This is a genomic window from Mesorhizobium sp. BR-1-1-10 (assembly GCF_020165595.1).
GTDB classification, from domain to species: domain Bacteria; phylum Pseudomonadota; class Alphaproteobacteria; order Rhizobiales; family Rhizobiaceae; genus Mesorhizobium; species Mesorhizobium australicum.
The window spans coordinates 454,951-510,173 of record NZ_JAIUIL010000005.1; the positions used below are offsets into that span (position 1 = coordinate 454,951).

At 64.2% G+C, this 55,223-nt stretch carries 60 protein-coding genes and 1 tRNA gene (2 of these 61 only partly in view); 26 read left to right on the forward strand and 35 right to left on the reverse strand.

Features of this window, described 5'->3' with window-relative positions; genetic code table 11:
* From LB555_RS13690 to LB555_RS13715, 6 genes are all read left to right on the forward strand, one after another.
* Positions 1-882, forward strand: the 3' portion of a protein-coding gene (locus LB555_RS13690) for a D-alanyl-D-alanine carboxypeptidase family protein (protein ID WP_041163258.1). 12 nt of this gene lie to the left of the window's left edge; the window shows 882 of its 894 coding nt (coding positions 13-894); its start codon lies off the left edge, out of view; the stop codon is at positions 880-882.
* A 253-nt stretch (positions 883-1,135) separates the two neighbouring features.
* Complete coding sequence (locus tag LB555_RS13695; RefSeq protein WP_015314520.1) at positions 1,136-2,059, forward strand: DUF1003 domain-containing protein; 924 nt, start codon at positions 1,136-1,138, stop codon at positions 2,057-2,059.
* 229 nt (positions 2,060-2,288) lie between these two features.
* A tRNA-Arg gene (locus tag LB555_RS13700) sits at positions 2,289-2,365 on the forward strand.
* A gap of 91 nt (positions 2,366-2,456) precedes the next feature.
* Positions 2,457-3,215, forward strand: a complete 759-nt coding sequence (locus LB555_RS13705; RefSeq protein ID WP_224683069.1) for an SDR family oxidoreductase — start codon at positions 2,457-2,459, stop codon at positions 3,213-3,215.
* Between the two features lie 160 nt (positions 3,216-3,375).
* Positions 3,376-3,687 (forward strand): ArsR/SmtB family transcription factor, encoded by a 312-nt coding sequence (locus LB555_RS13710; RefSeq protein ID WP_015314540.1) that lies wholly within the window; start codon positions 3,376-3,378, stop codon positions 3,685-3,687.
* A 2-nt stretch (positions 3,688-3,689) separates the two neighbouring features.
* Positions 3,690-4,175, forward strand: a complete 486-nt coding sequence (locus LB555_RS13715; protein WP_015314541.1) for an SRPBCC family protein — start codon at positions 3,690-3,692, stop codon at positions 4,173-4,175.
* 33 nt (positions 4,176-4,208) lie between these two features.
* On the opposite strand, the gene LB555_RS13720 is transcribed toward LB555_RS13715, so the two are convergent.
* Together LB555_RS13720 and LB555_RS13725 are read right to left on the reverse strand one after the other, a co-directional pair.
* The gene (locus LB555_RS13720; RefSeq protein ID WP_015314542.1) at positions 4,209-5,009 is read right to left on the reverse strand and encodes a class I SAM-dependent methyltransferase; all 801 of its coding nucleotides are present in this window, start codon (positions 5,007-5,009) and stop codon (positions 4,209-4,211) included.
* A 112-nt stretch (positions 5,010-5,121) separates the two neighbouring features.
* The gene (locus LB555_RS13725; RefSeq protein ID WP_015314543.1) at positions 5,122-6,246 is read right to left on the reverse strand and encodes a LacI family DNA-binding transcriptional regulator; all 1,125 of its coding nucleotides are present in this window, start codon (positions 6,244-6,246) and stop codon (positions 5,122-5,124) included.
* 615 nt (positions 6,247-6,861) lie between these two features.
* On the opposite strand from LB555_RS13725, the gene LB555_RS13730 reads away from it, so the two are divergent.
* The 3 genes from LB555_RS13730 to LB555_RS13740 all read left to right on the forward strand — a co-directional run bounded on the left by LB555_RS13730 (position 6,862) and on the right by LB555_RS13740 (position 10,497).
* Positions 6,862-7,824: a sugar-binding protein gene (locus LB555_RS13730; protein ID WP_015314544.1), complete on the forward strand. Its 963-nt coding sequence runs from the start codon at positions 6,862-6,864 to the stop codon at positions 7,822-7,824.
* A 120-nt stretch (positions 7,825-7,944) separates the two neighbouring features.
* Entirely contained in the window at positions 7,945-9,489 is a 1,545-nt protein-coding gene (locus tag LB555_RS13735; RefSeq protein ID WP_224683103.1) for a sugar ABC transporter ATP-binding protein, read from the forward strand.
* 12 nt (positions 9,490-9,501) lie between these two features.
* Positions 9,502-10,497: an ABC transporter permease gene (locus LB555_RS13740; protein WP_224683070.1), complete on the forward strand. Its 996-nt coding sequence runs from the start codon at positions 9,502-9,504 to the stop codon at positions 10,495-10,497.
* A 101-nt stretch (positions 10,498-10,598) separates the two neighbouring features.
* Here the strand turns inward: LB555_RS13740 and LB555_RS13745 are convergent, their stop codons facing one another.
* From LB555_RS13745 to LB555_RS13795, 11 genes are all read right to left on the reverse strand, one after another.
* A complete protein-coding gene (locus LB555_RS13745; protein WP_140615349.1) occupies positions 10,599-10,814 on the reverse strand; it encodes a hypothetical protein in 216 nt (71 codons plus the stop codon).
* Positions 10,811-11,566: a COG4280 domain-containing protein gene (locus tag LB555_RS13750; protein ID WP_224643483.1), complete on the reverse strand. Its 756-nt coding sequence runs from the start codon at positions 11,564-11,566 to the stop codon at positions 10,811-10,813. The genes LB555_RS13745 and LB555_RS13750 overlap by 4 nt, the downstream gene beginning before the upstream one ends.
* Positions 11,567-11,698: 132 nt before the next feature.
* On the reverse strand, positions 11,699-12,328 hold the full coding sequence (phnN, locus tag LB555_RS13755; RefSeq protein ID WP_224643484.1) for a phosphonate metabolism protein/1,5-bisphosphokinase (PRPP-forming) PhnN: 630 nt from the start codon (positions 12,326-12,328) through the stop codon (positions 11,699-11,701).
* Positions 12,325-13,464, reverse strand: coding sequence for an alpha-D-ribose 1-methylphosphonate 5-triphosphate diphosphatase (locus LB555_RS13760; RefSeq protein WP_224683071.1), 1,140 nt, complete (start codon positions 13,462-13,464; stop codon positions 12,325-12,327). The genes phnN and LB555_RS13760 overlap by 4 nt, the downstream gene beginning before the upstream one ends.
* A 36-nt stretch (positions 13,465-13,500) precedes the next feature.
* The gene (locus LB555_RS13765) at positions 13,501-14,208 is read right to left on the reverse strand and encodes a DUF1045 domain-containing protein (RefSeq protein WP_224683072.1); all 708 of its coding nucleotides are present in this window, start codon (positions 14,206-14,208) and stop codon (positions 13,501-13,503) included.
* Between the two features lie 152 nt (positions 14,209-14,360).
* Entirely contained in the window at positions 14,361-15,173 is an 813-nt protein-coding gene (gene iolB / locus LB555_RS13770) for a 5-deoxy-glucuronate isomerase (RefSeq protein ID WP_224683073.1), read from the reverse strand.
* Positions 15,174-15,349: 176 nt separating this feature from the next.
* On the reverse strand, positions 15,350-15,562 hold the full coding sequence (locus LB555_RS13775) for a DUF3329 domain-containing protein (RefSeq protein ID WP_015314553.1): 213 nt from the start codon (positions 15,560-15,562) through the stop codon (positions 15,350-15,352).
* A gap of 40 nt (positions 15,563-15,602) precedes the next feature.
* Complete coding sequence (gene iolE / locus LB555_RS13780) at positions 15,603-16,520, reverse strand: myo-inosose-2 dehydratase (RefSeq protein WP_015314554.1); 918 nt, start codon at positions 16,518-16,520, stop codon at positions 15,603-15,605.
* Between the two features lie 105 nt (positions 16,521-16,625).
* Positions 16,626-18,476, reverse strand: coding sequence for a 3D-(3,5/4)-trihydroxycyclohexane-1,2-dione acylhydrolase (decyclizing) (gene iolD / locus LB555_RS13785; RefSeq protein ID WP_224683074.1), 1,851 nt, complete (start codon positions 18,474-18,476; stop codon positions 16,626-16,628).
* 38 nt (positions 18,477-18,514) lie between these two features.
* Positions 18,515-20,449, reverse strand: coding sequence for a bifunctional 5-dehydro-2-deoxygluconokinase/5-dehydro-2-deoxyphosphogluconate aldolase (locus LB555_RS13790; protein WP_140660211.1), 1,935 nt, complete (start codon positions 20,447-20,449; stop codon positions 18,515-18,517).
* Between the two features lie 158 nt (positions 20,450-20,607).
* Entirely contained in the window at positions 20,608-21,453 is an 846-nt protein-coding gene (locus LB555_RS13795; protein ID WP_015314557.1) for a MurR/RpiR family transcriptional regulator, read from the reverse strand.
* 150 nt (positions 21,454-21,603) lie between these two features.
* On the opposite strand from LB555_RS13795, the gene LB555_RS13800 reads away from it, so the two are divergent.
* Positions 21,604-22,713 carry a Gfo/Idh/MocA family protein gene (locus tag LB555_RS13800; RefSeq protein WP_224683075.1) on the forward strand — a complete coding sequence of 370 codons (1,110 nt, stop codon included), beginning with the start codon at positions 21,604-21,606 and terminating at the stop codon, positions 22,711-22,713.
* A 20-nt stretch (positions 22,714-22,733) separates the two neighbouring features.
* Here the strand turns inward: LB555_RS13800 and LB555_RS13805 are convergent, their stop codons facing one another.
* Complete coding sequence (locus tag LB555_RS13805) at positions 22,734-23,432, reverse strand: helix-turn-helix transcriptional regulator (protein WP_224683076.1); 699 nt, start codon at positions 23,430-23,432, stop codon at positions 22,734-22,736.
* A 128-nt stretch (positions 23,433-23,560) separates the two neighbouring features.
* Here LB555_RS13805 and LB555_RS13810 point away from each other — a divergent pair, with 128 nt between their 5' ends.
* Positions 23,561-24,196 (forward strand): LysE family translocator, encoded by a 636-nt coding sequence (locus LB555_RS13810; protein ID WP_224683077.1) that lies wholly within the window; start codon positions 23,561-23,563, stop codon positions 24,194-24,196.
* A 42-nt stretch (positions 24,197-24,238) separates the two neighbouring features.
* Here the strand turns inward: LB555_RS13810 and LB555_RS13815 are convergent, their stop codons facing one another.
* The 3 genes from LB555_RS13815 to LB555_RS13825 all read right to left on the reverse strand — a co-directional run bounded on the left by LB555_RS13815 (position 24,239) and on the right by LB555_RS13825 (position 26,305).
* The gene (locus tag LB555_RS13815; RefSeq protein WP_224683078.1) at positions 24,239-24,754 is read right to left on the reverse strand and encodes an SRPBCC domain-containing protein; all 516 of its coding nucleotides are present in this window, start codon (positions 24,752-24,754) and stop codon (positions 24,239-24,241) included.
* Positions 24,732-25,097 (reverse strand): ArsR/SmtB family transcription factor, encoded by a 366-nt coding sequence (locus LB555_RS13820; RefSeq protein ID WP_015314562.1) that lies wholly within the window; start codon positions 25,095-25,097, stop codon positions 24,732-24,734. The genes LB555_RS13815 and LB555_RS13820 overlap by 23 nt, the downstream gene beginning before the upstream one ends.
* 116 nt (positions 25,098-25,213) lie before the next feature.
* On the reverse strand, positions 25,214-26,305 hold the full coding sequence (locus LB555_RS13825; RefSeq protein ID WP_140719322.1) for a 3-deoxy-7-phosphoheptulonate synthase: 1,092 nt from the start codon (positions 26,303-26,305) through the stop codon (positions 25,214-25,216).
* A gap of 265 nt (positions 26,306-26,570) precedes the next feature.
* On the opposite strand from LB555_RS13825, the gene LB555_RS13830 reads away from it, so the two are divergent.
* A complete protein-coding gene (locus LB555_RS13830) occupies positions 26,571-26,828 on the forward strand; it encodes a type II toxin-antitoxin system VapB family antitoxin (RefSeq protein ID WP_224683079.1) in 258 nt (85 codons plus the stop codon).
* Positions 26,812-27,237 carry a type II toxin-antitoxin system VapC family toxin gene (locus LB555_RS13835; RefSeq protein WP_224683080.1) on the forward strand — a complete coding sequence of 142 codons (426 nt, stop codon included), beginning with the start codon at positions 26,812-26,814 and terminating at the stop codon, positions 27,235-27,237. Before LB555_RS13830 ends, LB555_RS13835 begins: the two co-directional genes overlap by 17 nt.
* 35 nt (positions 27,238-27,272) lie before the next feature.
* Here LB555_RS13835 and LB555_RS13840 read toward each other — a convergent pair whose 3' ends face one another.
* The 7 genes from LB555_RS13840 to LB555_RS13870 form a co-directional block, all read right to left on the reverse strand.
* The gene (locus tag LB555_RS13840) at positions 27,273-28,067 is read right to left on the reverse strand and encodes an SDR family oxidoreductase (protein WP_140875909.1); all 795 of its coding nucleotides are present in this window, start codon (positions 28,065-28,067) and stop codon (positions 27,273-27,275) included.
* 30 nt (positions 28,068-28,097) lie between these two features.
* Positions 28,098-29,093 (reverse strand): inositol 2-dehydrogenase, encoded by a 996-nt coding sequence (gene iolG, locus LB555_RS13845; RefSeq protein ID WP_015314567.1) that lies wholly within the window; start codon positions 29,091-29,093, stop codon positions 28,098-28,100.
* Positions 29,094-29,208: 115 nt separating this feature from the next.
* The gene (locus LB555_RS13850; RefSeq protein WP_023772158.1) at positions 29,209-29,976 is read right to left on the reverse strand and encodes an ATP-binding cassette domain-containing protein; all 768 of its coding nucleotides are present in this window, start codon (positions 29,974-29,976) and stop codon (positions 29,209-29,211) included.
* Positions 29,977-29,978: 2 nt separating this feature from the next.
* A complete protein-coding gene (locus tag LB555_RS13855; RefSeq protein WP_224642953.1) occupies positions 29,979-31,055 on the reverse strand; it encodes an ABC transporter permease in 1,077 nt (358 codons plus the stop codon).
* Between the two features lie 108 nt (positions 31,056-31,163).
* Complete coding sequence (locus tag LB555_RS13860) at positions 31,164-32,105, reverse strand: sugar ABC transporter substrate-binding protein (protein WP_015314570.1); 942 nt, start codon at positions 32,103-32,105, stop codon at positions 31,164-31,166.
* A gap of 334 nt (positions 32,106-32,439) precedes the next feature.
* Positions 32,440-33,117, reverse strand: a complete 678-nt coding sequence (locus LB555_RS13865; protein WP_224622821.1) for a hypothetical protein — start codon at positions 33,115-33,117, stop codon at positions 32,440-32,442.
* Positions 33,118-33,308: 191 nt separating this feature from the next.
* Entirely contained in the window at positions 33,309-34,340 is a 1,032-nt protein-coding gene (locus tag LB555_RS13870) for a LacI family DNA-binding transcriptional regulator (protein WP_140711836.1), read from the reverse strand.
* A 134-nt stretch (positions 34,341-34,474) separates the two neighbouring features.
* On the opposite strand from LB555_RS13870, the gene LB555_RS13875 reads away from it, so the two are divergent.
* From LB555_RS13875 to LB555_RS13885, 3 genes are read left to right on the forward strand one after another with little or no spacing between them, the layout of a single operon-like run.
* Positions 34,475-35,566: a fatty acid desaturase family protein gene (locus LB555_RS13875; RefSeq protein WP_224683081.1), complete on the forward strand. Its 1,092-nt coding sequence runs from the start codon at positions 34,475-34,477 to the stop codon at positions 35,564-35,566.
* 27 nt (positions 35,567-35,593) lie between these two features.
* Positions 35,594-35,908, forward strand: a complete 315-nt coding sequence (locus LB555_RS13880; protein WP_015314574.1) for a MocE family 2Fe-2S type ferredoxin — start codon at positions 35,594-35,596, stop codon at positions 35,906-35,908.
* Positions 35,909-35,913: 5 nt separating this feature from the next.
* Positions 35,914-37,143, forward strand: a complete 1,230-nt coding sequence (locus LB555_RS13885) for an NAD(P)/FAD-dependent oxidoreductase (protein WP_140620602.1) — start codon at positions 35,914-35,916, stop codon at positions 37,141-37,143.
* A 232-nt stretch (positions 37,144-37,375) separates the two neighbouring features.
* Here LB555_RS13885 and LB555_RS13890 read toward each other — a convergent pair whose 3' ends face one another.
* The 5 genes from LB555_RS13890 to hslV all read right to left on the reverse strand — a co-directional run bounded on the left by LB555_RS13890 (position 37,376) and on the right by hslV (position 41,543).
* Entirely contained in the window at positions 37,376-38,335 is a 960-nt protein-coding gene (locus LB555_RS13890; protein WP_140660217.1) for a DUF1402 family protein, read from the reverse strand.
* Between the two features lie 170 nt (positions 38,336-38,505).
* Positions 38,506-39,816, reverse strand: a complete 1,311-nt coding sequence (gene hslU / locus LB555_RS13895; RefSeq protein ID WP_015314577.1) for an ATP-dependent protease ATPase subunit HslU — start codon at positions 39,814-39,816, stop codon at positions 38,506-38,508.
* 4 nt (positions 39,817-39,820) lie between these two features.
* Entirely contained in the window at positions 39,821-40,420 is a 600-nt protein-coding gene (locus LB555_RS13900; RefSeq protein ID WP_140719332.1) for a DUF2585 domain-containing protein, read from the reverse strand.
* Between the two features lie 8 nt (positions 40,421-40,428).
* On the reverse strand, positions 40,429-40,944 hold the full coding sequence (locus LB555_RS13905; protein ID WP_140660219.1) for a GNAT family N-acetyltransferase: 516 nt from the start codon (positions 40,942-40,944) through the stop codon (positions 40,429-40,431).
* A 47-nt stretch (positions 40,945-40,991) separates the two neighbouring features.
* On the reverse strand, positions 40,992-41,543 hold the full coding sequence (gene hslV, locus LB555_RS13910; RefSeq protein WP_015314580.1) for an ATP-dependent protease subunit HslV: 552 nt from the start codon (positions 41,541-41,543) through the stop codon (positions 40,992-40,994).
* 232 nt (positions 41,544-41,775) lie between these two features.
* Between hslV and hisB the strand changes: the two genes are divergently transcribed.
* From hisB to coaA, 9 genes are read left to right on the forward strand one after another with little or no spacing between them, the layout of a single operon-like run.
* Positions 41,776-42,375 carry an imidazoleglycerol-phosphate dehydratase HisB gene (gene hisB, locus LB555_RS13915; protein WP_140660220.1) on the forward strand — a complete coding sequence of 200 codons (600 nt, stop codon included), beginning with the start codon at positions 41,776-41,778 and terminating at the stop codon, positions 42,373-42,375.
* Between the two features lie 4 nt (positions 42,376-42,379).
* Positions 42,380-42,856: a DUF2628 domain-containing protein gene (locus LB555_RS13920; RefSeq protein ID WP_224683082.1), complete on the forward strand. Its 477-nt coding sequence runs from the start codon at positions 42,380-42,382 to the stop codon at positions 42,854-42,856.
* A 1-nt stretch (position 42,857) separates the two neighbouring features.
* Positions 42,858-43,508 carry an imidazole glycerol phosphate synthase subunit HisH gene (gene hisH / locus LB555_RS13925; RefSeq protein WP_015314583.1) on the forward strand — a complete coding sequence of 217 codons (651 nt, stop codon included), beginning with the start codon at positions 42,858-42,860 and terminating at the stop codon, positions 43,506-43,508.
* A gap of 3 nt (positions 43,509-43,511) precedes the next feature.
* Positions 43,512-43,802, forward strand: coding sequence for a DUF1330 domain-containing protein (locus tag LB555_RS13930; protein WP_015314584.1), 291 nt, complete (start codon positions 43,512-43,514; stop codon positions 43,800-43,802).
* Positions 43,803-44,552, forward strand: a complete 750-nt coding sequence (hisA, locus tag LB555_RS13935; protein WP_015314585.1) for a 1-(5-phosphoribosyl)-5-[(5-phosphoribosylamino)methylideneamino]imidazole-4-carboxamide isomerase — start codon at positions 43,803-43,805, stop codon at positions 44,550-44,552.
* A complete protein-coding gene (locus tag LB555_RS13940) occupies positions 44,549-45,385 on the forward strand; it encodes an arginase family protein (RefSeq protein ID WP_224683083.1) in 837 nt (278 codons plus the stop codon). Before hisA ends, LB555_RS13940 begins: the two co-directional genes overlap by 4 nt.
* Complete coding sequence (hisF, locus tag LB555_RS13945; protein WP_224683104.1) at positions 45,382-46,176, forward strand: imidazole glycerol phosphate synthase subunit HisF; 795 nt, start codon at positions 45,382-45,384, stop codon at positions 46,174-46,176. The genes LB555_RS13940 and hisF overlap by 4 nt, the downstream gene beginning before the upstream one ends.
* Positions 46,177-46,236: 60 nt before the next feature.
* A complete protein-coding gene (locus LB555_RS13950; protein WP_224683084.1) occupies positions 46,237-46,560 on the forward strand; it encodes a phosphoribosyl-ATP diphosphatase in 324 nt (107 codons plus the stop codon).
* Between the two features lie 24 nt (positions 46,561-46,584).
* Positions 46,585-47,544: a type I pantothenate kinase gene (gene coaA / locus LB555_RS13955; RefSeq protein ID WP_140660227.1), complete on the forward strand. Its 960-nt coding sequence runs from the start codon at positions 46,585-46,587 to the stop codon at positions 47,542-47,544.
* A 56-nt stretch (positions 47,545-47,600) separates the two neighbouring features.
* Here the strand turns inward: coaA and LB555_RS13960 are convergent, their stop codons facing one another.
* The 5 genes from LB555_RS13960 to LB555_RS13980 all read right to left on the reverse strand — a co-directional run bounded on the left by LB555_RS13960 (position 47,601) and on the right by LB555_RS13980 (position 52,527).
* On the reverse strand, positions 47,601-49,148 hold the full coding sequence (locus tag LB555_RS13960) for a DegQ family serine endoprotease (RefSeq protein ID WP_015314590.1): 1,548 nt from the start codon (positions 49,146-49,148) through the stop codon (positions 47,601-47,603).
* A gap of 186 nt (positions 49,149-49,334) precedes the next feature.
* Positions 49,335-50,054 carry an MBL fold metallo-hydrolase gene (locus LB555_RS13965; protein WP_140620608.1) on the reverse strand — a complete coding sequence of 240 codons (720 nt, stop codon included), beginning with the start codon at positions 50,052-50,054 and terminating at the stop codon, positions 49,335-49,337.
* A 51-nt stretch (positions 50,055-50,105) separates the two neighbouring features.
* Complete coding sequence (locus tag LB555_RS13970; protein WP_015314592.1) at positions 50,106-51,272, reverse strand: diphosphate--fructose-6-phosphate 1-phosphotransferase; 1,167 nt, start codon at positions 51,270-51,272, stop codon at positions 50,106-50,108.
* A gap of 153 nt (positions 51,273-51,425) precedes the next feature.
* On the reverse strand, positions 51,426-52,193 hold the full coding sequence (locus LB555_RS13975) for a L,D-transpeptidase (protein WP_140620583.1): 768 nt from the start codon (positions 52,191-52,193) through the stop codon (positions 51,426-51,428).
* A 64-nt stretch (positions 52,194-52,257) separates the two neighbouring features.
* On the reverse strand, positions 52,258-52,527 hold the full coding sequence (locus LB555_RS13980; RefSeq protein WP_140660229.1) for a hypothetical protein: 270 nt from the start codon (positions 52,525-52,527) through the stop codon (positions 52,258-52,260).
* Between LB555_RS13980 and LB555_RS13985 the strand changes: the two genes are divergently transcribed.
* Positions 52,526-53,149 (forward strand): LysE family translocator, encoded by a 624-nt coding sequence (locus tag LB555_RS13985; protein ID WP_140770348.1) that lies wholly within the window; start codon positions 52,526-52,528, stop codon positions 53,147-53,149. The genes LB555_RS13980 and LB555_RS13985 overlap by 2 nt on opposite strands.
* Before the next feature lie 30 nt (positions 53,150-53,179).
* Here the strand turns inward: LB555_RS13985 and LB555_RS13990 are convergent, their stop codons facing one another.
* On the reverse strand, positions 53,180-55,223 hold the 3' portion of the coding sequence (locus LB555_RS13990) for an autotransporter outer membrane beta-barrel domain-containing protein (RefSeq protein WP_224683085.1). The gene runs 743 nt beyond the window's last position; only the last 2,044 of its 2,787 coding nucleotides appear in the window; the start codon falls outside the window, past its right edge; it ends in the stop codon at positions 53,180-53,182.

A 55,223-nucleotide genomic window follows, 5' to 3' on the forward strand; every position in this document is an offset into this window, starting at 1 on the left:
CGTCTTTTTCCGCTCTTCCAGAAAATCCTGGCTGTCCTGGCCCTGGCGGCCCTGACGGCCGGCTGCTCGACCACGGCCCCGCCCGACAGCGTTCTGGCCGTGCCGGCGCCGCCGCAGAAATACGCGGCCATCGTCGTCGACGGAAAGAGCGGCAAGCAGCTGTTCGAGGTCAATTCGACGGCGCAGCGTTATCCGGCCTCGCTGACCAAGATGATGACGCTCTATCTGCTGTTCGAGGCGATGGAGACCGGCCGCGTCACCAAGGAAACGCAGATCCCGGTTTCCGACCACGCCGCCTCGCAGCCGCCGACCAAGATGCGTTTCCGGCGCGGGGAGACGATCGATGTCGATTCCGCCATCCGCGCCATCGTCGTCAAATCGGCCAATGACGTGGCGGTGGCGGTGGGCGAATATCTCGGCGGCTCTGAAGACCAGTTCGCCGCCATGATGACATCCAAGGCGCGCCAGCTCGGCATGAGCAGCACCACCTTCCGCAACGCATCGGGCCTGCCCGACGACGGCCAGATGACGACCGCCCACGACATGGCGGTGCTCGGCATGTCGCTGCAGCGGCGCTTCCCGCAGCACTTCCATTATTTCTCCGAAAGCGACTTCATGTTTCGCGGCCGGCTGGTGCGCGGCCATAATGACATGCTCGGCCGCGTGCGCGGCGTGAACGGCATCAAGACAGGCTATATCAGGGCTTCCGGCTTCAACATCGTCACCTCCTACGATGCCGACGGCCGCCAGCTGATCGTGGTGGTGATGGGCGCCGACAGTGCCCGCCAGCGCAACGACCATGTCGAAGCGCTGATCCAGCGCAGCCTGTCGCCCACCATGGCCGACACCAAGACCAGGCTGATGTTCGCCGAACAGCAGTGAAGTGAGGCGTGATCCGCGCAGCGGACAAAAAGCCAATTGCCTGGCTTTGTGAACGATGAACGGTGAAGACACGGTCCGCCCTTGGGCGGACGCCGACCCAAGTCGTGCCTTGGTCACTGTAAAAACCTCACAGCCGGCTACCATCTTGCGACTGTCACGCAATCGTGCGGAAGACGTGGCATAGGCTGCGAATCCGACAGTGGATAAGCGCCGTCGCCTCAGCGTATCCTAACTTACAGCGCAGGAGCCCATCATGAGCACCGTTCCCAAGGCATCCGAGCAGAAGTCGGCCGACAATGAGAACGACAGCGGCGGCGAGTATTTCGAGGCGCCGACCACGCAAGAGGATTTGCACGAGGTTTCCGACGAGCATTTCGACACGCCCGAAGTGCCGGACTCCGAACCGTCAGGCCCCGGCGCATCACGGCTGAAGCCGAAGAAAAAGCCATCGGCGATCTCGGGCCGCAAATTCCGCAAGCGCGACCTTGTGCGCATCGACACGCTGCGCCCGAGCCTCGCCGACCGCATTCATTCGGACCACCCCGACCTGCCCAAGGGCGCGCGCATCAGCCGCGAGGAGCTCGGCCGCTACCGCATGCGCTACATGGAGGAGCTCTTACAGCAGGAGCACGGCGAATTCTCCGAGCTCGACCGCCAGGTGGTGGAATCGATCGCCCGGCAGGACACGATCTCGGAGAACAGTGAAGAAGAATTCGAGGAGCACCGCTCCTTCGCCGACCGCGTTTCCGACAACATGGCCGCATTCGGCGGCAGCTGGTGGTTCCTGATCTCGTTCGCCAGTGTGCTCCTGGTGTGGATCGGCATCAACCTGATCGCGGGCATGGCGGGGGCCTTCGATCCCTACCCCTTCATCCTGCTCAACCTGCTGCTGTCCTGCATCGCCGCCGTCCAGGCGCCGATCATCATGATGAGCCAGAGACGGACGGAGGCCAAGGATCGGCTGCGCTCCTTCAACGACTACCGCGTCAACCTCAAGGCCGAACTGGAAGTCCGCCACCTGCACGAAAAGCTCGACTACCTCATCTCGCGGCAATGGACGCGGCTGGCCGAGATGCAGCAGATGCAGCTCGATGCCATGCATGAGCTGGCGAGCGCCAAGAAGGCAAAGCGGGCGGTGCGCGGGCGGCGGCCGGTGAAGAGCCCGGTAGAGCAGTAAGGGGGTGAGGAGTGGTCTGTGTAGCGGACGAAAAGCCAACTGCTTGGCCTTTCGAGCTTCGAACGCCCTGAGCCTGCGAAGGGCGGGATGCCGTACGCGAGGCCCAGACGCATCAAGCCAAGTTCGCAACGCCGCCAATTGCCCGTTGAAGCCCGCGCCCGCTTCCGCTAAGAAGCCGTGACTTGCCGGTTTGCCGGCTGGTTCGTTTTCCGGGCTCTTCGCCCTGAAAGCACCCGTAGCTCAGCTGGATAGAGCGCTGCCCTCCGAAGGCAGAGGTCACAGGTTCGAATCCTGTCGGGTGCGCCATGCTTCCAGGGGTCCGTTCCGGACACATAGGTTACGGTTTATATCGGAGACATGGTAACACTTCTGACCCGAACGGGTTTTGGAGCCAGACTTGGCCACAACCACCACCAGGCGTGTCCTGATCACCGGCGCCGGCGCTGCCGACGGCATCGGCTTTGCCATTGCGCGGCAGTTTGGCCGGGCCGGGCATGCGGTTTTCCTGACCGGCGCCAGCGCGCGGGTGCTGGAGCGCGCTGACGAGCTTCGCGGCGAGGGCGTCGATGCCACGGCCGCGGTCGCCGATCTTACCATCGCGACGGAGGTGGAGCGGCTGCGGGCCGAGGTCGGCGCTGTCGCTATCCTGGTCAACAATGCCGGCATGGGTTCGCTGGCGTCGCCGTCCGTGGACAAGACGTTCCTGGCGATGAGCGAGGCCGAGTGGGACCGGGGCATCGAGACCAGCCTGAAGACCGCGTTTCTCGTCACCAGGGCGTTTCTGCCGGCGATGGTCGAAACGGGGTATGGGCGCATCGTCAACGTCGCGTCGGTGACCGGGCCGCTGGTCTCCTACCAGGGCACCGCCGCCTATTCCGCGGCGAAGGCCGGCATGGTCGGCCTGACCCGGACATTGGCGCTGGAAGTGGCGCGCCACGGGATCACCGCCAATGCCGTCGCGCCCGGCTGGATCGAAACCGGCGCGTCGAGCGAGGCGGAGCGGATGACGGCCCTGCATGCGCCGCCGGGCCGCGCCGGCCGGCCCGACGAGGTCGCGGCGGCGGTCGTGTTCCTGGCTTCCGAGAGCGCCAGCTATATCAACGGCGCCTTGCTGGTGGTCGATGGCGGCAACAGCCTTGAAGAACGCAAGGGATAGACGGCGCGGCCAGTCTCATGCCTTGGCGGATTTCCACCTTGGCGCAACTCCTTTCACCGTAATGAAGTGTAACCTCTATCTCGTTAGAAATTTCCCCGCCGCCACCTGGCCGCTGGCACCGTAGCTTGACTTAACTATCAGTCTGCACTAATCATAAGTCATGACTGTTGATAGCGCACAGCTTGCCGCCCTGGGCGATCCGACCCGAAGGCAGATTTTCGAGCTGATCGCGGAGCGTCCGCGCTCGGTGGCGGAGGTCACGCGGCAGGTCAGCGTGTCGCAGTCCGCGGTGTCGCAGCATCTCAAGGTGCTTCGCGACTCGCGGCTGGTGCGCGCGGAGCCGAAGGGCGCCAGCAACGTCTACCACATCGATCCGCACGGGCTGGGCCAGATGCGCGCCTGGCTCGACCGGTTCTGGAGCAAGACGCTCGCGGCCTACAAGCTGGCCGTCGAGACCCCACCAGAGGAGTGACCATGAACACCCAGATCCCCATCGCCTCCGTGAAACAATCCGTCGTCGTCGAGGCGCCGATCGAGCGCGCCTTCAAGGTCTTCACCGAGGATTTTGGCAGTTTCAAACCGCCCGAGCATAACCTGCTTGCAGCCCAGATCGCCGAGACGGTGTTCGAGCCTCGCGTCGGCGGCCACGTCTATGACCGCGGCGTCGACGGCAGCGAGTGCCGCTGGGCGCGCGTGCTGGCCTATGAGCCCCCCAACCGCGTGCTCCTGAGCTGGGACATCAGCCCGCAATGGCGCATCGAGACCGACCCGGCCAAGACCAGCGAGTGGGAAGTGCGGTTCACCGCCGAAACGGCTGGGCGTACCCGCGTCGAGATCGAGCACCGCAACCTGGAGCGCCATGGCCAGGGCTGGGAAGGTGTGCGCGACAGCGTCGCCGGCGATCAGGGCTGGCCGCTTTACCTGCAGCGCTATGCCGATCTGGTTGCTCGGCAGGCCTGATCGCGGTTCAAAGGCGCTTCGCCGCCTGGGTGGTCAGGGCGCCACGCCCCTGCACGCCCAGGCGACATTGGCGAACGACCTCGGGCCGTCCGGTCGCCCGGCCTGATAGGCATCGCGGACGGCAGCCTCGGTGCGCTCGCGCTCGGCTGCCTCCAGCGTGGTCACGTATTTGCCGAGCGAGCCCTCGCCGGCTGAAATCGGCGTCCAGTAATCGGCGAAGTCCTGGTAATCCATACGGATCATCAGCTCGGTTTCGGTCACGTCGGCCAGCCCCTGCTCGATGAAGGTCCGCTTCATTTCGCCGGGCTGCATCATCGGCTGGAAGCAATAGCGGCCGCGCAGCTGGCGCCCGCTCTCGCTGAGCGCGGCGACCGTGTCGATCATCATGCGCATGCCCGCCATGCCGCCGAGATGGTCCCACACCACGGCCGCGACCACGCCGCCCGGCCGCGTCACCCGGCGCATTTCGGCAACCGCCTTGCCGGCTTCCGGCACGAAGTGAAGCACCAGCAGCGCCAGCGCGCGGTCGAACGCATGGTCGGCGAACGGCAAGGCGGTGGCGTCGGCCTGCGATATCTCGATGCGCGGATCGGTGTTGCGTCGCTTTGCGGCCTCGACGAAAACAGGCGAAAAGTCGATGGCCGCGATCGCCGCGAGGTCGGCGGATTTCGCCAGTTCGAACGTCAGGCTGCCGGTGCCGCAGCCGACGTCGAGGATCTTTTCGCCAGGGGCGAACCCGGCGAAACCGATGAAGCTGGGCGCGAGCTTTCGGCTCCAGCGGCCCATGAGTTGCTCATAGCCGGACGCGTCATGAACGGTGAAACTCGACGTCATATGCGCCTCCCTTGGCTGCGGGCGCAGGCTGGACCTCTATCAGGATGAAGCCAAGGCAGGGGAGCGCACGGCGGACGCCTGCCTCCGAGTGCGGGAGGAAAAGTCCGGCTCTTTATGCGACACCCTTGAATGCCGCCACGCTCTCGCGCTCCACCAGCGGGCATTCCAGCTTGGTGATTGGATATCGCCCCCGCCCCACTATCGCAGGCGCTTCCAGCTGCTCGATCGCCCATTGGCCCATGGCCATGTGCGGAAGGATCGACGTCGTCAGCGGCGGGAACAAATGCCGGGCGATTTCCTCGTCGTCATAGCCAACGACCGAGATGTCGGCGGGAATGTGCAGGCCGGCTTCCTTCAGGGCTTCGTAGCAGCCGATCGCGGTGCGGTCGTTCTGGCAGAAGATGGCGGTCGGGCGGTCCTTCAGGGCCAAGAGCTTCACTGTCGCGGCGTAGCCGGCGCTGGCCGACCAGTCGCCCTCGACCACCAGTTCGGGGTCGAAGGGGATGTCGGCGGTGGCGAGCGCGCGGCGGTAGCCTTTCAGCCGGTCCTGTGCTGCCTGCATCCAGGGTTCGCCCGTGATGGTGGCGATGCGGCGGTGGCCGTGGCTGATCAGGTGTCGCGTCGAGCTCTGGCCGCCGGCGATTTCGGAGGGCACCACGGCGGGGAATGCATAGTCCGCCGTGTAGCAGTTGAGCAGAATGACCGGAATGTCGAGGCCGTAGAGGAAGTCGGGCGCCGTGATTTCGCGGGTGAAGATGGTCATGTAGATCAATGCCGAAATGCCGCGCCTGGTCAGCGCCGAAATGGCGCGCGACTCCATCACGGCGTCTCCCATGGTCTGCGCCACCAGAAGCACGTTGCCAGCATTCCACGAGGCCTGGCGCGCGCCCTCGATGGCGACCACGGCTTCCGGGCTGGTGGCGAGCTGGTCGACGGCGAAGCCGATCACGCCGTCGAGTCCGTCGAAGGCGGGGCCATCAAAAGCCCCCTCGAAAGCCGCAACGGGCTTCAGCGCGGAGAAGGCGGGGGCGCTGTAGCCAAGCGCGCGCGCCGCCTCGATCACCCGCTCCCGAGTCTGCCGGGACAGGCGAATGCCAGGTGAATTGTTGAGCACGAAGGAAACCGTCGCCTGCGAGCAGCCGGCGGCGCGTGCGATGTCGGTCATGGTGACGCGGCCCTTGGGCTTTGCCGCCGCCTTGCGGCGCTTCCTGATGGCCTGGTCCGTCGTCTCGCTCATGCCGCCCCCAAATTCCCAGCCTGTCTAGCTGTAGCCCGCCGGGCCGACAAGATGAGGCGACGCTTCCGATTCACATGCGCATCGACCGAACTAATAACTATTACCATCCTTAGGCCCACTCCCGCCATACAGGCTCGAGCCCTCGCAAAACCAGAGGTCGCAAAGCCCCCGCTGCGTGGGATCAGCCATCACCGCGTCGGCAAACCGATTCGGCCGTGACACCAGAGCGCCACCGGAACGGTCGTTTGCTAATAGTGTTTACTAATACAAGGATGCGCTATACCGTCAATCCATCGCCTCCGGCCCCCATTGGTCCGGCTGCGATGGAAGTGTCTGTGAATGGCCCGATGGGGAGCGGATATGACTTCCGCAAACCATGTCTCAGATATGTGATATGTCAGACAAATCGGACTATTTACGAACGAGGAATGAGTCTCTAAAGTCCGTGGCCGTGGCTGGTAACGACGCCATTCTTTCACTGCCGGGAACCCCTTGAGGAGGAGGGCGTCCACGCCGCAGACGGCAATTCAGGTGAGCAAGACAAATTTAGTGTGCAAGACAATCCAGTGAGCAAGTCCGGTCAGCCCTACGACTGACCAAAACGGGAGGTTGAACATGAAATCCTTGATACGCAATGCATCCGTGGCCGCCGCGGCCCTGGCTGTCGGCCTGACGGCGACGGCAATCGCGCGCGCCGACGACAAGCCGACGCTGGCCTTCGTCGTCAACGGCGCTTCCGACTTCTGGAAAGCGGCCGAAGCCGGCGTCAAGAAGGCGCAGGGCGAACTGCCCGACTACACGCTCGAACTCAAATATCCCGAACAATCCTCGGTCGCCATCCAGCAGCGGCTGATGGACGACCTGGTGACCGCCGGCGTCAAGGGCATCATGGTCTCGGCCGTCGATCCCAAGACCTCGACGGATGGCCTGAACAAGATCGCTTCGCAAACGGCGCTGTTCACCACCGATAGCGACGCCCCGCAGACCAAGCGTGTCGCCTATATCGGCTCGTCCAATGTCGACGCCGGCAAGCAGGCGGCCGAAATCGCCAAGAAGGCGATGCCGGACGGCGGCAAGTGCCTGGGCTTCGTCGGCCTGCTCGGCGCCGACAATGCCAAGGAGCGCATCCAGGGCATGAAGGACGGCCTCGCCGGCACCAAGATCGAACTCGTCGACGTACGCGGCGACGACATCGACCAGGCGCGTGCCAAGAAGAATGTCGAGGACGCGCTGGTCGCCAGCCCCGACGTCACCTGCATGGTCGGCTTCTACTCCTACAACACGCCACGCATCTATGAAGCGCTGCGCGATGCCGGCAAGCTTGGCTCGATCACCGTCGTCGGCTTCGACGACGATCCGATCACGCTGGGCGGCGTCAAGGAAGGCACCATTGCCGCCACCGTCGTGCAGCAGCCCTTCGAATGGGCCTATCAGGGCATGAAGCTGATGGCCGCCTATCTCAAGGGTGACAAGTCGGGCATCCCGGCCGGCAATTTGATCATCATCCCGACCAAGATCATCGGCAAGGATGACGTCGACGCTTACGCCGCCAATCTCAAGGCGATGGCTGGAAACTAAGACCAGAAGCAGTTCAGCCGGCTCAACTTCGCTTGAGCCGGCTGTTCGCATTGACGAACCCTGCCGGGGTCGTCAGTCTGCAGAATGGGCATTTCGGCCCACCGGCTGCTGTCAGGCATGATGAATTATTCCGACACATCCATCGCGGCGACCACCCCGTTTCTCAGCCTCGAGAACGTGCGCAAGACCTATCCGGGCGTCGTGGCGCTCGACGGGTTTTCCATGGAGGTCAGGCCGGGCGAGGTCATCGGCCTGGTCGGCGAGAATGGCGCCGGCAAATCGACGCTGATGAAGATCCTCGGCGGCGTTACCACGCCCGATAGCGGTGCCATCACGGTCGACGGCGCCGCCCACAAAGGCCTGAGCGTGGAGGGGAGCCTGGGTTCGGGCATCGCCTTCGTCCACCAGGAACTCAACCTCTTCGAAAACCTCGACGTCGCCGCCAACATCTTCTTCGGCCGCGAGCCGCTGCGCGCCGGACCGCTGAGACTGGTCGACCGCGCGAAACTGCGCGACATGGTGGCGCCGCTGCTGAAGCGCGTCGGCGCCAACTTCTCCGCCGACACGCAGGTCGCGGATCTGTCGCTGGCGCAGCAGCAGATGGTCGAGATCGCCAAGGCGCTGTCGATCAAGGCGCGCCTGGTGATCCTCGACGAGCCTACATCGAGCTTGCCGCTGGCCGAGACCGACAAGCTGCTCGACGTCATCAAGGCGCTGAAGGCCGACGGCATCAGCGTCATCTTCATCTCGCACCGCCTGCATGAGATCGAGCGCGTCGCCGACCGCGTCGTGGTGCTGCGCGACGGCATGCTGGCCGGGACGCTCGGCAAGCGCGACATCAATCACGACCAGATGGTCAAGCTGATGATCGGCCGCATGCTGAAGGAGCGCGAAAAGGCCTCCGAGGCGGCGCGTGCCCCCGGCGCCGTGGCGCTTGCGGCCAAGGCCGTCCGCACCCCCACCTACCCCAGCCGGCCGGTCGATCTCGACGTCAGGCGCGGCGAAATCCTCGGCCTTGCCGGCCTTGTCGGCTCCGGCCGAACCGAACTGGCGCGGGTGTTCTTCGGCATCGAAGCCAGCCTTGGCGGCACGCTGGAGCTCAACGGCAAGCCGTTAACGCTGGCCAGCGCGGCGGACGCAGTCGCGCAAGGCATCTTCCTTGTGCCGGAAGACCGCAAGCTGACCGGCATCCTGCTCGACCTGTCGATCGCGCAGAATATTTCACTCCCCAATCTGCCGGCGCATGCCAGGCGCTCGCTGGTCTCCGCAAGCGCCGAGACCACCACCGCCGAGAAGCAGAAGAAGAACCTCGGCATCAAGGCGCCCTCGGTGCAGACGCGCACCGGCACGCTGTCGGGCGGCAACCAGCAGAAGGTCGTGCTCGGCAAATGGCTGGCCATGAACCCGAAGGTGATGATCCTCGACGAGCCGACGCGCGGCATCGATATCGGCGCCAAGGCCGAGATCTACGGGCTGATGCGGGCGCTGGCCGACGCCGGCGTCGCCGTGCTGATGATCTCCTCCGACATGGAAGAGGTGATCGGCGTCTCCGATCGCATCGCCGTCATGCATGAGGGCCAGATCTCGGGCATTCTCGACAAGGATCAGTTCAGCCAGGAAAACGTGCTTTTGCTCGCGGTGGGCAAACCGGCGAACAGGCCGTAAGCGGAGACGACGATGACAAAGAAAGATCTCGGCCTGCTGATCCTGATCCTGGTGGTCGGGGCGATCGTCGCCATCATCAATCCGCGCTTCCTCTTGCCGATCAACCTCGCCAACACCTCGAACCTGATCGGCCTGTTCGGCATTCTCTCCATCGGCCAGGCCTTCGTCATCATCACCGGCGGCATCGAACTGTCCGTCGGCTCCGTTGTCGCGTTGCTGGGCACGCTGTTCATCGACTTCATCGCCGTGCGCGGCATGGGATGGCCTGTTGCCTTCGTGCTCATCCTGGTGCTCGGCGCCATCATCGGCCTGGCGCATGGCTGGCTGATCACGCGGCTCAAGCTGCAGCCCTTCGTCGTGACCTTGTGCGGGCTTTTGATCTATCGCGGCGTCGCGCGCTTCTACACCGCCGACGGCACCGCCGGTTTCGCCTTCGGGCAGAATTTTCCCGATCTCGAATTCCTGATCGCCGGCCGCTCCTGGGGCGTGCCGAACTCCTTCTTCGCGCTGATCGTCATCGCCATCGTCATGTGGGTGGTGCTGCACCGCTCGGTGTTCGGGCGCTATCTCTACGCCATCGGCAAGAACGAGGAAGCGGCGAAATATTCCGGCATTCGCACCGGCCGCGTCGTCATGGCGGCTTACGTCATCTGCGGCGTGCTTACCGCGCTGTCGGCGATCTATTTCGCCATGTACACGCGCTCGATCTCGCCGGCCAGCCACGGCCAGTTCTACGAGCTCTACGCCATTGCGGCCGCGGTGCTTGGCGGCTTCTCTCTGCGCGGCGGCGAGGGCTCGCTGATCGGCGTCATCCTCGGCACGGTGCTGCTGCAGGAACTGCAGAACCTCGTCAACCTGCTCGGCATTCCCTCCTCCCTCAACTTCGCGGTGATGGGTGGCGTCATCCTCATCGGCGTGCTGGTCGACCAGCAATGGGGTGTGTTCCGGGCGCGCCGGCGGATGGTCGATGCCGCCCGCAAGGGCGCGGTCGGCGCCGCCGCGGAATAGGTCAGTCCCGGCAGAAATAGCTTACCGGTGCTGGGCGCTGACGGGGTGGCGTGCCTTTCGCGGCCACCCTCTGGTGATCCGCCGTGCGGCCTTGGCTGAAATTACCTGCCGCTCTGGCGTGCGGCGCGGCGAACGCTTTGCAACAGGATGGCAAGGCAGCCGACCAGCAACAGCCCACCGCCAAGCAGCGGCGGCAGCGCGAGCAACTTCACCGCCGCGGTAACGGCGGCCACCAGGACCAGCGACAGCAGCGCCAGATTGCCGTCATCGACGAACATGCCGAAGACCTCCCTGGCAACGAGACGAAGGACGTTCATCGGGCGAGCCCTCCGGCTGCCGTTGGAAGGATGCCGCGCAGCCAGCGCACCATGGCGAAGGACGCCAGCGCGACGATGGCGAAGATGGCGAGCAAGGCAAGATCGGCGCCCGGCCAATGGGCGCCGATGCCTTCGCCGGTCCAGAAGATGCCAAAGCTGGTCAGCATCAGCCCGACCACGAATTTGAGCGCATTCTCGGGCACGCGCGCCAGCGGCCGGTGGACGGCCAGGCCGACAAGCATCACCAGGATGAAAGCCGCCAGCGCACCCATGCTGGCGTAAAATGTCTGCCCATGCGCGGCGCCGACGGCAATGACGATGAACACCACCTCGACACCCTCGAGCAGCACCGCCTTGAACGAGGCCAGCCCGGCGAGGTAGTCGGCGCGCCGGTCGGCGGCCTGCCGGTGGAGGGCCGCGGTTTCCTTGGCGAAGGCCGCTTCCTCGTCATGCAGAGCAATGACGCCGACGCTGCGCAGGATGGCTTTTCGAAGCCAGCGCATACCAAACAGGATGAGCAGCACCCCGACGACGAACTGCAGCGTGGTGATCGGGACCAGCGCCAGCAGCGGGCCGAAGGCCAGCACCAGGGCCGCCAGCACCGCCAGCGCCAGCGCGGCGCCGGTCAATGCCGGGCGCCAGCTGCGCGTCACCCCCACCGCAAGCACGATGGTGAAAGCTTCGACGACCTCGACCAGCGAGGCGAGAAATGCCGCCGCGATTGTCGAGAGGACGGGTGTCAGTGTCTGCATGAAGCTTCCTGTCTGGCTCGACCCTGATTCCTGGGGCGAATCCCCGGAGCGTAATCCAGAATCACCCCATGCGGCCAGCAGCCCGGGGCGTTTCCAGCGGCAGCGCAAGCAGGCGGGTGAAACAAGCCCGGATCAGATCAGGCCCGACATGTCGGAAAAGGCCATGGCCTTGCGCAGCACTTCGGCGAAACGCTCGCCAGCCACTTCGCGCGGACCGCTGTTGTCGATCGATGTGACGCCAGGGCCGGACAAGCTCATATTGGCGCTGCGCGCCAGCCGCGCCAGCACCTCGCCGCGCGACTCGCGGCCGCGCATCGCCAGCCGCTCGGCCAGCACCTCGGGCGAAGCGGTGATCTCGACGATCGCCAGATTGGCATAGCGCTCGCGCAAGGTGGGGATGATCGCGCGCGACACGTTGGCGATGGCGACATGTCCATTGGAAACAGACCAGTCGACATCGGCAGGCAGGCCATAGCGCAGGCCATGCGCTTCCCAGGAGATGGCGAAAGCGCCGTCGGCATCGGCCTCGGCGAAGGCGGCGTCGGCCAGCGTATCGTGGTCTTCGCTCGCCGCATCGCTCGGCCTGGTGATGACGCGGCGCACGAACTCCAGCTGCGTCTCGTCGGCAAAGAGCGCCTTGGCATAGCCGATCACCGTGTCCTTGCCGGCACCGCTGGGGCCCACGACAGCGACAAAGACGCCGTGACGGATCGGAAAGGTTTCGGCGGACAGTTCGCGCTCGATCGAGGCCGACACCATCATGCCACCCGGCGTCCCTGCCGCCAGACGGTGCGCACGACCGGAACATGATCGTCGACGCGCACGCGCACCAGATCGGCGCGACGGCCCTGCTCGATGACGCCGCGGTCGTCGAGGCCGACGGCCTGCGCCGGGTTCTTTGAAACCATGGCGACGGCCTGCGGCAGCGAAATGCCTTCGACCATGTCGCCGAGGAAGAAGGCCGACTGGATCAGGCTGAAGGGAATGTAGTCGGACGAAAGGATGTCGAGCAGGCCGTCGCTGGCCAAGGTGCGTGCCGAGACATTGCCCGAATGCGAGGCGCCGCGCATGACATTGGGCGCGCCCATAAGCACGCCGAGCCCGGCGGCCTTCGAGGCCCGCGCCGCTTCCTCGGTGGTCGGGAACTCGGCGACCCGCACGCCCTGCTCGATGGCCTCGTCGACATGAGCGGACGTCGCATCGTCATGGCTCGCGAGCACGATGCCGCGCTCCTGGCAGGCGGCGGCGATGAAGACGCGGTTCGGCCCAGAGTTGCGTGCCGATTCGTCCATCCGCTTCTCGCAGAATTTCTGGAAATCGCGATCCGAGAGTTTCAGCTTGCGCTGGTAGTAGTAGGCATAGGTTTCAAGGTTGACGAACTGGCGCTGGCCCGGCGCGTGGTCCATCAGCGACGCCAGCTTGACCCGTTCGTCACCGTCGAAATTGGCGAATGCGTTGAGGCAATCCGGCGCTGAAACCTCGCAGCGAAGATGCAGGAAGTGATCGGCCCGCAGACGATCCCGCGCGACGCTGTCCTCGATCGCATCGGCCAGCTTGCGGATGTCGTCCAATGTCAGGTCGGCGTCCTCGTCCATGCCGACGCGCAAGGCATCGAGCACGGTCGTGATGCCGGCGGTCGCCACCTGCGCGTCATGGGCGAGCACCGCGGCGATCGGGTTCCAGCGCACTTTCGGTCGCGGCGCATAATGGCCCTCGAGATGGTCGGTGTGGAGTTCGACCAGCCCTGGAATGATGAAGTCGCCGCCCATGTCCTCGCCGATCCGGGCAGAACCGGCATCGATGCCGGCGATCAAGCCGTCGCGCAGCACCAGTGAGCCTTCGACGATCTCGTCGGCAAGAACGATGCGGGCGTTGGAAAGAACGGTTTCGGCGGTCATTGCGGGTAGTCCTTGGTTCTTGCAGGCGGGTTTCGTTCAGGCGGTTTTCCGGGCCGGGCGGCGTCCGAGCGCGTGCTGGGAAAGCACCATGAACGGCGCACCGGGCTCGGGTTCAACGAACAATGTCAGCGCGTCCACCAGCACGGGCTGGCGCAACACATCGGCGAACAGGCTGTCGATCGCCGCGCGCAGGCGAGGGCTTTCCTGCGGGCCAGCCCGGCCGGACAGGGTCATGTGGAAGCGGAAGGTCTCGAAGACATAGGGATAGCCCCATTGGCAGAGATTGCGGAACTCGGCCGGCTTCAGCGAATCCGGGCTGCGCCGCTCGATCTCGGCCTCGGACAGCGGCGCGCGAAACCGGTCGAAATCGCGTACCACATTGTCGGCGAAGCGGTTGAGCGGCGGCAGCGGACCATCCGGCACCAGCGCGAAGAAGCTGTCGATCTGGCTGACGACCAGGCGCGGGATCGTGACGACAGGCGTAACCTCCGCAAAATGATCCAGCGCCGCGCGCAGCGAGGTCTCGGTCTCCGTGGCAGCCAGGTGGAAGGGCGCCTTCAGCGTCGCGTGAAAGCCATAGCGGCGCGCCGAGGCGGTGTGGAAGGCCACTTCCGCTGCCGACAGGCCGGCCACGGCCTCAACCGGCCTGGTCGCGGCACCGAACGGATCGCGGCCCAGCCAGTCGGCGGCGATGCGCGCCAGCGGCTCGTCCTGCCTAGGGGTGAAATAGATGGCATAACGCATGGAAAGTCCTCGTCAGAACCGTTGCCATAGGTGATTTCCATGACGGATTGACGAAGCTTTGACGGGTTTTAGAAGGCAAATCGACCCCTGGGGTCCTTAGCCGACGATTTTTCCAAGCTGGACCAATAAGTTCGGCCGGAAACGCGAGACGGTCAGGCCTTCATCAACCATTCGTGCTCGGGCGCATTGTGGAATTTCCACGTCCGCTTCGGTCCGGCCATCACATTGAGATAATAGAGGTCATAGCCGTGGCAGGCGGCACAGGGGTGATAGCCCTTGGGCACCAGCACCACATCGCCGTCCTCGATCGCCATGGCTTCATCCAGCGCGCGATGTCCGCTTTTGTCGGCATCGGTGTAGACGCGCTGGAAGGCAAAGCCCTGCGGCGGGTTGAGGCGATGGTAGTAGGTTTCCTCGAGATAGGATTCGGCAGGCAGATTGTCCTGGTCGTGCTTGTGCGGCGGGTAGCTCGACGTGTGACCGCCGGGCGTGATGACCTCGACGACCAGCAACGAGTCGGCCGGCTGGCCTTCCGGCAGGATGTTGGTGACGTAGCGCGTATTGGTACCCTTGCCGCGCACCTCCTGGCCGAGATCGTTCGGTCCGATGACCCGGACCGGCAGGCCACCGCCAAGACCAGGCGCCGAGCAGACGCCAAGTTCCAGCTCGGTATCGGCCGTTACCGACCAGTCCGATCCCTGCGGCACGTAGACCGACCACGGCTTGCCATCGAAGGGCGACATGCGCTCGCCGAGCAGGCCGAGATCCTTGCCGCCGGCTTTCGCGGTACCCTTGCCGGTCACGAACACCAGGCAGACTTCGTGGTCGTCCGTCTTTCCCGAGGCGCTTTCGCCCGGCTTCAGCCGATGCAGGTCGAAACCGACATAGGTCCAGCCGGCGCTTTTCGGCGTCACATGGGCGACGCGGCCATGGCCCTTGTCGGCCTTGACGAGCAGTTTCGACATTTTGTCTCTCCTATCCTAGCCTTCCAACTTCGTCATCCTGGGGCGGAGCAGGAGCGAAGCTCCGTCGCGAAGACCCTAGGATGACGAAGCGAGGGGCGTTTCGGCCAATCGCCGACGTGTGCGATCCGTTACGCTCGCAGTATCCAATCCACAAAACTGCTCGCGCCATGGACCGCCTATTCCTTCGGATCGGCCGGAGGCTTCGTCTCGTCGGCCGGCTTATAAAGATAAAAAAATTGCCAGGCGCCGTAGCCGGCAAAGCCGAGCGCGATGACGCCCCAGAACGGCGTGCCGGTGGCGAACTCGATGACCGACCAGATGAGGCAGACCGCGACGACGGCGACACGCCGCCACAATGGCCGGAAGAAGGGGTGCTCGGAATCTTTCATCTGGCCAGCCTACAGCAAGCCCGGCCTGGCGAGAACCCGATCAGGCATTCGGAAACCCTTGCGTCTCCACCGTGTAACCGGCTGATGTCATCACCCGCATCAGCTCCTTGTGGCCAACCTGCGCCATCTTCAGCGGCGGGTTCTTCTTCGGGTCCTGCTCGGCCTCGACCACGAACCAGCCTTCATAGCCGTGGTCGGCGAAGCGCTGCACGATGGCGCCGAAATCGAGCGAACCGTCGCCCGGCACGGTGAAGGCGCCGAGCGCCACGGCATCGAGGAAGGACTGCTTCGTACGGTCGAGCTTCTCGATCACGCCCATGCGCACGTCCTTCACATGGACGTGGCTGATGCGCTTGTGGTGGTTGTCGATGGCGCGCAGCACGTCGCCGCCGGCAAAGGCGAGGTGTCCGGCATCGAGCAGCAGTGGGATGCCTTCGCCGGAATGGCGCATGAAGGCATCGAGCTCCGGCTCGGTCTCGACCACAGCCGCCATGTGATGGTGATAGGACAGCGGCATGCCTTGCTCGGCGCACCATTCGCCGAATTCGGTCAGGCGCCGCGCGTAGGCCTTCATCTCGTCGCCAGTGAGCTTCGGCTTGGTGGCGAGCGGCTTGGAACGGTCGCCCTGGATCGAGCGGCCGACCTCGCCATAGACGATGCAGGGCGCGTCGACTGCCTTGAACAGGTCGATCATCGGCTGGATGCGGTCCTTGTTGGCAGCCATCTCCTCATCGACCAGCGTGCCGGAAAACCAGCCGCCGCACAGCGTCACGTCGGCGGCCTTCAGGATCGGCAGCATGATGGCGGGGTCGTTGGGAAAGCGCCGGCCCATCTCCATGCCGGTGAAGCCGGCAGAGCGCGACTGGCGCAGACATTCCTCCAGCGACACGTCATCGCTCAGTTCGGCAAGATCGTCGTTCCACCACGCGATGGGGGACATGCCCAATTTGGCTTTCAAGTCGTCACTCCGGATTAGACAGTTCAATTTTTTGGCGCTAGCGCCGCCCCTCATCCGCCTGCCGGCACCTCTCCCCGTATAGTGACCGGGAGAAGGGAGCTGGCGTCAATCGCCGACGCTCTGCATCCGCCGCTTCTCGTCATAGGCCTTGCGCGCGGCGTTCACTTGAGGCCGCGCCGAGACCTCGGGCACCGCCACGTCCCACCAATGGCCGCCGGCATCGGTCGAAACCAACGGATCGGTGTCGATGACCAGCACGGTGGTGCGGTCGTTCTTCCTGGCTTTTTGCAGCGCGTTTTCCAGCTCGGCGACCGACGGCACTTTCTCTGATATCGCGCCCATGCTCGCCGCATGCGCGGCAAAGTCGATGTCGGGCAGGATTTCGTGGCGCGAGTCCTGCAAGAGATTGTTGAAGTTGGCGCCGCCGGTCGCCATCTGCAGCCGGTTGATGCAGCCAAAACCCCTGTTGTCGAGCAGCACCACGGTCAGCTTCAGGCCGAGCATCACCGAGGTGGCGATCTCGGAGTTGAGCATCAAATAGGAGCCGTCGCCGATCATGACGACGACCTCCTCGTCGGGCTTGGCCATCTTGGTGCCGAGCCCGCCGGCGATCTCGTAACCCATGGTCGAGAAGCCATATTCGGCGTGGTAGGAGCCCGGCGCACCGGCCTGCCAGAGCTTGTGCAGTTCGCCGGGAAGTCCGCCTGCCGCATGCAGCAGCGTCACGCCTGAGCCCATGGCGCGCTGCACGGCGCCGATCACCTGCGCATCCGAGGGGAAAGCAGCGTTGGTCGAGGCCGTCACCTTGGCCGCATCGGCCTGCCAGGCCTTCTTGCCGGCGGCCGCATTGTCGGTCCAGGCGGCAGGCGCTTTCCAGCCTTGCAGCGCGGTTCCCAACTCGGCCAGCCCTTCCCAGGCATCCGCGACCAGCGGCAGCGCCCGGTGCTTGCCGGCATCGAAGGGCTGCACGTTGAGCCCGATGATGGTCTTGCCGGAATTCTTGAACAGCGCCCACGAGCCGGTGGTGAAATCCTGCAGCCGCGTGCCGATGGCGAGCACGACGTCGGCCTCTTCCGCCAGCCGGTTGGCAGCAGAGGTGCCGGTAACACCGACCGCCGCCATGTTGAGCTGGTGATCGTCCGGCAGCGAGGACTTGCCGCCTTGCGTTTCGCAGACCGGAATGCCGGCGGCTTGGGCGAACTTGGCCAGTTCGTCGGAAGCCTGGGAGTAGAGCACGCCGCCGCCGGCGATGATCAGCGGCTTCCTGGCCCCCTTGAGCGCCGCGACGGCCGCCGCCAGTTCGTCACGGTCCGGACGCGGCCGGCGCTGGCGCCACAGCCGCTCGGCAAAGAAGCTCTCGGGATAGTCATAGGCCTCGGCCTGCACGTCCTGGCAAAGCGACAAAGTCACCGGTCCACATTCGGCCGGATCGGTCAGCACCTGCATGGCGCGGCTCAGCGCCGGGATGATCTGCTCCGGCCGGGTGATGCGGTCGAAATAGCGCGACACGGGGCGGAAGCAGTCGTTGACCGTCGCCGTGCCGTCGGAAAAATCCTCGGCCTGCTGCAGCACGGGATCAGGAATGCGGTTGGCAAAGACGTCGCCTGGCAAAAACAGGACGGGCAACCTGTTTACGTGGGCAAGGGCCGCCGCCGTCACCATGTTCAGCGCGCCGGGACCGATCGAAGAGGTCGCGGCCATGAAGCGGCGGCGGAAATTGGCCTTGCCATAGGCGATCGCCGCATGCGCCATCGCCTGCTCGTTGTGGGCGCGGAAGGTCGGCAACTCGTCGCGCACCTGGTAGAGCGCCTCGCCGATGCCGGCGACATTGCCGTGGCCGAAGATCGCCCAGACGCCGCCGAAGATTGGCGTTTTTCTCCCGTCGATCTCGGTCATCTGCCGGGACAGGAAGCGGGTCAGCGCCTGCGCCATCGTCAGGCGGATTGTCTTGCTCATGGTTTTTTCCTCCGCAGTCCCTACGCCGTTGCGCCTCGTTATGCCGCCTTGCGGCCGCGCGCGGCAAGCCACGCTTCGGTCAACTGTTCGAAGCGCGACGCCATGTCGGCGACAGCCTCGTCGTCCGACATCCTGCCGGCCAGCCATTGTTCGGCTGCGTGGACGAAGATGGTGCGCCCGACGGCAAAGCCCTTGACGATGGGCGCGTTGGCCGTGGCGGCAAAAGCGGCCTCCAGTTCGTCCTGCGGCGCCTCCAGGCCAAGCAGCACAATGCCCCGGCACCAGGGATCGTGCTTCAGGATCACCGCCTCGATCTTGGCCCAGGCGCCGCTCGACGCCTGCGGTTCGAGCTTCCACCAGTCCGGCTTGATGCCGAGCGCATAGAGTTCCTCCAGCGCGCGCGGGATCGTCGTGTCGTCGAGCTTGCCGTGCTTGCCGGCGATGATCTCGATGAGAAGTTCGCGGCCAACTTTGCGCGCGGCCTCGAACAGCGCGCGCAGCTTCTGCTGCTGTTCTTCCTTCAGTTCCGCCGGATCGTCGGGATGATAAAAGCACAGGCACTTGATGCAGTGATCGACGGGCCATTCGGTAAGCTGCGAGCCGATGTCCTGCGAGAATTCGAAGCGCAGCGGCCGCGAGCCCGGCAGTTCCACCGGGCGTCCAAGCCAGGCGAAGGGGTGGCGAGCGAATTCGAACATCGCCTCGCGGCCATGTTTCTCGTCAATCAGCATGCCATAGCCGTCGCGGCCGGCGGCGACCTTGGCCGCTGCCTTGACCGCCAGCACCTTGAAATTACGGATGCGTGCCGGATCGGCGCCGGTCTTGGTCGCCACATCCTCGAGCTGCACACGGTGATCGCAGGCGAGCGCCATCAGCGAGGGGATGTCGCGCCGGCGTGTGGTTGCCCAATGGATGTGGTTGATCGCCTCGTCCTTGCGCAGCGCGCGATGCTTGCTGCCGTTCTCGAGGAAGAACCGCAGCTCCTCGAAGGTCGGATATTCCGGCGCGCAGAGCAGCCGCGACACGGCGAAGGCGCCGCAGGCATTGGCCCAGGTCGCCGCCGTGGCAAGGCTTTCACCGCCGAGCCAGCCGCGCAGCAGACCGGACATGAAGGCGTCACCGGCGCCCAGCACATTGTAGATCTCGATCGGGAAACCCTTGCCGACGACGCCGTCCTCGAGATCGTCGCTGATCGGTCCGTCATAGACGATGCAGCCCATGGCGCCGCGCTTCAGGACGATGGTGGCCGAGGACAGGGAGCGGATCGTCTTCAGCGCGCTCAGGCAGTCGTCGGCGCCGGACGCGATCATGATCTCTTCCTCGGTGCCGACGATGAGGTCGCAATCGGGCAGCACCGTCTTCAACTGGGCCGAGACGCGGTCGGATTTGACATAGCGCTCAAAGCCTTCGGCGTGGCCGGCAAGGCCCCACAAATTCGGGCGATAGTCGATATCGAACACGACCTTGCCACCCCTGGCCTTCATGATGCGGATCGCCTTGCGCTGGGCGGCATCGCTGTTGGGGCGGGAAAAATGCGTGCCGGTGACGACGATCGAACGGGCCGAGGCAATAAACGCCTCATCGATGTCCTCCTCGGCCAGCGCCATGTCGGCACAGTCGGATCGGTAGAAAATCATCGGCGAAACGCCTTCGCTCTCGACCGAAAGCAGAACCAGCGCGGTCAACCGCTCCTTGTCGGTCTTCAGACCGTCGGTGTTGACGCCTTCGCGTTTCAGCTGCTCGCGGATGAAGCGGCCCATCTGCTCGTCGCCGACGCGCGTCAGCAGAGCCGAGCGCAGCCCGAGCCGCGCCGTGCCGACGGAAATATTGGCCGGGCAGCCGCCGACCGACTTGGCGAAGGAGGTGATGTCCTCCAGCCGCGAGCCGATCTGCTGGCCATAGAGGTCGACGGACGCGCGGCCGATGGTGATGACATCGAGCGGCGCCTGTCTTGCGTCCACGGCTTCGCTCATTGGAACCTCCCGTCGGTCTTGTCGTCATGGACAACATTGTTTTGGGTAACACGCGCGAGCGGCTGCGTGGCGCCGGCAATATGAAATAATAATTCCAATCCATAGTCAATATGGAATGAGCATTCCCTAGGCTAAAATTGCCTTGATGGGACGCCTGATCAAGCCTTGCGCTTACGGCTCGCGTCGCGCCGCTTCTCGCCGACGCCGACGGTCAGCGCCATGGCCAGCGCCATTGTCGCCGACAGCGAACGGAAGCCGGCGAAATCCGCCTCGGCAACCTCGAACCAGACCCTGGCGAACTGGGCGAGCGGCGAGAACGAGCTGTCGGTGATGGCGACGATCGGCACGCCCTGCTCGGAAATGGCGCGCGCCTCCTCGATCGTGGCCGGCGCGTAGGGCGAGAAGCTGATGGCGATGACGGCGTCCGCCGGTGTGGCGAAGCCGACCATCTCGGCATTCAGGCCGGCGGCCGATTCGATCAACTGGTTGCGGATCTTCAGCTTGCCGAGCGCATAGGCGATGTAGGAAGCCACTGGATAGGAGCGTCGCTTGGCCAAGACATAGATGGTCTGCGCCTTCGCCAGCAGCGAAATCGCGTCTTCCAGATGCGCATCGTCCAGCGTGCGGGAAATGTCGTTGAGCGAGGTGCTGGCGGCGGCGATGAAGCCGTCGAAGATCGCCCGGTGGCCGGCACCGCCCTCGGCCTTGGCGCGCAGCGCCTGCAGCCGCTCGTCATAGGAAGAGTTGCGCTCGCGCAGACGTTCCCGGAACACCTGCTGCAGGCTGGTAAAACCGTCGAAGCCGAGTTGCTGGGCAAAGCGGATCAGGGTCGAGGGCTGCACGCCGGCCGAAGCGGCGATGCTGGCGGCGGTACCAAAGGCGATGTCGTCGGGATTGTCGAGCGCGTAGGCGGCGATCTGGGCGATGCGCTTGGGCAGGCTCTCGCGCCGGTCCAGAATCGTGGCACGCAGCGTCTCGAAGTCGCGAGGTACCTGTTCGTCCATCGTCCCTCTGCCCAAGCCTGTCTGGACACCCTCTCTGCCCCATCATAGCGAGCCTGCGCAAGAACGCCATAAAAAATGAGGCAGACATTCCATTCCTGGAAAAAATGGACTAATTCATCCACTCAGCTTATGGCAGCGGAGGAACGAAAAATGGTTGGCGTCGGTCTTATCGGCACGGGTTTCATGGGCAAATGCCACGCCATCGCGTGGAGCGCCGTCGGGGCCGTCTTCCCCGATGCGGCCAAGCCACGGCTCGTCCATCTGGGCGAGGTCAATGAGGATCTCGCCAGGCGCAAGGCAGGCGAGTTCGGTTTCGCCAGAGCCACCGGCGACTGGCGCGCCGTCGTCAACGACCCGGAGGTCGATATAGTGTCGCTGACAACCCCCAATCAGTTCCATCCGGAAATGGCCATCGCTGTCCTCGAAGCCGGCAAGCATCTGTGGTGCGAAAAACCGATGGCGCCGAGCTTTGCCGAAGCCGAGGCGATGGCGGCCGCAGCGAAGAAATCAGGCAAGGTCGCCGCGCTTGGCTACAACTACATCCAGAGCCCGGCCATCCGCCACATCGGCGCGTTGCTCGACGAGAAGATCATCGGCGAGGTCAACCATCTGCGCATCGAGATGGACGAGGATTTCATGGCCGATTCCGAGGCGCTGTTCTTCTGGAAGCACGAGGCGACTTCCGGCTACGGCGCGCTCGACGATTTCGCCGTGCATCCGCTGTCGCTGGTCTCCGCGCTGTTCGGCCGCGTCGGCAGCGTCATCTGCGACATGGCCAAGCCCTATGCCGACCGCAAGCTGGCCTCAGGCGGCCGGCGCGCGGTGGAGACCTACGACATTGCCAGCGTGCTCATGCATCTGGAGAACGGCATTGCCGGCACGCTGCAGGTCAACCGCTCGGCCTGGGGCCGCAAGGGCCGCATCGCCATCCAGATCTTCGGGTCCAAGGGATCGATCCTGTTCGACCAGGAGCGGATGAACGAATTCCAGCTCTACCTGACGTCCGACCGACCCACCGAACAGGGCTACCGCACCATTCTGGTGGCGCCGCAGCACAGGCCCTATGACCTCTTCGTGCCGGCGCCCGGCCACAGCCTCGGCTTCAACGACCTCAAGATCATCGAATGCCATGAATTGCTGACACGGCTTGCCGGCAAGCCGGCCCGGCTCATCGAGTTCGCCGAAGGACTGGAGATCGAGCGCACCGTGCACGCCATGGCGCGCTCCTTCGAGGAGAAGCGCTGGGTGGATGTAAGGTAGGATTCGCTATGCTGGTCGCTTTAGCCGGCGGCCGCTGCATCGACTTCCCACCCGTCGACCCAGACCTGCCGCAAACGATCGCCTTCGCCCTTGAAGCCTAGGCCGGTCGGCTGGCAATCCTCGATGCGGTCGCTGCGGAAATTGCGGATCGCCTGGCGCAGCTCGCACCAGGCGACGATGTTGGCGGTCTCGGCGTAATAGATCAGAGCGATCGGGCGGATGAGGCGCTCGGAAGCGCGGCCGAGCTCGTCGCGGTAGGAGAGCTCGAGCTTCTCCTCGTCGCGTATGGCGCGGCGCACCAGCGCCAGGTCGATCGCACCTGCGGAGGGCGCGGCGAAGCCCCAGGCGTGCAGCGCATTGGCGTCGAGCGTCTGGCGCAAGGGCGGCGGCACCGCGCCGGCGATCTTGGCGCCGACGCGCTTGGCCGCCTGCTTGAGCTCGTCGTCGCCCGTGCGCTCCAGCAGCGCCAGCGACAGGACGATCGCCTCCATTTCCTCGATCGAAAACATCAGCGGCGGCAAGTCGAAGCCGGGGCGCAGGATGTAGCCGATGCCACGCCCGCCCTCGATCGGCACGCGCATCGCCTGCAGCGCCGCGATGTCGCGATAGATCGAGCGGATCGTCACTTCCAGTTGCCCGGCGATCATTGCCGCCGTCACCGGCTGCCGCGCCAGCCGCAGGATCTGGATGATCTCGAACAGGCGCGAGGCCTTGCGCATTTTTCTGACCTGGTACCGATCACAACTGACACACCATCGTCAGTTGGGCCTGCCTATAGGACTGCCTATCGATTTGAAAATCAACAGGTTCCGCCGAGGCTGGCCGAGCGGGACAACAGGCAACTGACATGGGCTATGCTGAAAATCTCTGGCTGTTCTTTATCCTCCTGTTCGGCATCATCGCCGTTCCAGGCATGGACATGCTGTTCGTGCTTGCCAATGCGTTGACCGGCGGCCGCGACAGGGGTCTTGCCGCGACCGGCGGCATCATGGTCGGCGGCATGGTGCACACGCTGAACGGCGCCATCGGCGTCGGCCTGCTGATGCATTTCTTGCCGATCCTGTTCAAGCCGCTGCTGTTAGCGGGCGCCGCCTACATGGCCTTCATCGGCATCACGCTGATGCGCAGCTCCATCACCGTCGGCAACGAGAGTCCCGCCGGCAGCCGCTCGGCATGGAAGGCGTTTCGCCAGGGCTTGGTGACCTGCCTGATCAACCCGAAGGCCTACCTCTTCGTGCTCGCCGTCTATCCGCAGTTCCTGAAACCGGACTACGGCCCGATCTGGATGCAGGCGACGGTGATGGGCCTGCTGACCGTGCTGACGCAGGCCGCGGTCTATGGCGGGCTCGCAATATCGGCCGGCCGCAGCCGCAAGCTTCTGATCGCCAATCCACGGGTGACCATCCTTGCCGGCCGGGCGGCCGGGCTGCTGCTCTTCGCGGTCTCCGTGTTCACCGCATGGGAAGGGCTGAGGGCGGCGTAGTCTCGGGCTGAACCGAACCGCCGCCTTCTGGCGCCTGCCGGATCAGGCGGCGCCGTGCCGCAGCGTGGCGAGAAGCTCGTCCAACTGCCCGAACGTCTCGGCCATCGCATCCGCCGCCCCGGTGCCGGCGGCGTCGAGGGCCTCCTTCGAGGGATAGACCTCGTGCATGACCAGCAGCGTCTTGCCGCCTTTTTCCTCGAAGGTCACTGTGGTCACGGGTCCACCGTCACCACCTTCGTCATTGGTCCAGACGAGGCGCGTGGGCGGTGTCACTTCGAGATACCTGCCGAAGAACTCGGCAGGGTGCGAGTCATCATGCCCGAACACCAAACGGTACCCGCCTCCGACACGAACATCCATCTCACAGGAACGCAGGAACATGCCCATCGATTTCGGCATCCACCACTGCTTGAACAGCTCGGGCTTTGTCCAGCCCTCGAACACGATGCGGGCCGGCGCGTCGAAGCTTCGCGTGACGACCAGCTCGCGGTCGGACTTCCGTTCCACCGTCGTGCGGTTCTGCATGGGGGTGGGCTCATTCGCTCTTGTTTCGTCCATCGGCTTCCTCCTTCCGTTTCATTTCCTCGACAACCTTGTCCAGCTCGTCGAAGCGTGCGGCCCAGAGCTGGCGGTATCTCTCGATCCATCCCGTCTCCTCCTCCAGGCGGCGCAGGCCGAGCTTGCAGGTCCGCACGCGCCCGACCTTCCGCGTCGTGACGAGGCCTGCCTGCTCCAGAACGCCGACATGCTTCTTCATGCCCGTGAGGGTCATATGGAATTTCTGGGCCAAGTCCGTGATCGAGGCATCCGCACGGCCGAGCTGCTCCAGAACGCCGCGTCGGGTGGCGTCCGAAAGCGCGGCGAACGAGGCATCCAGGCGGGCAGGAGAATACTGAACCATTTGGTTCAGTATGTAACACGCGGATCGGTGACATGCAAGGAGGTGAGCGCTGCGGGGCCTAGGAGCGGCATGGTCCTGGACTGAAACTGGAAGCGCCGCCCTTATGCTCCCCCAGATCAGGCGGCGCCTTGCCGGCTGTCCAGCAAGTTGCGGCGCGCCGACCGGCGCCATTCCACGGCGCCGGCAAGGCCGTGCAGCACCGTCTCCGTGGTCGCCCAGTCGATGCAGCCATCGGTGATGCTCTGGCCGTAGACCAGTGGCTTGCCGGGCACGACATCCTGCCGGCCGGCGACGAGATTGCTCTCGATCATGACGCCGATGATGCGCTCGTCGCCAGCCGCCACTTGGCCCGCGACATCGGCCGCGACCTTGGGCTGGTTCTCCGGCTTCTTGGCTGAGTTGGCATGGCTGACGTCGATCATCAGACGGGGGGCGATACCGATGCGGACGAGTTCGACCGATGCGGCCTCGACGCTTGCCGCATCGTAGTTGGGCTGAACGCCACCACGCAGGATGACATGGCAATCCTCATTGCCGGTGGTCGCCGCGATGGCGCTGCGTCCGCCCTTGGTCACCGCCATGAAATGATGCGGCTGGGCGGCCGACTTCACCGCCTCGCCAGCGATCCTGAGATTGCCGTCGGTGCCGTTCTTGAAGCCGACCGGGCAGGAGAGACCCGAGGCCAGCTCGCGATGAATCTGGCTCTCGGTCGTGCGCGCGCCGATGGCGCCCCAGGCGACGAGGTCGGCGATGTATTGTGGCGTCGTCATGTCGAGGAATTCGGTCGCCGCCGGCAGGCCGAGATTGTTGACGGCGGAAAGCACGTTGCGTGCCATCCGCAACCCCTTGTCGATGTTGAAGCTGCCATCCAGGTCGGGATCGTTGATCAGGCCTTTCCAGCCGACCGTGGTGCGCGGCTTCTCGAAATAGACGCGCATGACGATCTCGAGCCGGTCGGACAGAGCCTCGCGCAGCGCCGCCAGACGGCTGGCATAATCAACGGCCGCGACCGGATCGTGGATGGAACAAGGGCCCACGATGACAACAAGCCGATCGTCGGCCCCGGTGAGGATGGAGTGAATGGCGTTGCGCGAGGCGGCAACGGTGCGTGTCGCCGTGAGTGAGCGCGGTATCTCGCGCATCACCTCGTCCGGCGTGCTCAGCAGTCTCAGTTCCTTGACCCGGAGGTCGTCTGTGGTGGTCAACACGGCTTTCTGCTCCTGTTTGGGAACCTGCCGGCTGAAACAAAAAAGCCGCCAGGTCTGGCGGCTGTTCGGATCTTGTTGCTGCAATCTTCAGATCGAGCGCAATCCTCCCGCCGCCAGCGAGCTCCTAAAGTACCAATACGTGGCGGTCAGGTTGATCATGCGTCGGCTATAGCTGAACTTGCGTTGAATGTCACGCACCTGATAGCGACCTTGTTTGAATATGTAAGAAGGTATATGTTGGATATTCCAAAAAGGATATGCTCCAATGCCGCTTTATGTGAAGGACCGGGAAGTCGACCGGCTGGTACTTGAGGTGCAGCGCCTCACGAAGGCGCCGAGCAAAGCCGAGGCGGTTCGCCGGGCCCTGACGCATGAAATTGAGCGCGCCCGCAGTGCCCAAACTGTGTCGGAACGCTTGGCGGAGGCAGTCAGAATGGCTGGCGAAATCGGAGCAGATAATCCTGACTTCGATATGAGAGCCTATTCGGACGAGCTTTCAGGGGGCTATGAGCTTGTTCATTGACGCTTCGGCGGTCGTCGCTCTGTTGCGTCCGGAGCCCACGGCAGGAGAACTCGCCGCCCGGATAGACGCCCATGGCGGGCCTTTCTTCATTTCGGCGATCGTTCGTTTCGAGACCGCAATGGTCTTGGCGCGTTCAAAGACCCCCCTGCCTTCACCCATCCAACCGGCGGCAGTCGCAAAGGCGAATGCGGCGGTGGACCGTTTCGTGCAGGATTTGGGAATCGGCGAGGTCCTCATTTCGGCCGAAGTCGGGCGGCTCGCCATCGAAGCCGCACGCAGTTACGGCAAGGGTGTCGATTCGCCGGCGCAGCTCAACATGGGCGATTGCTTTTCCTACGCCTGTTGCAAGGCATATAATTTGGCTTTGCTCTACACCGGTCAGGATTTCACAAAGACAGACATAGGATAGGTTCAAGGTGCGCCACGCAGATCGCTCGCATGAACCTACTCCGGCGACGACCCGGCGACACTCTGATCGTAGTCGACCAGCGATCCGGTCATGACGCCCGATTGCGGGCTGACCATGTAGCTGATCAGCCGCGCGAGCTGGTCCGGTTTGACCAACTGGCCCATCGGCTGCGCGGCTTCGGCCTTCGCCAGCCAGTCGTCGGGCGCATCGTGCCATTTCTTCTGCACGACGTCCTCGCCCTCGGTGTCCATCCAGCCGGGCAGCACGGCGTTGCAGCGGATGCGGTTGAAGCGATAAGCGTTGGCGACGTTCTTGGTCAGCGTCATCAGCGCGCCCTTGCTGGTCGAATAGGGCGTCAGGAAGGACTGCCCGGTATGCGCCGACATCGACAGCACGTTGACGATCGATCCGGGCGCCTTTTTCTCCAAGAGATGCGCCACCACGCCCTGCATCAGAAAAAACGGGCCGCGCACATTGGTGTCGAAGATCTGGTCGAACAGCTCTTCTGATGTCTCGACCAGCGAGCCGCGCGCCGAGGTGGCGGCGGCGTTGACCAGCGCGTTGATCGTACCGAAATGCGAGAGCGCGGTGGCGACCGCGCGCTTGCAGTCGGCCACCTTCGAGACGTCGGCGCTGATGAAGATCGCGTCGACGCCTGATTTCCTGAAATGAGCGACTGCCTTGTCGCCCTTCTCCTGCGAGCGGCCGATGAGCGCCAGCGCCCGGCAGCCTTCGTCGGCCAGCGCTTCGGCGACCGCGAATCCTATGCCTTGCGCACCGCCGGTGACGATGGCGCGTGTGTTCGAATTGCGATCGGCGGATGCGCTCATCGCTCTGCTCCTGTGCGTTGGGTCCGGTTCTTACTTGTCGAGACGAATGGTCTTGCCCGTGGTCGCCGACTTCAGCGCCGCATCGGCCAGCTTCAGCGCCACGAGGCCATCAGCGCCGCTCGGCGCCGCCTTCTTGCCTGATGTCGCCGCCGCGATGAAGGCGGCGATCTCGAGGGCATAAGCGTCGAGGTAGCGGGTCATGAAGAAGTCGTGCAGCGGCGGGCGCGTATAGCCCTTCTCGTTGGCGAGCTCGATCGACACCGGCCGCTGGTTCTCGGCCGCCACCATGCCCTTCGAGCCGTGCACCTCGATGCGCTGGTCGTAGCCATAGGTGGCGCGGCGCGAATTGGAGATGACTGCCTGCTTGCCCGAAGCCGTTTCGAGGATGACGCTGACCGAGTCGAAATCGCCGGCTTCGCCGATTTTCTTGTCGACCAGCACCGAGGCGTGCGCGCTGACCGCGACAGGCTCCTCGCCGAGCAGAAAGCGCGCCATGTCGAAATCATGGATGGTCATGTCGCGGAAAATGCCGCCCGAGCGCTTGATGTAGTCGATGGGTGGCGCGCCGGGATCGCGCGAGGTGATGGTGACCATCTCGACGGTGCCGATGGCTCCGTCGTCGATCGCCTTGCGCACGGCGGCGAAATGCGGGTCGAAACGCCTGTTGAAGCCGACCATCAGGGTCGCCTTGGCCTTGTCGACAACGGCCAGGCACTGCTCGACCCGCTTGACGTCGAGGTCGATCGGCTTCTCGCAGAAGATCGCCTTGCCGGCCTTGGCGAAGCGCTCGATCAAATCGGCATGGGTGTCGGTCGGCGTGCAGATGACGACCGCGTCGATGTCCTTGGACTTCTCGATTTCGTCGATGCTGCGCACCTCGGCGCCATAGGCAACAGCCAATTCGCTCGCCGCCTTCTCGAAGGCATCGGCCACGGCGACCAGTTTTGCCTGGGGGTTGGAACCCACGGCGCGGGCGTGGACCTTGCCGATGCGGCCGGCACCAAGGAGGGCGAAGCGAACAGTCATGGGTATTTTCCTCTGGGGATGGTTCGAAGCGGGGCGCCGGTCATGGGCGCTGAATGATTTTCCGGTCAAGACAAATCGACGGGAAGGCGATGACCATCGCCTCCGAGCCCGGCCCTTAGGCCGCGAGTTCCGCCTCGCCGGTCTTGGCGCCGGTGATATAGGATACGATGTCCTGCCCGTCGGTATTTTCCTTGCGCAGATTGGCGACGATGCGGCCGCGCCGGAACACCACGATGCGGTCGCAAAGGTCGAACACCTGGCGCATGTTGTGGCTGATCAGGATCAGCGGCTCGCCATTGTCCTTCAGCGTGCGGATGATGTTTTCGACCTGCGCCGTCTCCTGCACGCCGAGGGCCGCCGTGGGCTCGTCCATGATGATCAGCTTGGAGGCAAAGGTCGCCGTCCTGGCGATCGCCACGCACTGCCGCTGGCCGCCCGACATATGGCGGATGGTGTTGGAGAGGTTGGGGATCTTGACCGCGGTGCGGACCAGCGCCGCCTCGGTTGCCTTGCGCATGTATTTGCGGTCGAGGATCGAGAACGGTCCGAGATTGAACAGCACTTTTTCGCGGCCGAGGAACAGGTTCGACGGCACGTCGAGGTCGTCGGCCAGCGCCAGGTTCTGGAACACCGTCTCGATGCCTGCCTCGCGGGCCTCGATCGGTCCGGCGAAATTCACTTCCTTGCCATCGAACCAGACCTGGCCGCTGGTCCGCTGCTCGACGGCGGTGATCTGGCGCACGAAGGTCGACTTGCCGGCGCCGTTGTCACCCATGATGGCGACATGCTCGCCCTTGCGCAGCTCGAAATTGGCGCCTTCGAGCGCATGCACGCCGCCATAGCGCTTGGTCAGGTTCTCGGTCTTCAGGACGATGTCTGACACGATCAAGCCCTCAATGCCCGCATGCGTTGACGCCACTGGTCGAGAACGACCGCGCCGACGATGATCACGCCCTTCACCATCTCCTGATAGTAGGCGTCGAGGCGCAGGAAGGTGAAGCCGGAGATGATGACGCCGAAGATCAGCGCGCCGATCACCGTGCCGATGATGGAGCCGCGGCCGCCCGACAGCGAGACCCCGCCGATGACCGCCATGGCGATGGCATCGAGTTCGTACATGACGCCCATGCCGGCCTGGGCGGTGAGGTTCTTGGAGGAGAGCACGACGGCGGCGAGTGCTGCAAGAATGCCGGCGATGACATAGACGAGGATCTTGTGGTTGGCGATCTTGATGCCAGACATGCGCGCTGCGTCCTCATTGGAGCCGATCGCGTAGCAGTGCTTGCCATATCTGGTGTAGGTCATGATCAGCTGGAACAGCACGGCCAGCGACAGGAAGATGATGACGGGCATCAAGCCCTTGCCGATACCAGCGAAACTGTCCGTCGGGAACGAGATCGGCTGGCCCTTGGACCACCATTTGGCGATGCCCCGCGCGGTCACCATCATGCCGAGCGTGGCGATGAAGGGCGGGATGCGCGTGTAGGCGATCAGCGAGCCGTTGACGAGGCCGGCGAGCAGGCCGCAGCCGATCGCCACCAGCACCGGGACGATCACGGGCAGGTCGGTCCAGCCTTGGGCCAGAAACATCGCCTTGGGGTTGGGATTGCCGTTGACGGTCGCGACCTGGGCAAAGCTCATGGCGATCATGGCCGTCGCGCCGACGATCGAGCCGGAGGACAGGTCGATGCCACCCGTAATGATCACCTGCGTGACGCCGATGGCGATGATGCCGACGATCGACACCTGCAGAATGATGATCTGCAGGCGCGCCTCGTTGAAGAGGCCGGAGACGTCGCTGCGGGTGTTGAACAGGAAGCTGTCGCCGAGAAAGACCCGGCCGATCAGTTCGAAGATGACGACGAGGATGACGAGCGCCAGGAAGACGTTGAATTCGGCCGGCCATGTGCGCTTCCTGGCGTCATAGCTGACCCCGCCGACGCCGTGAGATGTCTGTGCCAATTCTTCTATCCTCCGTCAGCCGCGGTCGTTCCCCGAGCACCTTCGGGCCCCGAGGGAAGCGGAGCGGCGCTGTCGCTGCGCGAGAGCGCCGCTCCGTATGTCCGCGGCTCAGTTCTTCTTCAGGAACTTGTCGATGTTGGCCGGCGTGACCAGCTGGAACGGGACATAGACCTTGTGCTCGACCTTCTCGCCCTTGGCGAGCTTCAGCGCGGCATCCAGCGCCCCCGCGCCCTGGCCGGCGGCGTCCTGGAAGACGGTGGCATCAAGGTCGCCCGCCTGCATGGCGGCAAGCGCGTCCTGGGTGGCGTCGACGCCGCCGACGACAACCGACTTCATGTCGATGTTGGCGGCCTTCATCGCCTGGATGGCGCCGATGGCGCTTTCGTCATTGTTGGCAATGACGCCGTCGAACTTCTTGCCGGTCGACAGCCAGTTGGTCATCAGGTTCTGCGCCTGGTCGCGATCCCAGTTCGAGGTCTGCTTGTCGATGATCTTGATGAAGCTGCAGTCCGGTGTGGCGATGACATCGTCGATGTCCTTGGTGCGCTGCACGGCGGCCTGGTTGGAAAGCTCGCCCATGATCACATAGACATTGGCTTCCTTCTTGCCGGCTTCCTTGAACAGGCGGCAGACTTCCTTGGTTTCGAGCGTGCCGGAATCGGCCTCGTTCGAGGCGACGAAGGCCTGGTTGTCTGGCAGCGTGTCGACATTGACCGGCTGGCGGTTGACATAGACCAGCGGGATCTTGGCCGCGGCCGCCGCATCCGACATCGCCTGCGTGGCCGAGGTGTCGACCGGGTTGACGATGATGGCGTCGACGCCCGAAGCGGCGAAGTTCTTGATCTGGTCGAGTTGCTTGGCGACGTCGTTCTGCGCGTCCTCGACCTGCAACTCGACGCCGCTCATGCCCTTGGCCTGCTCGATCATGCCGTTGCGCAGCACGGTGAGGAAATTGTCGTCGAACTTGGCCATCGACACGCCGATCTTGGCGGCCATGGCCGATGAACTCATCAGCGCCGCGAAGGCGACGCCCAAAAGCAGTTTCTTCATTGTATTTCTCCTCCACTTTTGGTGTCCGGTTGCACCGATCTCTCCGGAATCCCCGTTCTGCCTGGGGAATCTCTCCCGATTACCGTCTCTCTCCCCGGGTTGCGCCTGCCGTTTGCTGGAACGCCAAGGCCTCTTGATGAAACAGATGTTCCGGAACGAAAGAACCAAAATACGTGACTGGTGAAATATTTATTCCATTTGCTCGGGAGGCGTCAAGGGAGATTCCAGAACCGGATGTGCGATTTTGGCGGACACGGGAATGCGGTGCGGAGCCGACGGCGTCTGCGCGCCGGGTCCATTCCTTGGATGCCGTCGGCGGGCGATGGCATGGCGTTCAGAAATGCCAGATGTCTCTCTGCAACAAGAGGTCGAGCGGCGCTCTCCAGACCCTGCACGACGCCGCCTGCTTCACCTGCCGTTCGACACTGAGCTTGCCGTTGAGATCGAAGAAAGCTCCAATTCGCCTTCGGGCATGGAGCTTCTTTCCCCTGGTACTGTAGTTGCGGATCGGCAGCCAGTGGCGGCTGATCGTTCGCCCATCCTGGGATAGCGCGACGCCGGTACAGAATTGTTCCGGGGTGTGCAAATGCACGATTTCACTGACTTTCTCGCTGGCCGCGTATGCTCGCTCCAGCGCCGGAATGTTGTGATGATGAACGCCAAGGACGCCGCTCGCCCACATCGTTTCATCTCCGATCAGGATGCGGCCTCCAATGGAGAGCCCCTCGCCTTCGAGCGAGCGATAGGGAGCCTTTGGGCGCCCTTCGCACCGCCACATTATCGAGGACAAGGCTGAAATTCGGTTGAAACAGCGCGATATGTCGCCGGTCGGATACATGTCCGCATCCATGAAGAACAGGCGCTCGCAACGTTGAAGCAGATCGATGATGCCGGCGGCCTTGATGCCAAATCTGTATCGATTGCCGAAGGACATCTCGGTCTGTCTCTGGGCCGTGAGCTCGATGGCTTCGATGGGATAGCCGTCGAAAATGGAGGGTCGGTCGGTCAGCACCGTGATCCTGGCACCCGGGCAATAGTGAAGCAAGCGAAGCGCGCTGAAGAGCGCGCCACGCGCATAGAGCTCGTCGCTCCCAAAAGCGATGTACCCAAACCCATCCCCGTCCATTGGGTATGTATATATTAGCGATCGGTAATGCGTCAATTTGGATGCAGGTCGGGCGCTATGCTTTAGGCCAAAGCTCGCTAGATGTTCTCGGGCAGGTAGATGTCGAACGGCAGGAAGGTCTGGCCGGGTGCGTTGGCCGCGCCCGTCTCGATGGCATGGGCCATGAGGCCGAGCAGTTCGCGGCACAAGGCAGCCAGCGGCGTGGAGATCACCATGGTCAGCACCCCGTCCGCCAGGGCGGACCGCGAGACCGCCGATATCTCGTTGCAGACGACCGCCGGCATCTCGGCGGGCCTGGCCTGCCGCAGCGCCGCGACCGCGCCTTCCATGCCGCCGCCCGCGACGTAGCAGCCGACGAGGTCCGGGTGGCGGCCGAGCAGGTCGAGCAGCGTGTCCTGCGTGATCTGGTTGGCCTCGAGATTGACCAGCGTTTCCAGCAAGGTGAAGTCCGGCGCCTGCTCGCGGAAGAAGGAGCGGAAGCCGATCTCGCGCAGTTCATGGCCGTGGAAGCGGTGGCTGCCGACGAAGAGCGCAACCTTGCCCGGCCGCTTCGCCGCCTTGGAGATCATCCAGGCCGCGGTGCGGCCGACCTTGCGGTTGTCAAGGCCGACATAGCCCTCGCGAATGCCGGCCGCGAAGTCGGACAGCAGGGAAAAGACCGGCAATCCCTTGGCCTTCATCTCCTCGACGGTGACCGTCAGCGCCGGGTGATCGGGCCCGACCAGGGCGACCGCCCTGCATTTAGCCGCCAGCTTGCGCGTGCGCTCGACGATTTCATCCGGCGTCAGCGAACTGGCGAAGTCGATGATGGCGACGCCGCGGAAGCGCTGCGATTGCGACAGCGCGAGTTCGAGCTGCCGCGCGAACTCCGTGTAGAAGACGTCGTTGCCTCTCAAAAGCAGGAAGCCCAGCCGGTATTCCGGCAGCTCGTGGCGCATCCTCTGCTTGATCAGGCCGGCGGCATGATAGCCGATCTCGGTCGCGGTCTCGTAGACGCGGCGCGCCGTTTCCTCGCGTACCGGCAAGCGATTGTTGAGCACGCGGTCCACCGTGGCGACACTGACGCCGGAGACGCGCGCCAGATCAGTGATGGTCGGCCGTTTCGCCATGATCGCCCTCGCTCGATTGCCTGATATCGATACCTTACTTTGATAGGAAATGATAGAAACTATCTTTGTGATGTTGAGTCTATCATGGCGCGGCGTTATTCTGGGTATCGAGCCCGTTGCCTTGGGAGGCAATCATGACCGCAGCGCCGTCACGGCGTGACTACAGCCTGATCGGCCGCGACGCCCGGCTTGCCGTCGAGAACGGCCTGTCGGCCGCCGAGTGGTATCACACCGATATTCCCCGCAAGCAGATGAAGGAGCTGATGCAGCGCTCCGATGGCCCGGCGATCCGCGACACCGCGATCTGGCTGACCGCCCTCATCGTCAGCGGCGCCGGCGGTGCCTGGTTCTGGGGCAGCTGGTGGTGCGTGCCGTTCTTCTTCGTCTATGGCGTGCTCTACGGCTCGTCGACCGATTCACGCTGGCACGAATGCGGCCATGGAACCGCGTTTCGCACGCAGTGGATGAATGACGCGGTCTATCAGATCGCCTGCTTCATGATCATGCGCAACCCGGTGACCTGGCGCTGGAGCCACACGCGCCATCACACCGACACCATCATCGTCGGCCGCGATCCCGAGATCTCGGTGATGCGGCCGCCGGACCTGGCGCGCCTCTTCCTCGGTTTTGTCGGCGTGCTCGACGCCTGGCACGCGATGTCGGACATGCTGCGCAACGCCGCAGGCAACATCAGCGCTGCGGAAAAAACCTTCATTCCCGAACAGGAGCAGCCCAAGGCGATCCATATTGCCCGCATCTGGACGGCGATCTATGCAGCGACTATCGCGCTGGCACTCTATACCGGGTCGTTCCTGCCTTTGATGCTGGTCGGCCTGCCCCGGCTCTACGGCGCCTGGCATCATGTGATGGTCGGCCTGCTGCAGCATGGCGGCCTTGCCGACAACGTCACCGATCATCGGCTGAACAGCCGTACCGTCTACATGAACCCGATCAGCCGCTTCATCTACTGGAACATGAATTACCATATCGAGCATCACATGTTCCCGATGGTGCCCTACCATGCGCTGCCCAGGCTGCACGCGCTGATCAAGCACGATTTGCCGGCGCCGACGCCCTCGATCCTGGCCGGTTACCGCGAGATGATCCCGGCCTTCCGCCGCCAGCTGCGCAACGAGGATTATTTCCTCAAGCGCGAGCTGCCGCCGACCGCCAGGCCGTACCGCGAGGAATTCCACAACGACATCGTCGCCGCGGCGGCGGAATGACATCCGACAACTCCAGGGGAGGACTGAATGAGCGATTGGGTCGAGGCCTGTGCCGCCGGTGACATCGACGAAGAAGATGTGATGCGCTTCGATCATGGCGGGCGTACCTTCGCCATCTATCGCAGCCCTGACGACGATTATTTCGCCACCGACGGACTTTGCACGCATGAGAAGGTGCATCTCGCCGACGGGCTGGTGATGGACGACATCATCGAATGCCCCAAGCACAATGGCCGCTTCAACTACAAGACGGGCGCGGCCAGGGGCGCGCCGGTCTGCGTCAACCTAAGGACCTATCCGGTCAAGGTCGACGCCGGCAAAGTGCTGGTTCAGATCGGGTAAAGGGCATGACGCCGGGAATGGTGATCATCGGGGCCGGCGAATGCGGCGGACGGGCAGCACTGACGCTGCGCGATCTCGGCTATGACGGGCCGGTGACGCTGGTCGGCGACGAGCCGCATCTGCCCTATGAGAGGCCACCTCTGTCCAAGGAGGCGATGGCCAGCGACGCGCCTGCAATCAAGGCGATTGCCAGCGACGAAATCCTGGCGGGAAAAGCGATCCGGCATATCCATTCCGTTCAGGCGATCGCGATCGATCGCGCGGCGCACACGGTGCGCCTGTCCGACGGCTCGGTGCTGCCCTACGACAAGCTGCTGCTGGCCACTGGCTCGACCCCACGCAAGCTGCCGATGCCTGGCCTTGGCGGGCGCTGCGTCTATCTCAGGACCTTCGCCGATGCGCTGGCCATCCGCGCTCATCTCAGCGCCGGCAATCGCATCGCCGTCATCGGCGGCGGCTTCATCGGCCTCGAGCTTGCCGCGGCGGCGCGCAAGCTCGGCGCAGATGTCACCGTCATCGAGGCGCAGTCGCGCATCCTGATGCGCGGCGTTCCGGCCGAGATCGCCGAAATCACCCATGACGCGCATGTCGCCGAGGGTGTCGACGTGATCTGTGGGGAAGGCATCTCCGCCGTCGCCGACGACGGCAAGGAGGTGCGGGTGACGCTCGCCGGCGGCCGGGAGATCATTGCCGACCTCGCCGTGATCGGCATCGGCGCCGTGCCGGTGACCGGACTGGCGGCGGGGGCCGGCCTGGCCATCGAAAACGGCATCGCGGTCGACGCAGAACTGCGCAGCAGCGATCCCGACATCTTCGCCGCCGGCGACTGCTGCTCGTTCCCGCTTGCCATCTATGGCGGCCGCCGCGTGCGGCTGGAAGCCTGGCGCAACGCGCAGGAACAGGGCGCACTGGCGGCCAGGAACATGCTGGGCGCCGGCGAGCCGCATGCCGCGGTGCCGTGGTTCTGGTCGGATCAGTATGGCCTGTCCCTGCAGATCGCGGGATTATCCGACGAAGGCCGTAGCACCGTGCGCCGCGATCTCGGTGACGGCGCCTTCATCCTCTTTCATCTGGCCGAGGACGGCAGGCTGGTGGCGGCCAGCGGCATCGGCCCGGGCAATGCGGTGGCGCGCGACATCAGGCTGGCCGAGATGCTGATCGCGAAGCGGGCAAAACCGTCGGCGGACGCGCTGGGATCGCCTGAAGTCAAGCTGAAGGCGTTGCTGGCGGCATAGGGGTCGTGCACCTTGTGGATGTCGGCGCCGCCCCTCATCTGCCTGCCGGCATCTTCTCCCCGTAGAACGGGGAGAAGGGGGCTATGGCAACCTCGCCGCAATTCATGCACCGATTGGCGAAATCATTGATGACAGCGTCTTTCTCCCCGTCACTACACGGGGAGAAATGTCCGGCAGGACAATGAGGGGCGGCGCGGCTTTGGCAAATCAACGTCAGCGCGCCGGGTCCGCCCTAAAACAGCGCCTTCAGCTCCGGCAATTTGTCGTTGACCAGCCAGCCGTAATAATTCTCTTCCGGCAGCTTCTCCGGCTCGCCGGTGGCGCGGCGTTTTTCGTTTTCCGCCTTCAGCGCATAGGCGCGCTGTTCCGGATTGCCGACATTGTAGAGCGTGGCGGTCAGGCCCGGATTGCCCGAAATGTCGAAGCCGGCGATGCTCTTATAGGCGTCGATCGACTTCCTGATCGTCGCGGCGACGTAAGGGAGCGTCAGGTCCGGATCCATGATGGTCTTGTAGACCGAATTGGGATCGGAGACGTCGAGCTTCGGCAAGCCCGACACCTTGTGCACGAGATCGCTCATCTGCAGGGCGGTCAGCGGGTTGAGCTGGCCGAGGCCGAAGGTCTGGCCGGCATAATAGGGCTGGAAGAAGGTGGCGCCGAACCGGTTGTCGGGGAAATCCTCGCCGCCGACGGTCTTGCCGCGAAACGAGCGGTTCCAAACCTGTTCACGGCATTCCCACAGATCGTAGCTGTCCGAAATCGCGGCGCACTTCCTGAATTCCGGCCGCTGCACGAAATCGGTAATGTCCTCGCCATCATAGGCGAAGGAGAGCTTGCTCGAGAGGTAGGAGATCGCCTTGACATAATAGGTCTGCAGCCGGTCATAGGCGTCGACATTGTAGGTGTGCTCGCCAACGATGGCGCCGACGATGTGCATCGGGTCGATGCCATAGGCGCTTGCCGCCTTCTTGATCTTGCCGCGCAGGTCGGGGTCGTTCTGCAACAGCGCGTAGACCTTGCGATACTTCGCCTGGAAGCTGGTGTTGGTCGCCTGGGTGCGGCGGCTGGAGGCGCCGGGAATGTCGGGCTGCTCGGCATTGCGGTTTCCCGGCGGCACCAATGTCGCCGCGTCGGCGGCGAACAGCGTCGCCGCCAGCGTCAAGCCGAGAATGACCAGGATGAGTTTTTTCATGCGCCGCCGCCTAGAGAATTGCCGCGCAAACTAGGTAAAGCACCTGGTCGAGTCGAGAGCGCCTCTTCATCCGGCGAGACGAAAGGTGGCCAGATGGTACCATCTGGCCACACATGGCTCCTGCCGGAGTTGTTACTCGATGCCGCGCCGGACCGCTCCGGCGTCTTCGTTCAGAGGATGAACCGCGACAGATCGGTGTTTCTGGAGAGGTCTCCGACATGCTTCTGCACATAGGCGGCGTCGATGGTGACGGCCGTGCCGTTGCGGTCGGGCGCATCGTAGGAGATCTCGTCCAGCACCCGCTCCATCACCGTCTGCAGCCGCCGCGCGCCGATATTCTCGATGCTGGCATTGAGGTCGACGGCGACGCCGGCCAGCGAATCGATGGCGTCGTCGGTGAAGGTCAGCTCGACGCCCTCGGTTTTCATCAGCGCGATATACTGCTTGATCAGGCTCGCCTCGGTCTCGGTCAGGATGCGGACGAAATCGTCCTTCTCCAGCGCACGCAGTTCGACGCGGATTGGCAGGCGGCCCTGCAATTCCGGCAACAGGTCCGACGGTTTCGAGACGTGAAACGCGCCCGAGGCGATGAACAGGATATGGTCCGTCTTCAACGGCCCGTATTTGGTCGCCACCGTGGTGCCCTCGACCAGCGGCAGCAGGTCGCGCTGCACGCCTTCGCGCGACGGGCCGCCCGAAATGTCCGACCTGGCGGCAATCTTGTCGATCTCGTCGAGGAAGACGATGCCGTCATTTTCCGCTGCGTCCAGAGCCCGGCGCACCACCTCGTCCTGGTCGAGCAACTTGTCGGACTCGTCGCTGACCAGCAGGTCGTAGGATTCCTTCACCGTCGTCTTGCGCAGCTTGGTCTTCTTGCCGCCCATTGCCTTCGACAGCATGTCGTTGATGTTGAGCACGCCGATATTGGCGCCCGGCATGCCGGGAATTTCGAAGCCGGGCATGCCGCCATTGCCGGTGTCGGCCACCTCGATTTCGATTTCCTTGTCGTCGAGTTCGCCGTCGCGCAGCTTCTTGCGGAAACTATCGCGCGTCGCCGGGCTCGCCGTCTTGCCGACCAGCGCTTCCAGCACGCGTTCCTCGGCGTTGACATGGGCGCGTGCCTTCACGTCCTCGCGCATCTTTTCGCGCACCAGCCCGATGGCGATTTCGACCAGGTCACGGATGATCTGCTCGACGTCGCGGCCGACATAGCCGACTTCGGTGAACTTGGTCGCCTCGACCTTGACGAACGGCGCGCCGGCCAGCCGCGCCAGGCGGCGCGAGATCTCGGTCTTGCCGACGCCGGTCGGGCCGATCATCAGGATGTTCTTCGGCATCACCTCTTCGCGCATCTGGCCTTCGAGCTGCTGGCGGCGCCAGCGGTTGCGCAAGGCAATGGCCACGGCGCGCTTGGCGTCCTTCTGGCCGATGATGAAGCGGTCGAGTTCCGAAACGATTTCGCGGGGAGAAAATGTGCTCATATCACTAAATTCCACTTTGCCACTGCTTGATGGCCTCGAACGGATGCAGCAGCATGATCACGTTGAGTGTAAGATTGTCCCGGATAAGGTAGCCGGTACCCAGTTCGAAGAGGATGGCGAGGCTAACGATCACCCATATAGGTAGCCTTCGCGCCATCACAAATCCCAGCACCATGGCCAGTGTGTCGGACACCGAATTGATGATCGAGTCGCCGTAATAATCGAGCGAAATGGTGCCGGCGCGGTAGCGCTCGATGATGAACGGGCTGTTTTCGAGGATTTCCCAGCCGCCCTCGACGAGGACGGCGAATGCCAGCCGCAAGCCGATCGGCGAGCGCGGGAACAGGAACCGGGCCAGCGCATAGAACAGGAAGCCGTGGATGATGTGCGAGAAGGTGTACCAGTCCGAAATGTGCTGGGAATTCTCCGAACTGTTCACCACGCCATGCCACAGCTTGACGTAGCCGCAGGTGCAGATCGGCGGATGGCCCATCAGATAGAGCGTGAGAGCCTGGGCGACGAGCAGGCCGGCGACGATCAGCAACCCCATCCGCCAGCTGTCCTCGTAGGCCGAAAGGCCCTTGTCCTCGCTGGATATGACCATGCCCTGGATTACCCCTCTTGCGCGTCTTCGGCATCGATCGCCATCAGCACGACGTCGCCATAGATTGACTGCCTGCGATCAATGGCCCGGAAACCCGCCTTTTCATAGGCGCGGATGGCCCTGAGATTGGCGGGGTCGGGATCGATGATGACACGCGGCACGCCTTCCTCGAACAGGTCTTCGACGAACTGACGCACGATGGCCGAGCCATGGCCGATGCCGATCAGTTCCGGCCGGCCGATCGAGACATCGATGCCCAGCGTGCCGAACGGCTGATCGGCATAGGGATGGCCGTCTTCCATGTGCGGGTCATAGCTCTGCAGATAGGCGATCGGCTTTCCGTCGAGCTCAACGATCAGCGGCTCGACGGAAATCGAGTCTATGTGATCGGCAATCTCCGCGATTTCCGTCTCAGGATCATCCCACCATTCTGCAACATGCGGCTCGGCGAGCCAGCCGGCGATCATCGGCAGGTCCTTTTTGGTCACCGGCCGAAAATCGTAGCTACTTTCTTGTTTGACCATGATCTTTTCCGAAAACCGGTTCCCACCTTGCGGGGTCATGGTCTGGTTCAGGCGGCATCGAGCGTTTCGACGACGAAATTGTTGTTGGTGTAGACGCAGATATCGGACGCGATCTGCATCGCCCTGCGGGCGATCTCCTCGGCATCCTTGTCCGTATCCATCAGCGCGCGCGCCGCGGCCAGCGCATAATTGCCGCCCGAACCGATGGCCATGACGCCATGTTCTGGTTCCAGCACATCGCCATTGCCGGTCAGCGCCAGCGAGACCGACTTGTCGGCGACCAGCATCATCGCCTCCAGCCGGCGCAGATAGCGGTCGGTGCGCCAGTCCTTGGCGAGCTCGACGCAGGCGCGCGTCAGTTGGTCGGGATATTGTTCGAGCTTGGCTTCGAGGCGTTCCAGCAGCGTGAAGGCGTCGGCGGTGGCGCCCGCGAAACCGGCAATCACATTGCCGCCCTTGCCGATGCGGCGCACCTTGCGGGCATTGCCCTTCATGATGGTCTGGCCCAGGCTGACCTGGCCGTCGCCGGCGATCACCACCTTGTTGCCCTTGCGCACCGTCACGATGGTCGTGGCGTGCATGGTCAATTCATTGGACATTTCTTGGCTCCGATTCGCACCATCCCTTCAAAAGGCGATTTGGCGCGGTACGAGTGACTTGATCGGCCATATGTATGCACGGGGCCAATGATTGCAAACCGCTCGATAGCGGCCGGGATCGCAACTGGCAATCGCCGGATCATGCTGCTAGAAGGCTCTCGTTTTCAAGCCAGCGAGCGCTTGAGGCCCGTGAACCGGTCACGATCTGAACCACTGGCACAAGGATAGAGTGATGGCGCCTCGTTCCGCCGATGCAAGCCGCAAGACTGGGGAAACCGACATCTCGGTGTCGATCCATGTCGACGGCTTTGGCAAATCGGACATCGCCACCGGCGTCGGCTTCTTCGACCATATGCTGGACCAGCTTTCCCGCCATTCCCTGATCGACATGACCGTCAGAGCAACGGGCGACCTGCATATAGACGACCACCACACGGTCGAGGACACCGGCATCGCGCTCGGGCAGGCCTTGACCAAGGCGTTGGGCGAGCGGCGCGGCATCATGCGCTACGCCTCGATCGACCTTGCCATGGACGAGACGCTGACGCGCGCGGCGATCGACGTGTCGGGCCGCCCCTTCCTGGTCTGGAACGTGTCGTTCTCGTCGCCCAAGATCGGCACCTTCGACACCGAACTGGTGCGCGAATTCTTCCAGGCGCTGGCGCAGAACGCCGGCATCACGCTGCATGTCACCAACCATTATGGCGCCAACAACCATCATATCGCCGAGACCTGCTTCAAGGCGGTGGCGCGCGCGCTGCGCGCCGCGCTCGAGCGCGATCCGCGCCAGCCTGACGCGGTTCCCTCCACCAAGGGTTCTTTGAAGGGATAGCCTCATGACCGCCTATGTCGTGATGGAGCCACCTGGCCGCAGCGAGAACGTCGACACGACGACCTTAGTCCGCGACGGCTTCACCTGGCTCGGCCTGCTTGTGCCGCCGCTGTGGCTTGCCTGGCACCGGATGTGGGTCGAAGCGGCGCTCGCCTTTGTCGTCATGGGCGTGCTGTCGATGCTTGGCGAGAGACTTGGGCTCGGTGTGGCCGGCTCGCTTTTGTCGCTGCTCGTCTCGCTCTATGTCGGACTGGAAGGACAGGGCTTGCGCATCGCGGCACTGCGCCGCCGCGGTTGGCATGAGTGGGGCGTCGTCGAGGCCGGCTGGCTCGCCGACGCCGACATGCGCTATGCCCTTGAGGTCGAAGGGCTTTCGGATAAAGCGGCACCCGCGCCGCGCATCGTCCCAGATGCCGCTTTGGCGCGCCCGGCACAGCCAGGCATGGCGCTGGGGCTGACCCACATTCCGGGACGGCGCTGAGATGCGGGTTGCGATCATCGATTACGGTTCGGGCAATCTGCGCTCGGCCACCAAGGCCTTCGAGCGCGCCGCGCGCGAGGCCGGCATCGCGGCCGAGATCGACCTGACGGCCGATGCCGACCGGGTGCGCACCGCGGACCGCATCGTCCTGCCCGGCGTCGGCGCTTACGCCGATTGCGCGGCCGGCCTGCGTGCCGTGGACGGCATGTGGGAGGCGGTCGAGGACGTCGCCATCGCCAAGGGCCGGCCTTTCCTGGGAATTTGCGTCGGCATGCAGCTGATGTCCGAGCGCGGCCTCGAAAAGACCGTCACCAACGGGTTCGGCTGGATATCGGGCGACGTCAAGGAGATCACGCCTTCCGATCCGGCGCTGAAGATCCCGCAGATCGGCTGGAACACGATCGAATTGAGGCATAAGCACCCATTGTTCTCCGGCATTCCGACCGGCGCGGCGGGACTGCATGCCTATTTCGTCCACTCCTACCATCTCGACGCAAAAAAACCGGACGAGATCCTCGCGGTCGCCGACTATGGGGGCCCGGTGACGGCCACGGTCGCCCGTGACAATCTCGCTGGCACGCAGTTCCATCCTGAGAAGAGCCAGGCGCTGGGCCTGGCGCTGATCACCAATTTCCTGCGCTGGAGGCCCTGAACCATGAGCAAGAAGGGCTACTGGATGGTAATGCTGACGGTGACAGATCCGGAAGGGTATCAGCGTTACCGCGACGCCATCGGCGACGCGGTTTCGTCTTTCGGAGGCCGCTATCTTGTGCGCGGCGGACAAGTGACCAATCCCGAAGGATCGGAATTTGACAGGCAGGTGGTGGTCGAGTTCGACTCTTATGAAACCGCGCTCAGCTGCTATCGATCGCCAGCCTACCAGACAGCGTTGCAGAACAGGCTGGCGGCTTCGACCGGACATTTCGCGATCGTCGAGGGTGCCTGAGTGATCCTGTTTCCAGCCATCGACCTCAAGGACGGCCAATGCGTGCGGCTGAAGCACGGCGATATGGCGACCGCGACGATCTACAATGACGACCCCGCCGCGCAGGCAAAAGCCTTTGAAGGGCAGGGCTTCGAGTGGCTGCATGTCGTCGACCTCAACGGCGCCTTCCAGGGCCAGAGCGTCAACAGCGCCGCGGTCGGGGCCATCCTGAAGGCGACCAAGAACCCGGTGCAGCTCGGCGGCGGCATTCGCACGCTGGAGCAGATCGAGGACTGGCTAGACCGTGGACTGGCCCGCGTCATCCTCGGCACGGTGGCGGTGCGCGATCCCGATCTGGTCAGGCAGGCCTGCAAGGCATTTCCGGGCAAGGTCGCCGTCGGCATCGATGCCAAGGGCGGCAAGGTGGCGGTCGAAGGCTGGGCGGAAGCCTCGAGCCTCGGCGTCATCGAACTGGCGAGGAAATTCGAAGGCGCCGGCGTCGCCGCCATCATCTATACCGACATCGACCGCGACGGCGTGCTGACCGGCATCAACTGGGACGCCACCATCGACCTCGCCGACGCGGTGTCGATCCCGGTCATCGCCTCGGGCGGGTTGGCTTCGATCGCCGACATCGTGCGCATGACCATGCCCGATGCGAAAAAACTCGAAGGCGCGATCTCGGGCCGTGCCCTCTATGACGGCCGCATCGATCCCACAGAGGCGCTGGCCATCCTGCGGGGCCGGCCGGCGATGGAGACGCGGTCGTGAAGGTTTCGCTCATCCTGGCCCCCTATGACAGCGGCCACTATCATGGCGGCATGGGCCAGGGACCGGACGCGCTGATATCGGGCGGGCTCGTCGATGCCCTGACCCTTGCCGGCCACGACGTCACGGTCGAGGATATCGGCAGGGTCGGCGACGGCCAGGAGCGCGAGATCGCCACGGGTTTTGCCGTCTGCAACGCCGTCTCGGGCGAGGTCCGCATGGCCCGCGACAGGGGGCGGTTTCCCATCGTGCTGGCCGGAAACTGCCTGACGTCAGCCGGCGCGGTCGCCGGCGAAGGCGCCGACGCGATCATCTGGGCAGACCAGCATGGCGACCTCAACACGCCCGAGACCTCCGTCTACGGCTTTCTCGACGGCATGGCGCTGTCGACGGTGCTCGGCCTGTGCTGGCGTCCGATGGCGGCCGCCATTCCCGGCTTCAGGCCGATCGATCCCGCGCGCTGCGTGCTCCTCAACGCCCGCGATCTCGATCCGGCGGAGGAAAACCTTCTCGAAACATTGCCTGTCATCCGGACGGAATGTCCAGGCGTGGCGCAAGCGACGGAAAAACTGAAGGCCGCCGGCGCCAACAGCGTGCACATGCATCTCGATCTCGACGTGCACGACCCCAAGGCGCTGCAGGCCAACCGCTACGTCACATCGGGCGGACCGAACCCGGAGCAGCTGCGCGACGCGGCCTGCGCCATGGCGCTTGCGGTGCCGGTCGTCGGCATCACCGTTTCCGCTTACGATCCGGCCTTCGATGCGCAGGCCGATGTGCCGCCGCTGGTCGGCCAGCTGCTCAACGATCTGCTTGCCACGATAGAGGGCCGCTGATGCTGAAGGCCCGCGTCATCCCTTGCCTCGACGTCAAGGACGGCCGTGTCGTCAAGGGCGTCAATTTCGTCGACCTCATCGACGCCGGCGATCCCGTGGAGGCCGCCAAGGCCTATGATGCCGCCGGCGCCGACGAACTCTGCTTTCTCGACATCACCGCCTCGTCGGACAATCGCGAGACCATCTTCGACGTCATCGCCCGCACCGCGGAACAATGCTTCATGCCGCTGACCGTCGGCGGCGGCGTGCGCCAGGTGGCCGACATCCGAAAATTGCTGCTGGCCGGGGCCGACAAGGTCTCGATCAACACGGCGGCGGTGAAGAACCCGGATTTCGTCGCCGAAGCCGCCGACAAGTTCGGCAACCAATGCGTCGTCGTCGCCATCGACGCCAAGAAAATCTCCGGCCCCGGCGAGGCCGACCGCTGGGAGATCTTCACCCATGGCGGGCGCGAGAAGACCGGCATCGACGCCGTGGAATTCGCGCGGAAAATGGTCGATCTCGGCGCCGGCGAGATCCTGTTGACCTCGATGGACCGCGACGGCACCAAGGCCGGCTACGACATCGCGCTGACCCGCGCGGTGTCGGACGCGGTGCGCGCGCCGGTCATCGCTTCGGGTGGCGTCGGCACGCTCGACCACATGGTCGAAGGCATTCGCGACGGCCATGCGGGTGCTGTGCTGGCGGCGTCCATCTTCCATTTCGGCACCTACACCATCGCCGAAGCCAAGGCGCATATGGCCAAGGCCGGCCTGCCGATGCGGCTGGACTCGCTGGGCAACAGGTCCTAGAGCATGCTCCCGAAGCCGGCTTTCGGGAAAAACCCGGTTTAAACAAGAAGATAGATCGACATGGCCGAGTTTTCGCTCTCCTACCTGGAAAAAATCGTCAGCGACCGCGCCCATTCCGGCGATCCGGATTCGTGGACGGCCAAGCTTTACGCCCGGGGCATCGACAAGGCGGCGCAGAAACTCGGCGAGGAGGCGGTCGAGACCGTGATCGCCGCCGTCAAGGGCGACAAACAGGGCCTCGTTTCCGAAAGCGCCGATCTTATATATCATTGGCTTGTCGTTCTCGGCATCTCGGGTGTCCCGTTGAACGACGTGCTCAAGGAGCTCGAAGCCCGTACCGGGCGTTCGGGCATCGCCGAGAAGGCGTCGCGGCCCAAGGGCTGATCGGGAGGAAGGGCAGGTATCTCGATGGATCAGCTCGCGCCAACCGAGAAATATTCTCCGTTTCGCTTCTTCTCGGCCGAGCAATGGTCGCGGTTCCGCGCCGATACGCCGCTGACGCTGAGCGAGGACGAGTTCCGCCGCCTGCGTTCGCTCAACGACCCGGTCGACCTCGAAGAGGTCAAGCGCATCTATCTGTCCTTGTCGCGGCTTTTGTCGGCGCATGTCGAGGCGAGCCAGCTTCTGTTCCGGCAGCGCCAGGCTTTCTTCAACGCCGCCGACGTGGCCAAAACGCCTTTCATCATCGGCATTGCCGGTTCTGTCGCGGTCGGCAAATCGACCACGGCGCGCGTGCTGAAGGAATTGCTAGCGCGGTGGCCCTCAAGCCCGAAGGTCGACCTCATCACCACGGACGGTTTTCTGCTGCCCAACGAGGTGCTGCGCCGCGAAAACCTGATGGAGCGCAAGGGTTTCCCCGACAGCTACGATGTCGGCGCGCTGCTGCGTTTCCTCTCAGGCATCAAGTCGGCGTTGCCCGATGTCCGCGCGCCGGTCTATTCGCACCTTACCTATGACGTCATCCCCGGCGAGTTCGTCACCATCGACCGGCCCGACATCCTGATCTTCGAAGGCATCAACGTGCTGCAGCCGGGCAAGCTGCCGCAGGACGGCAAGATCGTGCCCTTCCTGTCGGACTTCTTCGACTTCGCCATCTATATCGACGCCGACGAGAAGCTGATCCACAATTGGTATATTTCCCGCTTCATGCGGCTGCGCGAAACCGCCTTCCGCGATCCGGACTCCTTCTTCCACCGCTATTCGCAGCTGTCGGAGGATGCGGCCAAGGCGATCGCCGAGGGCCTGTGGACCAACATCAACCTGAAGAACCTGCGCGAAAACATCCTGCCGACGCGTGCCCGCGCCGACTTGATCCTGCGCAAGGGCGCCGACCACCTGATCGAGGAAGTGGCGCTGCGCAAGTTGTAGCCGGTAGACTGGGGGTGGCGGGCGCTCCACAAGCCCGCCACGCCGCTGTTTATGTGTCAGCCATTGGCGAACGGCACGGCGACATAGATCTGGGTGTCGCCACGCTCCACCAGAAGCAGCACCGATTTGCGTCCGGATTTGCCGGCTTGGGCAATCGCTTGGGTCACCTGCCTGGCGCTCTTCACCGGAGCCTGGTTGACGGCGACGATGACATCGCCCGGCTGGATGCCGGCAGTCGCTGCCGGCTTGTCGGGATTGACGCTCGCAACCACCGCGCCGTGCTCGTTCTCGGGCAGGTTCATCTGCTGGCGGATGTCCGGCGTGATATCCATCAAGCCAAGGCCGACGGCCGGCACGCGGGAACCCTGTTCGGTGCCCGGCGCGCTGGAGTCATCCGTAGACGCCGTTTTCACATCGTCGCTGTTGCGTCCGACCTCCACCGAGATCTGCATGGCCTTGCCCTTGCGCCAGACATCCAGTCTCTCCTTGGCACCCGGCGCGACGTCGGCGACGGCTCGTGACAGGTCCTTGGGATCCTTGACGTCCTGCCCGGCGAAGCCGGTGATGACGTCGCCGGTCTCGACGCCGGCCTTGGCCGCGGGCGAGCCGTCATTGACCTGCGAGACCAAGGCACCGCTGGGACGGTCCAGCCCGATGGCGCTTGCCACATCCGGGGTGACGGGCTGGATCTCGACGCCGAGATAGCCGTATTCGATGTTGCCGCCCTTCATCAGCTTGGCGACCACCTTCTCGGCCTGGTCCGACGGAATGGCGAAACCGACACCGACGCTGCCGCCATTGGGCGAATAGATCGCCGTGTTGATGCCGACGACATTCCCATTGACGTCCACCAGCGGGCCGCCGGAATTGCCGTGATTGATCGGCGCGTCGATCTGGATGAAATCGTCGAAGGGCCCGCTATGCAGGTCGCGGCCACGCGCCGAGACGATACCGGCTGTTACCGTGGTGCCGATGCCGAACGGATTGCCGATCGCCAGCACCTGGTCGCCTGTCATGAGCTTGTCGGAGTCGCCCCACTTCACGGTTGGCAACGACTTGCCGGCGTTGATCTTCAGCACGGCGAGGTCGTTCTTGGCATCGTGACCGACCAGCTTGGCCGGGAGCTCCGTGCCGTCGTCGAGCGTGACCTTTATCGAGGAAGCGCCGTCGACGACATGGTTGTTGGTGACGATGGTGCCGTCGGCACCGACGATGAAGCCCGAACCGAGCGCTTCGGCCCGCGGCAACCGCTGTTGCGGAGGCGTCTTGGGAGCGGGCATGCCCTGATCGCCGAAGAACTGGCGGAAATAATCGTCGAAGGGCGAGGCGCCATCGAAGGGCGACGCTTCGTTCATTGCTTCCGGCTGTCCTTTCATGACCGTGGTCACGGTCACGACGGCCGGCTTGGTCGTGGCCACGATCGGCGCCAACGAACCGCTCGGGGCCGTGGTCCCGGCAACGGGGGTCTGCGTCGTTGCAACCGTGTTGCCCGTGCCGACGCCGTTCGCGCTGTCGGCGAATGAGACGACAAAGGGAGAAACCAGCAGCGCGGCGCCCAGCAGGGCGGCGATGCGATGCCTACGAAGAATGCTCAGGTTTGACATGGTCGTTCTGTCCGGGCGAGGGGTTGATCCGCGCCGCGGGTCTTCCTGGGAGAAGTGCCCGTCAGCGTGCCGACGGCCCGGGTTGCCTGCCTCGCCACGCATGGCAGCCGGCCGGATCGACAACAACTATCTAGGGCGCCGATCCGCGCGATTTAGGGTTTTAGCCCGACCTTACGAAGATTTAATTCAGAGTGCGCTTACGGATCGCAGATAGGCCGACGCGATTTCGCGCATGCGCCCGCCGTCGAAGCTCGGGCCGTGGCCGCCATGGCCGATCCTGATCGGCAGGTCGAGCAGCCGGCGCATCGTGTTGCGATAGGCCTCCCGGTCGGAATCCGGCAAATCGTCGATCAGCGTGTCGTCATAGATGGCGTCGCCGCTGAAAAACAGGCCGTCGGTCTCATCGAAAAGCGCGATCGAATCCGGCGAATGTCCGGGGAGATGCAGCACCCGAAACCGGCGGTCGCCTAGATCGACCACGTCGCCTTCGTCGAGCATACGCGTCAACGGTGCCGGCGCTATCGCATAGTCGGCCGACTTCCAGCCAGGCGCCGGCAATTTCGAAACGGCCCCCTCGAGATCGTGGAACATGTAGGCGTAAGTCGCGGCCTCATCCATGCTCTCGAATTGCGCTGCGCTCATCCTTGGCCCGGCCCGCAGCGGAAATTCGTGCAGCGAGCCGACATGGTCGAGGTGGATATGGGTGGCGACGACCAGAAGCGGCTTGCCTTCGGCCGTCTTTATCTCCGGCGCCAGCGGACAGATGCCCATCCCGGTGTCGACCAGAAGGTCGGCGTCGCGGCCGGTGAAATGCCAGATATTGGCGCGCACATAGTCGTGCACGAACGGCTCGGTCAGCATCGTCGTCCTGCCGTCGACGATGCGCCTGGAGAACCAGTTATCCATCAGGATGAGCCTGGGCATCAAGTGTGAGCCGGGCATCAAGCGAACCCGGCATCAGACGAACGGCTTTCCGACCTTGTATTTTTCCGGCACCAGCCGCTTGAGATAGGCCATGCCGGCCTCGGACAGCTGGTTGGCGTCGGGCTTCATGAAATCGTCGGGCATGTGACGGGTCTTGCCGGCGACGTTCTTCAGCGGCACCTTCTTCAGCACTATCTTGCTGCCATCATATTGCAACGCCACCGAGCCGCCGCCCTGTTCGGCGACGCCGACGGCAAAGGCGCCGGCATCGAAGGCCTCCTGCGCATCGACCGGGCTGATGGAGCCGACATAGCCGCGCGGCATGTAGCCGAGTGCGTCGACGCGGGCACGCTTGCCCGGCAGCCCCTCGGCCAATGCCCGTTCGAGCGCCGCCGGCAGGTCGCTGCCCGAGAGTTTGACGTTGCCGTGCTGGTCGCGCTCGAGCTTGTCCGCCGGCACCAGGCTTTCGACCAGTGCCTTGCCGTCGGCGGTGCTGACGCCTTCCGACACGGCGACGATGCAGCGCTTGTGGCGGTCGAGGGTGGCGCGCACGTCGTCGATGAAACCGGCGGCGGAGAACGGCCGCTCCGGGACGTAGACCAGATGCGGGCCGCTGTCGGAATCGAGCTGCCAGGCCGCCGACGCCGCGGTCAGGAAGCCGGCATGGCGGCCCATGACGATGCCGACATAGATGCCAGGAAGCGCGCGAAAATCGAGATCGACGGACAGGAAGGCGCCAGCGACGAATTCGGCCGCGGACATGAAGCCCGGCGTATGGTCGTTTTCCTCGAGATCGTTGTCGATGGTCTTCGGCGCATGGACGAAAGCGATCTTGCCGCCGGCGGCATCGGTCAGGATCTGCTGCGTGCCCGAGGTGTCGTTGCCGCCGATATAGATGAAAGCGTCGGCGCCCGCCTTCTGCAGGCCCTTCAGGATGACCTCGCAATAGGCGGCATCCGGCTTGTCGCGCGTCGACCCGAGGGCAGCGCTCGGCGTCCCGGCGATCAGCCGCAGCCGGTCCTCGGGGATGGCGGAGAGGTCGACATAGTTGCCGTCACGGATGCCACGCACACCGTGCAAGGAGCCCAGCACCTTGGCACCGGGATGGCGCCTGCGGATCTCCAGCGCGGCGCCCACGACCGTCTGGTTGATGACGGCGGTCGGGCCGCCGCCCTGCGCGATGACGAAAGTTCCGGCCATGCTTGATGTCTCCCTGGAGCATGACGCCGAAAGAGACGGATTCGGATTTCAGATCGAACGGACCTGAAATCATCCGGCTCTAGGCGATGGTTTTCAGGTCACCTTGGCCTGTCTTGCCGCATCGCGCAACGGGAGAAACGGAGGGCTGGACGATCACATGACGACGACGGGGTTTTTCTTCGAAACCCGGCTGTAGAGGTCGATAATGTCCTGGTTGATCAGGCGCACGCAGCCCGACGACATCGCCTGGCCGATGCTCCACCATTCCGGCGAGCCATGGATGCGGTAGCCGGTGTCCTTGCCGTCCTGGTAGATGTAGAGCGCACGCGCCCCGAGCGGATTGGTCAGGCCGCCGGGCTGGCCGCCCTGCCACTTCACCAGTTCCGGCTTGCGCTGGATCATTTCGGGCGGCGGCGTCCAGGTCGGCCACTCCCTGCCGTACTGGATGTTGGCGCGGCCGGACCAGCGGAAACCGTCCTTGCCGATGCCGACGCCGTAGCGGATGGCGTCGCCACCCGGCTGGACCAGATAGAGCATGCGTTCCTTGAGATGCACGACGATGGTGCCGGGCGCCTCGCCGGTCGTATCGACGACGATCTGGCGGCGGAACTCCGGCTTGACCTTGAGATAGGGCACCTCGGGCACGTTGAAGCCGTTATCCGTCAAGGAGGCATACATGACGTCGGGGCTGGTGATGTTCTTGTCGACGCTGATCGAGGGCCGGATCGGCACCGAACCGGTGACCGTATCGTCGAGCTGCAGCGCCGGCAGATCGCCACCACCCGAGGTCGAGCAGCCGGCGACGCCGAGCAATGCCAAAGCGCCCGCCCCGGACAGGACGGCGCGGCGGGAAAGAAGAAGATCGGTTTCGACTGCGTCGCCGTTTCGTGGCGGCGTCGGACCTTGCGGCAACTCACGCATATACCCAAATCCTACGCTGTCGGCGGGAAGCACGGTCCGGCCGGATAGTGGGCATTTTCATCATTCATGGTTGATAAAGCGTGAATGCCTTGCGCTGCTTGCGTTTGCGCCTTGCCGAGGCGCCGCTCCGCCCTCCCGCGCGGTCGCCATTGAACATCTGCAAGACGTTGAAACCGTCATCAAGCTTTTTGCCGCTGGCGCAATTGACGTCGCGGTCCCGTAAGAGTCGTGCCGGTTGCCCGGCCGGAATACGCAAAAACAAGGATTCGGTCCCTTTACATTCTTCGGGAGCCAAGGATTTATCCTCTTCTTTGAGCTCAAAGGAGACGAGCATGTCCTTCGAAAACTGGGCCGCCTTCGCTGCCGCGTCGACCATCCTCCTCATCATCCCGGGCCCGACAATCCTTCTGGTCGTCTCCTATGCGCTGGGCCAGGGCTGGCGCACCGCTTTGCCGATGGCCGTCGGCGTGGCGCTCGGCGACTTCACCGCCATGACCTTGTCGATGCTGGGCATCGGCGCGCTGCTTGCCGCTTCGGCTGGTGTCTTCACCATCCTGAAACTGATCGGCGCCGGCTATCTGATTTATCTCGGCGTGAAACTGTTCCGCGCCGGCGGCGCGCTGAAGGCCGAACCACGCACCGACGCGGTGTCGTCGGCCAAGATGATGGCGCATGCCTGGCTGGTCACCGCGCTCAACCCGAAAAGCATCACCTTCTTCGTCGCCTTCCTGCCGCAGTTCCTCGACCGGCATGCCGACTTCTGGACGCAGATGCTGATCTTCGAGACGACCTTCCTGGCGCTCGCCTTCGCCAACGCCTTCGGTTACGCGCTGATCGCGGCACGCGCCCGCAACGTGGTCCGCAATCCCAAGGCGATCCGCATCTTCAACCGCACCGGCGGCACGCTCCTGGTCGGCGCCGGCATCGCCACGGTGGCGATGCGTTCCGGCAATTGATGTCCTGACGCGGGTGAGGCCCGGAGGGCCTCACCATTTAACGCTGAAGCCCAGATTGCCCTCGAGGATGCGGCGTTTGTCGCCGCCGAGATTAGTGGTGTAGTCGCCGGTGGCGAAGATGCTGACCTTGTCGGTCACCTTGGCGACGATGCCGCCGCCGAACTCGAACGAGGTTGACCTGCCCTCTGTCGAGATGTCGGTGGTGTCGAAGCTGACACGATCGGTGCCGCCAAAATCATGCCAGATATTGGCCTTGAGGTAGGGCTGCAGCGCTATGCCATTGACAGCGGACTCGCCCTGCAGCCGAGCCCCGATCCGGCCGGTGACGCTGCCGTCGCTATCGAAGGAAACCGACGAGAAACGATCCTTGGCATCGTCGAGCGACAGATGCTGCCAGATCAGTTGCGCCTGCGGTTCGAGCGTCCAGCCCTGCGCCAGCGCAATGGGATAGCCGCCCTCCAGCGAGGCGGTGACACCTGTTCCGCCAATGTCGATGCCGACATTGCGCGACGACGTCGCGTCGCCGCCGAAGAAGGTGGCCATGAGGACGCCGTCGAGGTACCAGCCGCCTTGGCCGATGCGGGTCCAGTAACCGCCGACGCTGGTGCCGCTGACATCGATGCCGCCGACGGACATATCATTCTGCCCCAGCGCCTGGCCGCGCACATCGCCCTTCATGCTGGCATAGGCGACGAACAGGCCGGCGCGATCGATCCCGCCCGACGCGGTTTCGCGTCCGAAGACGTCGAAGCCCGCCTGCAGGCCGAACAAGGTGCCGTCGAAGGACGGCGACACCGTTCCCGACCAGCCCATCTTGGCGTCCTGGCCGTAGATGCGGCCCCAGACCGGCGACAGCTCCGTGTTCGACAACAGGCTCTGTTCGCCACGCCGCTCATGGAAGGTGCCAAGTGTCGTCATCGCCAGATGCTCGGCCACAGGCGGCACCGCGGAATAGACCGGCACCTCGACGCGATAGAGCAGGATTTCCTCCCCTGCCGCAGGCGTCGGAAGATCGGGCACGGCAGTCGGGACCGGCGGGGGCGGTGGCGGTGGATCAGCCGCCGGCGCCGGCGGCGGCGGTGGCGGTGGCACGGGCACCGGATCGCTAGCCTGCACCGGCGGCGTCGGATCGACCGGCGGAGTGTTGATGTCGCCCTCGGTCGGCGCCGGCACCGGCGGCAACGCGGATGGCGGCGGCGGAGGTTCGGCCTCGGGCGGCACCGGTTCCGGCGCGGGTGTTGGTTCTGCCGCCGGCGGCGCCGCGGCCGGCGATGTCGGGGTTATCAGCGACGAGCGCAGATACCAGTTCTCCGCGCTGCCTGCGGTGACGCCACCCTTGAACAGATAATATTCGAAGGCGCCTGCCGCGACCGGCACGTCGAGCGCGAAGGCGCTTGAGGTGGAGGTGGCGCCGTTGACCGCCTGGACGACCATGATGCCGTCCTGCATCGTTTCGGCCCCCGCGCCGCCGACATTGACCACCGCGATGCCGGTCGAGCCGGAAGCCGTGCCGCCCGAAAGCACCAGCCTGTCCGACGCCGACGAATCATCGCCGAGCTCGGTCTGGATGAGCAGCAGGCCGCCGAGCCCGGTGTAATTGCCCGAAATCATCAGCCGGTCCGTCGCGCCGGTACTGCCATTGGTCAGGTCGATGCGGCCTGCATTGACGACGTCCGCAAGCTGGCCCGACGTAAAGGCCTGGATCGATGCGTTGAAGCCGCCGCCATAGAGCGTGCTCGCGGCATCGACATTGAGCGATCCCGTGCCGGTGCCGCTGTCTCCAAGCACGAGATTGCCGTCCAGCGTGAGCTGGGTGTCGTTGGTGGCGTCGACGGTCTCCCAGTTCTGGATCCGGCTGATGCCGTCGAGCTTGACGTTATCGAAGGTCAGCGTATCGGTGCCGAGACCGCCATTCAGCGCGTCGGCGCCGCCCAGATTGGCTTTGGTCAGGTTGCTCAGCTTTGCCGTATCGTTGTCGCCGCCGAGGTCGACGGCGCCATAGATGATGCCGCCGCCATTCCACACGAAATTGTCCGCGCCGAAGCTCATCAGCACATCGCCGCCGACGGTGCCG

Bases quoted from the DNA above. Each gene is read 5' to 3' on its own strand.
- LB555_RS13740 (WP_224683070.1), top strand. From the start codon at position 9,502: ATGACAAAGAAAGATCTCGGCCTGCTGATCCTGATCCTGGTGGTCGGG.
- LB555_RS13715 (WP_015314541.1), top strand. From the start codon at position 3,690: ATGAACACCCAGATCCCCATCGCCTCCGTGAAACAATCCGTCGTCGTC.
- LB555_RS13965 (WP_140620608.1), bottom strand. From the start codon at position 50,054: ATGGATAACTGGTTCTCCAGGCGCATCGTCGACGGCAGGACGACGATG.
- LB555_RS13960 (WP_015314590.1), bottom strand. From the start codon at position 49,148: ATGTCAAACCTGAGCATTCTTCGTAGGCATCGCATCGCCGCCCTGCTG.
- LB555_RS13810 (WP_224683077.1), top strand. From the start codon at position 23,561: ATGGGCTATGCTGAAAATCTCTGGCTGTTCTTTATCCTCCTGTTCGGC.
- hslV (WP_015314580.1), bottom strand. From the start codon at position 41,543: ATGTCCAATGAATTGACCATGCACGCCACGACCATCGTGACGGTGCGC.
- LB555_RS13795 (WP_015314557.1), bottom strand. From the start codon at position 21,453: ATGGACGAACAGGTACCTCGCGACTTCGAGACGCTGCGTGCCACGATT.
- LB555_RS13870 (WP_140711836.1), bottom strand. From the start codon at position 34,340: ATGGCGAAACGGCCGACCATCACTGATCTGGCGCGCGTCTCCGGCGTC.
- LB555_RS13805 (WP_224683076.1), bottom strand. From the start codon at position 23,432: ATGCGCAAGGCCTCGCGCCTGTTCGAGATCATCCAGATCCTGCGGCTG.
- LB555_RS13765 (WP_224683072.1), bottom strand. From the start codon at position 14,208: ATGCGTTATGCCATCTATTTCACCCCTAGGCAGGACGAGCCGCTGGCG.
- iolG (WP_015314567.1), bottom strand. From the start codon at position 29,093: ATGACTGTTCGCTTCGCCCTCCTTGGTGCCGGCCGCATCGGCAAGGTC.
- LB555_RS13890 (WP_140660217.1), bottom strand. From the start codon at position 38,335: ATGAAAAAACTCATCCTGGTCATTCTCGGCTTGACGCTGGCGGCGACG.
- LB555_RS13815 (WP_224683078.1), bottom strand. From the start codon at position 24,754: ATGGACGAAACAAGAGCGAATGAGCCCACCCCCATGCAGAACCGCACG.
- LB555_RS13830 (WP_224683079.1), top strand. From the start codon at position 26,571: ATGCCGCTTTATGTGAAGGACCGGGAAGTCGACCGGCTGGTACTTGAG.
- hisH (WP_015314583.1), top strand. From the start codon at position 42,858: ATGCGGGTTGCGATCATCGATTACGGTTCGGGCAATCTGCGCTCGGCC.
- LB555_RS13900 (WP_140719332.1), bottom strand. From the start codon at position 40,420: ATGGTCATATCCAGCGAGGACAAGGGCCTTTCGGCCTACGAGGACAGC.
- LB555_RS13710 (WP_015314540.1), top strand. From the start codon at position 3,376: ATGACTGTTGATAGCGCACAGCTTGCCGCCCTGGGCGATCCGACCCGA.
- hslU (WP_015314577.1), bottom strand. From the start codon at position 39,816: ATGAGCACATTTTCTCCCCGCGAAATCGTTTCGGAACTCGACCGCTTC.
- LB555_RS13875 (WP_224683081.1), top strand. From the start codon at position 34,475: ATGACCGCAGCGCCGTCACGGCGTGACTACAGCCTGATCGGCCGCGAC.
- LB555_RS13975 (WP_140620583.1), bottom strand. From the start codon at position 52,193: ATGCGTGAGTTGCCGCAAGGTCCGACGCCGCCACGAAACGGCGACGCA.
- LB555_RS13760 (WP_224683071.1), bottom strand. From the start codon at position 13,464: ATGACCGCCGAAACCGTTCTTTCCAACGCCCGCATCGTTCTTGCCGAC.
- LB555_RS13775 (WP_015314553.1), bottom strand. From the start codon at position 15,562: ATGAAAGATTCCGAGCACCCCTTCTTCCGGCCATTGTGGCGGCGTGTC.
- LB555_RS13725 (WP_015314543.1), bottom strand. From the start codon at position 6,246: ATGAGCGAGACGACGGACCAGGCCATCAGGAAGCGCCGCAAGGCGGCG.
- LB555_RS13730 (WP_015314544.1), top strand. From the start codon at position 6,862: ATGAAATCCTTGATACGCAATGCATCCGTGGCCGCCGCGGCCCTGGCT.
- LB555_RS13790 (WP_140660211.1), bottom strand. From the start codon at position 20,449: ATGAGCGAAGCCGTGGACGCAAGACAGGCGCCGCTCGATGTCATCACC.
- iolB (WP_224683073.1), bottom strand. From the start codon at position 15,173: ATGTCGAAACTGCTCGTCAAGGCCGACAAGGGCCATGGCCGCGTCGCC.
- LB555_RS13920 (WP_224683082.1), top strand. From the start codon at position 42,380: ATGACCGCCTATGTCGTGATGGAGCCACCTGGCCGCAGCGAGAACGTC.
- LB555_RS13880 (WP_015314574.1), top strand. From the start codon at position 35,594: ATGAGCGATTGGGTCGAGGCCTGTGCCGCCGGTGACATCGACGAAGAA.
- iolD (WP_224683074.1), bottom strand. From the start codon at position 18,476: ATGAGCAAGACAATCCGCCTGACGATGGCGCAGGCGCTGACCCGCTTC.
- LB555_RS13970 (WP_015314592.1), bottom strand. From the start codon at position 51,272: ATGGCCGGAACTTTCGTCATCGCGCAGGGCGGCGGCCCGACCGCCGTC.
- LB555_RS13840 (WP_140875909.1), bottom strand. From the start codon at position 28,067: ATGAGCGCATCCGCCGATCGCAATTCGAACACACGCGCCATCGTCACC.
- LB555_RS13695 (WP_015314520.1), top strand. From the start codon at position 1,136: ATGAGCACCGTTCCCAAGGCATCCGAGCAGAAGTCGGCCGACAATGAG.
- coaA (WP_140660227.1), top strand. From the start codon at position 46,585: ATGGATCAGCTCGCGCCAACCGAGAAATATTCTCCGTTTCGCTTCTTC.
- LB555_RS13720 (WP_015314542.1), bottom strand. From the start codon at position 5,009: ATGACGTCGAGTTTCACCGTTCATGACGCGTCCGGCTATGAGCAACTC.
- LB555_RS13835 (WP_224683080.1), top strand. From the start codon at position 26,812: ATGAGCTTGTTCATTGACGCTTCGGCGGTCGTCGCTCTGTTGCGTCCG.
- phnN (WP_224643484.1), bottom strand. From the start codon at position 12,328: ATGATGGTGTCGGCCTCGATCGAGCGCGAACTGTCCGCCGAAACCTTT.
- hisB (WP_140660220.1), top strand. From the start codon at position 41,776: ATGGCGCCTCGTTCCGCCGATGCAAGCCGCAAGACTGGGGAAACCGAC.
- LB555_RS13745 (WP_140615349.1), bottom strand. From the start codon at position 10,814: ATGAACGTCCTTCGTCTCGTTGCCAGGGAGGTCTTCGGCATGTTCGTC.
- LB555_RS13980 (WP_140660229.1), bottom strand. From the start codon at position 52,527: ATGCTCGTCTCCTTTGAGCTCAAAGAAGAGGATAAATCCTTGGCTCCC.
- LB555_RS13950 (WP_224683084.1), top strand. From the start codon at position 46,237: ATGGCCGAGTTTTCGCTCTCCTACCTGGAAAAAATCGTCAGCGACCGC.
- LB555_RS13800 (WP_224683075.1), top strand. From the start codon at position 21,604: ATGGTTGGCGTCGGTCTTATCGGCACGGGTTTCATGGGCAAATGCCAC.
- LB555_RS13905 (WP_140660219.1), bottom strand. From the start codon at position 40,944: ATGGTCAAACAAGAAAGTAGCTACGATTTTCGGCCGGTGACCAAAAAG.
- LB555_RS13750 (WP_224643483.1), bottom strand. From the start codon at position 11,566: ATGCAGACACTGACACCCGTCCTCTCGACAATCGCGGCGGCATTTCTC.
- LB555_RS13820 (WP_015314562.1), bottom strand. From the start codon at position 25,097: ATGGTTCAGTATTCTCCTGCCCGCCTGGATGCCTCGTTCGCCGCGCTT.
- LB555_RS13735 (WP_224683103.1), top strand. From the start codon at position 7,945: ATGAATTATTCCGACACATCCATCGCGGCGACCACCCCGTTTCTCAGC.
- LB555_RS13985 (WP_140770348.1), top strand. From the start codon at position 52,526: ATGTCCTTCGAAAACTGGGCCGCCTTCGCTGCCGCGTCGACCATCCTC.
- LB555_RS13885 (WP_140620602.1), top strand. From the start codon at position 35,914: ATGACGCCGGGAATGGTGATCATCGGGGCCGGCGAATGCGGCGGACGG.
- LB555_RS13860 (WP_015314570.1), bottom strand. From the start codon at position 32,105: ATGAAGAAACTGCTTTTGGGCGTCGCCTTCGCGGCGCTGATGAGTTCA.
- LB555_RS13930 (WP_015314584.1), top strand. From the start codon at position 43,512: ATGAGCAAGAAGGGCTACTGGATGGTAATGCTGACGGTGACAGATCCG.